General features: G+C 72.4%; 52 protein-coding genes, 2 tRNA genes, 1 pseudogene and 1 riboswitch. Of the genes and pseudogenes, 25 read left to right on the forward strand and 30 right to left on the reverse strand.

Going from position 1 to position 55,222, the window contains the following annotated elements:
• The first annotated feature begins 196 nt into the window (after positions 1 to 196).
• Positions 197 to 1,189: an NAD-dependent epimerase/dehydratase family protein gene (locus ACWD5O_RS30065; protein WP_450087382.1), complete on the forward strand. Its 993-nt coding sequence runs from the start codon at positions 197 to 199 to the stop codon at positions 1,187 to 1,189.
• 34 nt (positions 1,190 to 1,223) lie between these two features.
• Here the strand turns inward: ACWD5O_RS30065 and ACWD5O_RS30070 are convergent, their stop codons facing one another.
• The gene (locus tag ACWD5O_RS30070) at positions 1,224 to 2,201 is read right to left on the reverse strand and encodes an Acg family FMN-binding oxidoreductase (RefSeq protein ID WP_450087383.1); all 978 of its coding nucleotides are present in this window, start codon (positions 2,199 to 2,201) and stop codon (positions 1,224 to 1,226) included.
• Between the two features lie 219 nt (positions 2,202 to 2,420).
• Here ACWD5O_RS30070 and ACWD5O_RS30075 point away from each other — a divergent pair, with 219 nt between their 5' ends.
• The gene (locus ACWD5O_RS30075) at positions 2,421 to 3,059 is read left to right on the forward strand and encodes a response regulator (RefSeq protein ID WP_089017008.1); all 639 of its coding nucleotides are present in this window, start codon (positions 2,421 to 2,423) and stop codon (positions 3,057 to 3,059) included.
• 15 nt (positions 3,060 to 3,074) lie between these two features.
• Here the strand turns inward: ACWD5O_RS30075 and ACWD5O_RS30080 are convergent.
• The 5 genes and pseudogenes from ACWD5O_RS30080 to ACWD5O_RS30100 form a co-directional block, all read right to left on the reverse strand.
• Positions 3,075 to 4,751 (reverse strand): annotated as a pseudogene (locus tag ACWD5O_RS30080) (GAF domain-containing protein).
• A 94-nt stretch (positions 4,752 to 4,845) separates the two neighbouring features.
• Positions 4,846 to 5,841, reverse strand: coding sequence for an Acg family FMN-binding oxidoreductase (locus ACWD5O_RS30085; protein ID WP_450087417.1), 996 nt, complete (start codon positions 5,839 to 5,841; stop codon positions 4,846 to 4,848).
• A 141-nt stretch (positions 5,842 to 5,982) separates the two neighbouring features.
• Entirely contained in the window at positions 5,983 to 6,840 is an 858-nt protein-coding gene (locus tag ACWD5O_RS30090; protein WP_450087384.1) for a universal stress protein, read from the reverse strand.
• Positions 6,841 to 6,850: 10 nt separating this feature from the next.
• Positions 6,851 to 9,244 carry a phosphoketolase family protein gene (locus tag ACWD5O_RS30095; RefSeq protein ID WP_450087385.1) on the reverse strand — a complete coding sequence of 798 codons (2,394 nt, stop codon included), beginning with the start codon at positions 9,242 to 9,244 and terminating at the stop codon, positions 6,851 to 6,853.
• Positions 9,245 to 9,316: 72 nt separating this feature from the next.
• Positions 9,317 to 10,177, reverse strand: coding sequence for a universal stress protein (locus ACWD5O_RS30100; RefSeq protein WP_450087386.1), 861 nt, complete (start codon positions 10,175 to 10,177; stop codon positions 9,317 to 9,319).
• 168 nt (positions 10,178 to 10,345) lie between these two features.
• Here ACWD5O_RS30100 and ACWD5O_RS30105 point away from each other — a divergent pair, with 168 nt between their 5' ends.
• The 6 genes from ACWD5O_RS30105 to ACWD5O_RS30130 all read left to right on the forward strand — a co-directional run bounded on the left by ACWD5O_RS30105 (position 10,346) and on the right by ACWD5O_RS30130 (position 15,648).
• On the forward strand, positions 10,346 to 10,582 hold the full coding sequence (locus ACWD5O_RS30105; protein ID WP_089017004.1) for an HTH domain-containing protein: 237 nt from the start codon (positions 10,346 to 10,348) through the stop codon (positions 10,580 to 10,582).
• Complete coding sequence (locus ACWD5O_RS30110; RefSeq protein WP_450087387.1) at positions 10,582 to 11,160, forward strand: Clp protease N-terminal domain-containing protein; 579 nt, start codon at positions 10,582 to 10,584, stop codon at positions 11,158 to 11,160. The genes ACWD5O_RS30105 and ACWD5O_RS30110 overlap by 1 nt, the downstream gene beginning before the upstream one ends.
• Positions 11,161 to 11,258: 98 nt before the next feature.
• Positions 11,259 to 12,263 (forward strand): diacylglycerol/lipid kinase family protein, encoded by a 1,005-nt coding sequence (locus ACWD5O_RS30115; protein ID WP_450087388.1) that lies wholly within the window; start codon positions 11,259 to 11,261, stop codon positions 12,261 to 12,263.
• Positions 12,256 to 13,257 (forward strand): YihY/virulence factor BrkB family protein, encoded by a 1,002-nt coding sequence (locus ACWD5O_RS30120; RefSeq protein ID WP_387325229.1) that lies wholly within the window; start codon positions 12,256 to 12,258, stop codon positions 13,255 to 13,257. The genes ACWD5O_RS30115 and ACWD5O_RS30120 overlap by 8 nt, the downstream gene beginning before the upstream one ends.
• Before the next feature lie 80 nt (positions 13,258 to 13,337).
• Positions 13,338 to 14,828, forward strand: coding sequence for a phosphatase PAP2 family protein (locus tag ACWD5O_RS30125; RefSeq protein ID WP_450087389.1), 1,491 nt, complete (start codon positions 13,338 to 13,340; stop codon positions 14,826 to 14,828).
• Between the two features lie 10 nt (positions 14,829 to 14,838).
• Positions 14,839 to 15,648 carry an endonuclease/exonuclease/phosphatase family protein gene (locus ACWD5O_RS30130; RefSeq protein ID WP_450087390.1) on the forward strand — a complete coding sequence of 270 codons (810 nt, stop codon included), beginning with the start codon at positions 14,839 to 14,841 and terminating at the stop codon, positions 15,646 to 15,648.
• 324 nt (positions 15,649 to 15,972) lie between these two features.
• On the opposite strand, the gene ACWD5O_RS30135 is transcribed toward ACWD5O_RS30130, so the two are convergent.
• Positions 15,973 to 16,935 (reverse strand): TIGR03557 family F420-dependent LLM class oxidoreductase, encoded by a 963-nt coding sequence (locus ACWD5O_RS30135; RefSeq protein ID WP_449936942.1) that lies wholly within the window; start codon positions 16,933 to 16,935, stop codon positions 15,973 to 15,975.
• 380 nt (positions 16,936 to 17,315) lie between these two features.
• Here ACWD5O_RS30135 and ACWD5O_RS30140 point away from each other — a divergent pair, with 380 nt between their 5' ends.
• Positions 17,316 to 18,665: a cellulase family glycosylhydrolase gene (locus ACWD5O_RS30140; RefSeq protein ID WP_450087391.1), complete on the forward strand. Its 1,350-nt coding sequence runs from the start codon at positions 17,316 to 17,318 to the stop codon at positions 18,663 to 18,665.
• 45 nt (positions 18,666 to 18,710) lie between these two features.
• On the opposite strand, the gene ACWD5O_RS30145 is transcribed toward ACWD5O_RS30140, so the two are convergent.
• From ACWD5O_RS30145 to ACWD5O_RS30175, 7 genes are all read right to left on the reverse strand, one after another.
• Positions 18,711 to 19,040 (reverse strand): DMT family transporter, encoded by a 330-nt coding sequence (locus ACWD5O_RS30145; RefSeq protein ID WP_450087392.1) that lies wholly within the window; start codon positions 19,038 to 19,040, stop codon positions 18,711 to 18,713.
• 7 nt (positions 19,041 to 19,047) lie between these two features.
• Positions 19,048 to 20,328, reverse strand: a complete 1,281-nt coding sequence (locus ACWD5O_RS30150; RefSeq protein ID WP_450087418.1) for an RNA polymerase sigma factor — start codon at positions 20,326 to 20,328, stop codon at positions 19,048 to 19,050.
• A 3-nt stretch (positions 20,329 to 20,331) separates the two neighbouring features.
• Positions 20,332 to 20,724, reverse strand: coding sequence for a YciI family protein (locus tag ACWD5O_RS30155; protein ID WP_354963303.1), 393 nt, complete (start codon positions 20,722 to 20,724; stop codon positions 20,332 to 20,334).
• Positions 20,725 to 20,838: 114 nt separating this feature from the next.
• Entirely contained in the window at positions 20,839 to 22,977 is a 2,139-nt protein-coding gene (locus ACWD5O_RS30160) for an alpha-galactosidase (protein ID WP_450087393.1), read from the reverse strand.
• On the reverse strand, positions 22,974 to 23,885 hold the full coding sequence (locus ACWD5O_RS30165; protein ID WP_450087394.1) for a carbohydrate ABC transporter permease: 912 nt from the start codon (positions 23,883 to 23,885) through the stop codon (positions 22,974 to 22,976). The genes ACWD5O_RS30160 and ACWD5O_RS30165 overlap by 4 nt, the downstream gene beginning before the upstream one ends.
• On the reverse strand, positions 23,882 to 24,838 hold the full coding sequence (locus tag ACWD5O_RS30170; protein WP_450087395.1) for a carbohydrate ABC transporter permease: 957 nt from the start codon (positions 24,836 to 24,838) through the stop codon (positions 23,882 to 23,884). The genes ACWD5O_RS30165 and ACWD5O_RS30170 overlap by 4 nt, the downstream gene beginning before the upstream one ends.
• A gap of 21 nt (positions 24,839 to 24,859) precedes the next feature.
• Entirely contained in the window at positions 24,860 to 26,185 is a 1,326-nt protein-coding gene (locus tag ACWD5O_RS30175; RefSeq protein WP_354963009.1) for an ABC transporter substrate-binding protein, read from the reverse strand.
• A gap of 284 nt (positions 26,186 to 26,469) precedes the next feature.
• On the opposite strand from ACWD5O_RS30175, the gene ACWD5O_RS30180 reads away from it, so the two are divergent.
• From ACWD5O_RS30180 to ACWD5O_RS30190, 3 genes are all read left to right on the forward strand, one after another.
• Complete coding sequence (locus tag ACWD5O_RS30180; protein ID WP_450087396.1) at positions 26,470 to 28,473, forward strand: beta-galactosidase; 2,004 nt, start codon at positions 26,470 to 26,472, stop codon at positions 28,471 to 28,473.
• Between the two features lie 36 nt (positions 28,474 to 28,509).
• The gene (locus ACWD5O_RS30185) at positions 28,510 to 29,286 is read left to right on the forward strand and encodes a DeoR/GlpR family DNA-binding transcription regulator (RefSeq protein WP_074318174.1); all 777 of its coding nucleotides are present in this window, start codon (positions 28,510 to 28,512) and stop codon (positions 29,284 to 29,286) included.
• A gap of 52 nt (positions 29,287 to 29,338) precedes the next feature.
• Positions 29,339 to 29,421, forward strand: a riboswitch (ZMP/ZTP riboswitch).
• A gap of 25 nt (positions 29,422 to 29,446) precedes the next feature.
• Positions 29,447 to 30,322: a bifunctional 5,10-methylenetetrahydrofolate dehydrogenase/5,10-methenyltetrahydrofolate cyclohydrolase gene (locus ACWD5O_RS30190; RefSeq protein WP_450087397.1), complete on the forward strand. Its 876-nt coding sequence runs from the start codon at positions 29,447 to 29,449 to the stop codon at positions 30,320 to 30,322.
• Between the two features lie 5 nt (positions 30,323 to 30,327).
• On the opposite strand, the gene ACWD5O_RS30195 is transcribed toward ACWD5O_RS30190, so the two are convergent.
• Together ACWD5O_RS30195 and ACWD5O_RS30200 are read right to left on the reverse strand one after the other, a co-directional pair.
• A complete protein-coding gene (locus ACWD5O_RS30195; protein WP_450087398.1) occupies positions 30,328 to 30,666 on the reverse strand; it encodes a hypothetical protein in 339 nt (112 codons plus the stop codon).
• A gap of 265 nt (positions 30,667 to 30,931) precedes the next feature.
• Complete coding sequence (locus tag ACWD5O_RS30200) at positions 30,932 to 31,654, reverse strand: TetR/AcrR family transcriptional regulator (protein WP_450087399.1); 723 nt, start codon at positions 31,652 to 31,654, stop codon at positions 30,932 to 30,934.
• A 55-nt stretch (positions 31,655 to 31,709) separates the two neighbouring features.
• On the opposite strand from ACWD5O_RS30200, the gene ACWD5O_RS30205 reads away from it, so the two are divergent.
• The 3 genes from ACWD5O_RS30205 (at position 31,710) to ACWD5O_RS30215 (ending at position 34,586) form a co-directional block, all read left to right on the forward strand.
• Complete coding sequence (locus ACWD5O_RS30205; protein ID WP_450087400.1) at positions 31,710 to 32,705, forward strand: ATP-binding cassette domain-containing protein; 996 nt, start codon at positions 31,710 to 31,712, stop codon at positions 32,703 to 32,705.
• Positions 32,702 to 33,484, forward strand: a complete 783-nt coding sequence (locus ACWD5O_RS30210) for an ABC transporter permease (protein ID WP_450087401.1) — start codon at positions 32,702 to 32,704, stop codon at positions 33,482 to 33,484. Before ACWD5O_RS30205 ends, ACWD5O_RS30210 begins: the two co-directional genes overlap by 4 nt.
• 142 nt (positions 33,485 to 33,626) lie before the next feature.
• Complete coding sequence (locus ACWD5O_RS30215) at positions 33,627 to 34,586, forward strand: sporulation protein (protein WP_450087402.1); 960 nt, start codon at positions 33,627 to 33,629, stop codon at positions 34,584 to 34,586.
• Positions 34,587 to 34,660: 74 nt separating this feature from the next.
• Here the strand turns inward: ACWD5O_RS30215 and ACWD5O_RS30220 are convergent, their stop codons facing one another.
• The 3 genes from ACWD5O_RS30220 to ACWD5O_RS30230 form a co-directional block, all read right to left on the reverse strand.
• Positions 34,661 to 35,038 carry a hypothetical protein gene (locus tag ACWD5O_RS30220; RefSeq protein ID WP_354963001.1) on the reverse strand — a complete coding sequence of 126 codons (378 nt, stop codon included), beginning with the start codon at positions 35,036 to 35,038 and terminating at the stop codon, positions 34,661 to 34,663.
• Between the two features lie 173 nt (positions 35,039 to 35,211).
• Complete coding sequence (locus ACWD5O_RS30225; protein ID WP_450087403.1) at positions 35,212 to 36,090, reverse strand: glycerophosphodiester phosphodiesterase family protein; 879 nt, start codon at positions 36,088 to 36,090, stop codon at positions 35,212 to 35,214.
• The gene (locus ACWD5O_RS30230) at positions 36,087 to 37,253 is read right to left on the reverse strand and encodes a glycerophosphodiester phosphodiesterase family protein (RefSeq protein ID WP_450087404.1); all 1,167 of its coding nucleotides are present in this window, start codon (positions 37,251 to 37,253) and stop codon (positions 36,087 to 36,089) included. Before ACWD5O_RS30230 ends, ACWD5O_RS30225 begins: the two co-directional genes overlap by 4 nt.
• Positions 37,254 to 37,444: 191 nt before the next feature.
• Here ACWD5O_RS30230 and ACWD5O_RS30235 point away from each other — a divergent pair, with 191 nt between their 5' ends.
• Complete coding sequence (locus ACWD5O_RS30235) at positions 37,445 to 37,867, forward strand: hypothetical protein (protein WP_450087405.1); 423 nt, start codon at positions 37,445 to 37,447, stop codon at positions 37,865 to 37,867.
• A gap of 79 nt (positions 37,868 to 37,946) precedes the next feature.
• Here the strand turns inward: ACWD5O_RS30235 and ACWD5O_RS30240 are convergent, their stop codons facing one another.
• Positions 37,947 to 40,241, reverse strand: a complete 2,295-nt coding sequence (locus ACWD5O_RS30240; RefSeq protein ID WP_450087406.1) for a HelD family protein — start codon at positions 40,239 to 40,241, stop codon at positions 37,947 to 37,949.
• Positions 40,242 to 40,388: 147 nt separating this feature from the next.
• On the opposite strand from ACWD5O_RS30240, the gene ACWD5O_RS30245 reads away from it, so the two are divergent.
• Positions 40,389 to 41,024: an SGNH/GDSL hydrolase family protein gene (locus ACWD5O_RS30245; protein ID WP_450087407.1), complete on the forward strand. Its 636-nt coding sequence runs from the start codon at positions 40,389 to 40,391 to the stop codon at positions 41,022 to 41,024.
• Positions 41,025 to 41,137: 113 nt separating this feature from the next.
• Here the strand turns inward: ACWD5O_RS30245 and ACWD5O_RS30250 are convergent, their stop codons facing one another.
• Positions 41,138 to 42,280, reverse strand: a complete 1,143-nt coding sequence (locus ACWD5O_RS30250) for a LolA family protein (RefSeq protein WP_450087408.1) — start codon at positions 42,278 to 42,280, stop codon at positions 41,138 to 41,140.
• A gap of 95 nt (positions 42,281 to 42,375) precedes the next feature.
• On the opposite strand from ACWD5O_RS30250, the gene ACWD5O_RS30255 reads away from it, so the two are divergent.
• On the forward strand, positions 42,376 to 43,032 hold the full coding sequence (locus tag ACWD5O_RS30255) for a response regulator transcription factor (RefSeq protein ID WP_354962994.1): 657 nt from the start codon (positions 42,376 to 42,378) through the stop codon (positions 43,030 to 43,032).
• Between the two features lie 173 nt (positions 43,033 to 43,205).
• Positions 43,206 to 44,570 carry a sensor histidine kinase gene (locus tag ACWD5O_RS30260; protein WP_450087419.1) on the forward strand — a complete coding sequence of 455 codons (1,365 nt, stop codon included), beginning with the start codon at positions 43,206 to 43,208 and terminating at the stop codon, positions 44,568 to 44,570.
• Between the two features lie 19 nt (positions 44,571 to 44,589).
• Here the strand turns inward: ACWD5O_RS30260 and ACWD5O_RS30265 are convergent, their stop codons facing one another.
• Together ACWD5O_RS30265 and ACWD5O_RS30270 are read right to left on the reverse strand one after the other, a co-directional pair.
• Positions 44,590 to 46,266, reverse strand: coding sequence for a tetratricopeptide repeat protein (locus tag ACWD5O_RS30265; protein WP_450087409.1), 1,677 nt, complete (start codon positions 46,264 to 46,266; stop codon positions 44,590 to 44,592).
• A gap of 57 nt (positions 46,267 to 46,323) precedes the next feature.
• Entirely contained in the window at positions 46,324 to 46,785 is a 462-nt protein-coding gene (locus ACWD5O_RS30270) for a MarR family winged helix-turn-helix transcriptional regulator (protein ID WP_450087420.1), read from the reverse strand.
• Between the two features lie 49 nt (positions 46,786 to 46,834).
• On the opposite strand from ACWD5O_RS30270, the gene ACWD5O_RS30275 reads away from it, so the two are divergent.
• Together ACWD5O_RS30275 and ACWD5O_RS30280 are read left to right on the forward strand one after the other, a co-directional pair.
• Positions 46,835 to 47,356, forward strand: a complete 522-nt coding sequence (locus ACWD5O_RS30275; RefSeq protein WP_450087410.1) for a VOC family protein — start codon at positions 46,835 to 46,837, stop codon at positions 47,354 to 47,356.
• A gap of 24 nt (positions 47,357 to 47,380) precedes the next feature.
• Positions 47,381 to 48,271: a hypothetical protein gene (locus ACWD5O_RS30280; protein WP_450087411.1), complete on the forward strand. Its 891-nt coding sequence runs from the start codon at positions 47,381 to 47,383 to the stop codon at positions 48,269 to 48,271.
• Positions 48,272 to 48,364: 93 nt separating this feature from the next.
• Here the strand turns inward: ACWD5O_RS30280 and ACWD5O_RS30285 are convergent, their stop codons facing one another.
• The 4 genes from ACWD5O_RS30285 to ACWD5O_RS30300 form a co-directional block, all read right to left on the reverse strand.
• Positions 48,365 to 48,544, reverse strand: a complete 180-nt coding sequence (locus tag ACWD5O_RS30285; protein ID WP_089016974.1) for a DUF4236 domain-containing protein — start codon at positions 48,542 to 48,544, stop codon at positions 48,365 to 48,367.
• A gap of 151 nt (positions 48,545 to 48,695) precedes the next feature.
• Positions 48,696 to 49,214 carry a GNAT family N-acetyltransferase gene (locus ACWD5O_RS30290; RefSeq protein WP_450087412.1) on the reverse strand — a complete coding sequence of 173 codons (519 nt, stop codon included), beginning with the start codon at positions 49,212 to 49,214 and terminating at the stop codon, positions 48,696 to 48,698.
• Positions 49,214 to 49,669: an RrF2 family transcriptional regulator gene (locus ACWD5O_RS30295; RefSeq protein ID WP_354962990.1), complete on the reverse strand. Its 456-nt coding sequence runs from the start codon at positions 49,667 to 49,669 to the stop codon at positions 49,214 to 49,216. The genes ACWD5O_RS30290 and ACWD5O_RS30295 overlap by 1 nt, the downstream gene beginning before the upstream one ends.
• A gap of 7 nt (positions 49,670 to 49,676) precedes the next feature.
• Entirely contained in the window at positions 49,677 to 50,639 is a 963-nt protein-coding gene (locus tag ACWD5O_RS30300) for a helix-turn-helix transcriptional regulator (protein WP_450087421.1), read from the reverse strand.
• A gap of 227 nt (positions 50,640 to 50,866) precedes the next feature.
• On the opposite strand from ACWD5O_RS30300, the gene ACWD5O_RS30305 reads away from it, so the two are divergent.
• A complete protein-coding gene (locus ACWD5O_RS30305; protein ID WP_450087413.1) occupies positions 50,867 to 51,643 on the forward strand; it encodes a glucose 1-dehydrogenase in 777 nt (258 codons plus the stop codon).
• 115 nt (positions 51,644 to 51,758) lie between these two features.
• Here ACWD5O_RS30305 and ACWD5O_RS30310 read toward each other — a convergent pair whose 3' ends face one another.
• Entirely contained in the window at positions 51,759 to 52,190 is a 432-nt protein-coding gene (locus ACWD5O_RS30310) for an SsgA family sporulation/cell division regulator (RefSeq protein WP_007457244.1), read from the reverse strand.
• A 294-nt stretch (positions 52,191 to 52,484) separates the two neighbouring features.
• On the opposite strand from ACWD5O_RS30310, the gene ACWD5O_RS30315 reads away from it, so the two are divergent.
• The 3 genes from ACWD5O_RS30315 to ACWD5O_RS30325 all read left to right on the forward strand — a co-directional run bounded on the left by ACWD5O_RS30315 (position 52,485) and on the right by ACWD5O_RS30325 (position 54,248).
• On the forward strand, positions 52,485 to 53,114 hold the full coding sequence (locus tag ACWD5O_RS30315) for a TIGR02611 family protein (RefSeq protein WP_450087414.1): 630 nt from the start codon (positions 52,485 to 52,487) through the stop codon (positions 53,112 to 53,114).
• 50 nt (positions 53,115 to 53,164) lie between these two features.
• A tRNA-Val gene (locus tag ACWD5O_RS30320) sits at positions 53,165 to 53,239 on the forward strand.
• Between the two features lie 931 nt (positions 53,240 to 54,170).
• Positions 54,171 to 54,248, forward strand: a tRNA-Tyr gene (locus ACWD5O_RS30325).
• 172 nt (positions 54,249 to 54,420) lie between these two features.
• On the opposite strand, the gene ACWD5O_RS30330 is transcribed toward ACWD5O_RS30325, so the two are convergent.
• Both ACWD5O_RS30330 and ACWD5O_RS30335 read right to left on the reverse strand, forming a co-directional pair.
• The gene (locus ACWD5O_RS30330; RefSeq protein WP_450087415.1) at positions 54,421 to 54,840 is read right to left on the reverse strand and encodes an ASCH domain-containing protein; all 420 of its coding nucleotides are present in this window, start codon (positions 54,838 to 54,840) and stop codon (positions 54,421 to 54,423) included.
• Between the two features lie 112 nt (positions 54,841 to 54,952).
• Positions 54,953 to 55,222 (reverse strand): integrase core domain-containing protein (locus ACWD5O_RS30335; RefSeq protein ID WP_450087416.1); only part of this gene is annotated, 270 nt, incomplete at its 5' end.

The raw sequence follows: 55,222 nt of genomic DNA on the forward strand, positions 1-55,222 counted from the left end.
TTTCATTGACACGTACGTGTTCTCTGGTTCAAACCCATTTTCGCCCTCCACCGCGCACCGGCTCGTTACCGGAATACCGGTAACGAGCCGTTCCGCGTTGGACGACGTCGCCGTCGGAGCGCGTTCTGCTGTGGGGAGATCCGCTACGGGTGAACACGGGTGCCGCCCGTCGCCACGACCCGGCAGGGTGGACCGCATGAGACTGCTGGTGCTGGGCGGGACGGGTTTCGTGGGTGGTGCGACGGTCGCCGAAGCGGTCCGTCGGGACTGGTCGGTAACGGTGTTCAACCGGGGGCTGCACGGGTCGACGCCACCCGGCGTACACCGGTTGCGGGGTGACCGGAGCGCGCCGGGCGGCCTGGCGGCGCTGGCGGGCGGTGAGTGGGACCTGGTGGTCGACACCTGGGACAGCGCTCCCCGGGCGGTGCGGGACGCGGCCCGCGCGCTGGTCGGGGCGGTCCCGCACTACGCCTACATCTCCAGCGGATCGGTCTACGCCCCGCCGGCGCCGACGCACGTCGGCGAGGAGGCACCCACTGTGGACGCGTCCGCCGATGCCGTCGACGGGGACTACGCGGAGTGCAAGGCGGGCGGGGAGCTGGCCGCGACGGAGGTCTACGGCGAGCGGGCGCTGCTGGTGCGTGCCGGGTTGATCCTCGGGCCGGGGGAGGACATCGGCCGGCTGCCCTGGTGGTTGCGGCGGGTGGCCCGCGGCGGTGACGTGCTCGCGCCCGGCCCGGTGGACCTGCCCGTGCAGTACATCGACGTACGCGATCTGGTGGGGTGGACGCTGGACCGGGCCGCCGAAGGGGTCGGCGGTGCGTTCAACGTGGTCAGCCGTTCGGGGCACACCACCATGGGTGAGCTGCTGGATTCGGTCGTCAAGGTCACCGGCTCCGGCGCGACGCTGCGCTGGACCGACCCGGCAGCGATCCTGGCCGCCGGCGTCGTGCCCTGGAACGACCTGCCGATCTGGATTCCGCCGCGTCACGAGTTCCGGTGGTTGCAGGAGCGCGGCGTGGAGAAGGCGTACGCGGCGGGGCTGACCTGCCGCCCGGTGACGGAGACCGTCGCCGACACCTGGCGCTGGCTGGACGCGGTGGGGTCGGTGCCGCCGCGTGCCGGCAAGCCGCGCCGGGCGACGGTGGGGTTGGACCCGGCGCGGGAGGCGGCGCTGCTCGCCGCCTGAACGGGGGTTCGTCGAGCGGGGCGGTGGCGCCGGCTCAGGGGGCCGGTGCCACCGGCAGGTCCAGCACCTCGTCGACAGCGCGGCGGGGGGTCGGCCGGCCGGGCTGGCCGTAACCGATCCGCAGCACCATCTGCGGCGCGCCGAACCGGCCCAGTGACAGCCGTAGCTGCTCCCGCGCGCCGGGTACCTCGATCGGCTGGGAGAGCAGCGACACGCTGAGCCCGGCGTCGGTGGCGGTGAGCAGCACCCGTTGCAGGGCCTGCCCGGCGACCACCTGGTCGACGGCGGTGTTGCCCACCGAGCCGAGCACCCCGACCAGTGGCTCCGGCTCGAAGTCGCGCCTCGGGGCTCGGTCGCGCCCGCCGAAACCGCGCGCCGGCAGCACGTCCTGCGGCTCGCTCTGCGGACCGCCGGCCGAGGCCGGCACGCCGTCCGGCGCGGGCTCCTGGCGGAGCCACCGCTCGCGCTCTGACCGGTAGGCGGGGTCACGCTCCAGTACGCGGTGCGCGCCGCGGGCGATCTCGCCGAACGCGGAAACCGCGCTCACCCCGATCAACAGCTCCAGCCAGCACTGCTCGGCGCGGGCCGCCTCGCCGAGCCGCCACCGGGCGTCGGCCGGCACCGGGTTCGGCCAGAACGGCATCCGGTTGCTGAACCGGCGGGGGATGGCGGCGTGCAGGCTCTGCTCGCCGGGCGTGGGCGGGCGCGGAACGTCCGGGACCAGGCGGGCCAGCAGGTCCGGCTCGGCCGGGTCGGGGCGGAGCCGCACCCGGGCCGGGACGCCGGCCACGGCCAGCGCGATCCGCAGGTTGAACAGCGCCGCGCCGCAGGCGATGCGGACGCCCCACCCGCTCGGGTCGGTCGCCGGCAGCCGCCGGGCCGGGTCGGCCAGCACCTCGATCCCGCCGTCGCGCAGCCGCAACCGCCACGGCTGGGTGTTGTGCAGCGAGGGTGCCCGGACCGCGTCCACGGCGGCGGTCCGCAGGTGGGCCGATGTGTAGCCGATGTCCATGGCGGTGCTCCTCTCCGATGGCCGGCAGCCGGCGGTGCTCCGACGTTCGCCGCACCCCTACGGTCCGTCCGTCGGGTGGGTGCCGGGCAGGGCCGGACGTCCCGACCCGTCGGGCCCCACCGCCCCTGGCTGGTGCGCCGGCCCACCCCGGACCTCGGACCGCCCCGGTCGGGACCTTCGGCCCGTGCGCGGGTCGCGGGACCGGGGTAGAAACGAGGAATGATCCGGGTGTTCCTCCTCGACGACCATGAGGTCGTCCGCCGTGGCCTGGCCGACCTGTTGCAGAGCAGCGGCGACATCGAGGTGGTCGGCGAGTCCGGCTCCGCCCTGGAGGCGGCTCGCCGTATTCCGGCGTTGCGGCCCGACGTGGCGATCCTCGACGCGCGGCTGCCCGACGGCAACGGCATCGACGTGTGTCGGGACGTGCGCGCCGTCGACTCGTCCATCAAGGGTCTGATCCTCACCTCGTACGAGGACGACGAGGCGCTGTTCGCGGCGATCATGGCGGGTGCCGCCGGGTACGTGCTCAAGCAGATCCGCGGCACCGACCTGGTCGACGCGGTGCGGCGGGTGGCGGCCGGGCAGTCGTTGCTCGACCCGGCGATCACGACCCGGGTGCTGGAGCGCATCCGCAACGGCGTCGAGCAGCCGCGCGAGCTGAAGTCGCTCACCGAGCAGGAGCGGCGGATCCTGGAGTACGTGGCGGAGGGGCTGACCAACCGGGAGATCGCCGGGAAGATGTTCCTGGCCGAGAAGACGGTGAAGAACTACGTCTCCAGCGTGCTGGCCAAGCTGGGTCTGGAGCGCCGCACCCAGGCCGCCGTCCTGGCCACCCGCCTGCTCGGTAAGACCTCCTGAGCCGACCCGCCCCGGTCAGTCGCGCAGCGGCACGGACCAGCTGACCTCGGTGCCGTGCGGCTCGACCGGGCGGACCGTGAAGGTGCCGCCGTGACGTTCGGCGCGTTCGCGCAGGTTGATCAGGCCGCCCCGGGCGGCGGCGGGGTCGCAGCCCACCCCGTCGTCGGTGACCGTGACGGTGACGTGTCTGGCGTCGACGCGGACGCCAACGGTGACCTGGGTGGCCTGCGCGTGGCGTACCGCGTTGGACAGCCCCTCGCGTAACACGGCGGTGAGGTCCGGGCGGACCGCGTCCGGGACGGCGCTGTCCACCGGCCCGGTCAGCTCCAGGTGGGGTTTGTGGCCCAACGACTCGGCGGCCACCTCGATCGCCTCACGGATCTCGGTACGCAGAGCCGCGGTCATCGGCGTACGCAGCTCGAAGATGGTCCGGCGGATGTCCCGGATGGTCGCGTCCAGATCGTCGACGGCGGCGTTGATCCGCTTGGCCACCTCTGGGCGGGTCATCATCGGCGCGGCGCTCTGCAGTTGCAGGCCGGTGGCGAAGAGCCGCTGGATCACCACGTCGTGCAGGTCGCGGGCGATCCGCTCACGGTCCTCCAGGACCACCAGCAGCTACCGCTCCTCCTGGCCGCGGGCCCGTTCCATGGCCAGCGCCGCCTGACCGGCGAAGCTGCCCAGCAGGGCCACGTCGTCCTCGGTGGCGCCGCCACCGCGGTCCGGCCGGTGGGCCACCACCAGCACGCCGTGCAGGGTCTCGGCGGTGGCCAGCGGAGAGATCACCGCCGGCCCGGTGTGCAGCAGCGCCGGCCACGGGGCGGCGTGCGCGAGATCGTCCACCTGGTCGTGCCGGCCCTCGGCGATCGCCGCGCCGAAGCTGGTGTCGACGGCCGGCAGGACCGTGCCGACCAGCGCGCGCGCCTGCTCGTCGGCGCCGTCGACCACCTCGACGGTGTACTGCGCGGCGTCGGTGTCGTAGAGCAGGACCAGCGCCAGCTCGGCTTCGGCGACCTCCCGGGCGCGGCGGGCGACCAGCGCCAGCGCGTCGGTGCGGCGGACCTCGCCGAGCAGCACCGTGGTGATCTCGGCGGTCGCCGCCAGCCAGCGTTCCCGCCGGTGCGCCAGGGCGTACAGGCGGGCGTTCTCGATGGCCACGCCGGCCGCGGCGGCGAGCGCGACCACGATCTCCTCGTCGTCCTCGGTGAACTGCGCGCCGCCCTGCTTCTCGGCCAGGTAGAGGTTGCCGAACACCTGCTCCCGGATGCGCACCGGCACGCCCAGGAAGCTGTGCATGGGCGGGTGGTTGGGCGGGAAGCCGTAGGAGCGGGGATGCTGGGTGATGTCCGGCATCCGCAGCGGCCGGGGGTCGTCGATGAGCAGGCCGAGCACGCCCCGACCGTGCGGCAGGTCGCCGATCTGCGCGTGCTGCTCCGGGGTGATGCCGTGCACGATGAAGTCGTAGAGCAGCCGGTCCGGGCCGACCACGCCCAGCGCCCCGTACCGGGCGCCGACCAGCTCGCAGGCCGCCTGCACGATGCGTTGCAGGGTGCTGCGCAGATCGAGGTTGGTGCCGATGCCGACCACCGCGTCGAGCAGGGCGCGCAGCCGCTCCCGGCTGGTGACCACCTCGCCGACCCGGTCCAGCATCTCCTGGAGCAGCTCGTCGAGGTGGACCCGGGACAGCGGGCTCAGCCCGAGCGACGGGGTCACCTGGGCTTCCTTGCGGGGCTGTGGCGTGCTGGTCACCGCGCGATGGTATCGCCGGTGCCCGTCCTGTCCAGGCCCGTCAGCCGTGCCCGCCGCGGACCGCGGAGGTGTCGACCACCTGCGCGGTGGTCAGCCGCGGGGTGTGTGGCGGGCCCGCGTGCGCCGGGTCCGCGATCCCCAACCGCAGCACGAGGTACGGGAAGCCGAGGCCGGAGAGCAGCTGTCGCAGGGTCTGCCGGGTGCCCGGCACCTCCACCACCGCGCTGAGCGGCACCGCCGACACGCCGAGCCGGGTGGCGGTCAGCCAGGCGGCGGAGAGCGCCTCGCCGGCGCGCAGCCAGCTGTCCGCTTCGTCCTCGTCGCCGTGCAGCAGCGCGTACACCGCCATGCGGTCGTGGCCGGGGCCCACCGGCAGGCTGCCGGGGCGGCCGAAGTCGCGGGCCGGCACGGTGGTCTGCGGGGGCTGCTCGGGCAGCACCTCCGGCGGCAGCCCGGTGCCGGTGCCGGCCCGGCTGGTCCAGTACGCCAGCTCGGCGCGCAGCGCCGGATCCTCGGCCTCGACCGTGTCGGCGTGCGCCGCCGTGGCGGCCAGCTCCAGCACCTGGTCGCGGTCGAGGATCTGGAGCCGGCAGCCCTCGGCGGTGACCGCTCGGATGATCCCTTCGATCGCGGCGGTGGGCACCGGCTCGTCGCTGACCGGCCGCCGGTCCGTGTGCCGGACCTGCATGCACTGCACCATCCGCATCGCGTCCGGGTCGACCTCGGCGCGGTCCAGGGTGGTCAGCCGGGCCAGCAGCTCGGTGTCGCTCGGGTCGGGCAGCCGCTCCACCACCGCGCGCCACCCCTCGGCGGCCAGCGCCAGCCGGGCGTGGTGCAGGGCCGCGCCGCAGCTCAGGGCGAGCAGCCGGCCCTCCGGGTCGGTGGCCGCGAGCTGGCGGTCGCGGACCGTGCGCAGCTCCAACGCGTCGGGCAGCACCCGCCAGCGCCACGGCTGGGTGTTGTGCACCGAGGGGGCGTGGCCGGCGGTTGCCGCGGCCGCCGCCAGCGCGGTGGTCAGCTGGCCTTCCTGACTCATCGTCACGACCTCTCCGTCTCTGCCCATCGTGCCTGACGTGGCGGTGATGCGCGTGGGGTTGCCCGCTCCATCCTGTGGCATCCGACGACGGCGCGCAGGGGTCGTAGGTCCCGGTCGGGCCGGGTCGTTACGCCCCCGGGGTCAACGTTCCCGGACGACGGCGACCGGGCAGTGGGCGTGCTGGATCAGCTGCTGGCTGACCGAGCCCAGCAGCATGCCGGCCAGCCCGCCCCGGCCCCGACTGCCCACCACCACCAGCCGCGCGTCACGGCTCGCCTCGATCAGCATGGCCGCCGGGCTGCCCGGGACCAGGTCGATGCTCACGGCGAGATCCGGGTACGTCCGCCGCCACGGCTCCAGCGACTGCTCCACGGCGGCCCGCTCGTCCGGCGCTCCGGCCGCCCCGCCGGGGCCCTGGGTCCAGGCGTGCAGCACGCGCAGCGGCACCCGCCGCTGGGCCGCCCGTTCGGCGGCGAAGCCGAGCGCCACCAGTGACGGCTCGGAGCCGTCCACGCCGACCGCCACCGGTCCACCCGACGCGTCGGCCGGTGCCCCGCTGGCCCCGTCCCGGACCACCACGACCGGGCAGTGCCCGTGCGCGGCGACCGCCACCGCCGTCGACCCGACGAGTAGTCCACCGAACCCGCCGTGGCCGCGGCTGCCGAGCACCAGCAGACCGGCCTCGGCCGAGCGTTCCTGCAACACCAGGGCGGGCGGGCCGTCGTACACCTCGCCGGTGACGGTGAGCCCGGGATGCGCGGCGGCGGCCTGCGTCGCCGCCTTCCGGACCAGTTCCTCCACCTGCCGCCGTGCGGTGTCGTCCGGCCAGACGCCGGGCGCCACGCCCGGACCGACCCAGCCGGCCACGGTCAGCCATTCGAAGACGTACGCCAGCCGCACCGGCTGGCCGCTGTGCCTGGCCTCGTCGAGCGCCCAGTCCAGGGCCACCGAGGCGTCGGTCGAGCCGTCGTAGCCGACCAGGATCTCCGCGTCACGCACGTCGTCCTCCTCAGCGGTTGGTCGGATCGGTTTCGCGGATCCAGCGCCACTCCGCGACCTGGGGGGCGTCCTGGCCGTACCGGCGGGTGTAGTCGCGGGCCGACTGCCGTGCGTCGACCATCTGCTGCCGCAGGTGCGCGGCGCGGGCGGCCAGCCCGGGCACCCGGTCGATGACGTCGATGACCAGATGGAAGCGGTCCAGGTCGTTGAGCATCACCATGTCGAACGGGGTGGTGGTGGTGCCCTCCTCCTTGTAGCCGCGCACGTGCAGGTTCTCGTGGTTGGTACGGCGGTAGGTGAGCCGGTGGATCAGCCACGGATAGCCGTGGTATGCGAAGATGATCTGGCGGTCCTCGGTGAAGATGGTGTCGAACTCTCTGTCGGTCAGGCCGTGCGGGTGCTCGGTGTCCGGCTGGAGCCGCATCAGGTCCACCACGTTGACGAGTCGCACCTTCAGCTCCGGGAGATGCTGACGCAGCAGCTCGGCGGCGGCCAGCGTCTCCAGGGTGGGCACGTCACCGCAGCAGGCCAGCACCACGTCCGGCTCGGTGCCGCCGTCGTTGCTGGCCCACTCCCAGATGCCCAGGCCACGCCGGGTGTGCTGGATCGCCTCGGTCATCGTCAGCCAGTTCGGTGCCGGCTGCTTGCCGGCCACCACCACGTTGATGTAGTGCCGGCTGCGCAGGCAGTGGTCCATCGTGGCGAGCAGGGTGTTGGCGTCCGGCGGCAGGTAGACCCGGACCACCTCGGCCTTCTTGTTGACCACGTGGTCGATGAAGCCCGGGTCCTGGTGGGAGAAGCCGTTGTGGTCCTGCCGCCAGACGTGGCTGGAGAGCAGATAGTTCAGCGAGGCGAGCGGCTGCCGCCAGGGGATGGCCCGGGTCACCTTCAGCCACTTGGCGTGCTGGTTGAGCATCGAGTCGACGATGTGGATGAACGCCTCGTAGCTGGTGAACAGGCCGTGCCGGCCGGTCAGCAGGTAGCCCTCCAGCCAGCCCTGGCACAGGTGCTCGGAGAGCACCTCCATCACCCGGCCGTCGGGGGAGAGGTGCTCATCGCCCGGCACCGTGGCCGCCACCCAGGCCCGGTCGGTCACCTCGAAGGCGGCGTCCAGCCGGTTGGAGGCGACCTCGTCCGGGCCGAACAGCCGGAACGTCTGCGGGTTGGCGGCGATGACGTCCCGGAGCCACGGGCCGAGCGCCCCGGTCGCGCCGGCCATCGGCTCGCCCGGGTGGGGAACCTCCAAGCCGTAGTCGCGGAAGTCGGGCAGGCGCAGGTCGCGGAGCACCACGCCGCCGTTGGTGACCGGGTTGGCGCTCATCCGCCGGTCGCCGCGCGGCGGCAGTGTCCGCAGCTCGTCCACCGGCGCGCCGGTCGCGTCGAACAGCTCCTCCGGGCGGTAGCTGCGCAGCCAGTGCTCCAGCTCGGCCAGGTGCGCCGGGTTGTCGCGTACCTGTGACAGCGGCACCTGGTGGGCGCGGTAGGTGCCCTCCACCTGCTTGCCGTCGACGTCGCGGGGGCCGGTCCAGCCCTTCGGCGTCCGCAGGATGATCATCGGCCAGCGGGGACGCTCGACGACGCCGCCGGAGCGGGCCCTTTGCTGGATCGCGGCGATCTCGTCCAGCGCCCGGTCCAGCGTCGCGGCGAGGGTGCGGTGCACCTGGGCCGGGTCGTCACCGGCCACCACGTACGGCTGGTAGCCGGAGCCGCGCAGGAGGTCGAGCAGGTCCGCCTCGGGGATCCGGGCGAGTACGGTCGGACTGGCGATCTTGTAGCCGTTGAGGTGCAGGATGGGCAGCACCGCGCCGTCGCGGGCCGGGTTGAGGAAGACGTTGGAGAGCCAGCTGCCGGCCAGCGGCCCGGTCTCGGCCTCGCCGTCGCCGATCACGCAGGCCACCACCAGGTCCGGGTGGTCGAAGGCGGCGCCGTAGGCGTGGCTCAGCGCGTACCCCAGCTCGCCGCCCTCGTGGATCGAACCCGGCACCTCCGACGCCACGTGGCTGGGGATGCCGCCGGGGAAGGAGAACTGGCGGAACAGTCGGGCCATCCCCGCCTCGTCGCGCGACACGTCGTGGTAGCGCTCCGACCAGGTGCCCTCCAGCCAGGTGTTGGCCACGATGGCCGGCCCGCCGTGCCCGGGGCCCGTGACGAACATGGCGTTCAGGTCGCGCGCCACGATCACCCGGTTGAGGTGGGCGTAGATCAGGTTGAGCCCGGGGCTGGTGCCCCAGTGGCCGAGCAGCCGCGGCTTGATGTCGTCGGGGGTCAGGGGCTCCCGCAGCAGCGGGTTGTCGAGCAGGTAGATCTGCCCGACGGTGAGGTAGTTCGCGGCGCGCCAGTAGGCGTGCAGTCGGCGCAGCTCGTCGTCGGTGATCGACCGGTTCGGATCGAGTGCGGTGTCCATGATGCTGTGCCTCTCGCAGATCGGGGAGTGGGGCATCCGACGTCCAGCCTCGCCGTCGTCCGCGCCCTGAGGTCAGGGCCGTTGGTCCCGGGCCGGGTGGGCGTCGGGCCCGGTGAGCGGGGCCTCGGCCAGCCCTCGGACGATGATCACGGGGGCCGGGGAGTGGTAGAGCATGGACTGGGCGACCGCCCCCAGCATCCCGCGGCCCGGTTCGTCGCCCCGGGCGGCGACCAGCGCGACCTGCGCCGAGCGGGACACGTCCACCAGCACCTGGCCGGGATCGCCACGGATGACGCGGCACTGGGCCTCCACGTCCGTCCGACGGGTGGAGAACCGGGCCACGACCTCGGCCAGCTGGTCGCTGACCATGTCGGTGTCCTCGTCGGGCTCCACCACCCGCAGCGCCAGCAGCCGGGTGCAGCGCCGGGCCGCGCACTCGAAGGCCCACTCCAGAGCGAGGGTCGAGCTGGGCGATCCGTCCACCCCGACCAGCACCGGGCCCGGCGGCGGCTGCTCCTGGCGGACCACCAGCAGCGGGCAGCCGGCCCGCGCGGCCAGCTGCACGGCGGACGTGTCGGCCGGAATGCACCTGGCGGTGCCGGCCATCCCGCTGTCGCCGACCGCGAGCAGGAAGGCTGCTTCCGATCGACGGATCAGGATGGGCAACATGCCGCCCTCGACGATCTCCCCGCGGACGGTCAGCCCCGGCTCGATCCCGTGGGCCAGTTGCGCGCCCCGCGTGATCAGATCCTCGGCGTGGTCCCGGGGCGCGGCGACGGTGTCGGCGGAGAAGGCCGCGTGCCAGTCGAAGGTGTGCAGCAGGTGCAGTGGCCGGCCGTGCGCGGAGGCCTCCTGCGCGGCCTGGTGAACGACCGGGAGGTCGCGGTCCGAGCCGAGGCCAACCAGCACCGCTGCATCGGCGGATGTAGCCATCCGACATCACCTCCCGGGCGTCGCGCCCGGCACGACCACGCTGTCCCTGACCGAGGGTAGTCGGGTGGTAACGATGGCGGGCCGGATCGGGCAGCGCCGCCGGACGTGATGGCGGCAGCTCGTCAACGATGGTTGACACGAGTGGCACCGTCAACGTATGTTGACGACATGAGTCAGGCGACGGAACTCGCGGCGGCAGCCGGCAGCACCGACCCCCGGGTCGGGCTGCGCGCCGTCCGCGCGCTGCGCCGGCTGCTCGAGCGGCTCGAGGTGGTCCAGGTGGACAACGCCCGTCGACAGGGCTGGTCCTGGCAGGAGATCGCCGACGCGCTCGAGGTCAGCCGGCAGGCGGTCCACAAGAAGCACGCCGGGCGGCCGGCGGTCAGTCAATCCTGGGAGGCGTGATGTTCGAACGGTTCACCGACCGGGCGCGCGAGGTCGTGCGGCGGGCGCTGGAGGAGGCGCGGGTCGAGGGCCAGCGCCCGGTCGGCACCGAGCACCTGCTGCTCGCCCTCACGGCCGACGAGGCGGGTCTGGCCAGCCGGGTGCTGGCCGACGCCGGCGTCCGCTCCGACGACCTGCGCGAGCGGGTCCGCCGGCACACCGTCAGCGGTGGCGCCGGCCTCGGTGACGCCGACGCGGCGGCACTGCGGGAGATCGGCATCGACCTGGCCGCGATCGTGGCCCGCATCGAGCAGTCCTTCGGCCCGGACGCCCTGCGCGAGGCCGTGCCGGCGCCGCGCCGACGCTGGGGCCGCCGGCGGTACCTGGGCGGGCCCTTCTCGCCCCGCTCGAAGAAGGCGCTCGAGTTGTCGCTGCGGGAGGCGGTGCGGCTGCGGCACCACCACATCGGCACCGAACACATCCTGCTCGGGGTGCTCCGCGAGGGGCAGGGGCTGGGCGCGCTGGTGCTCACCGAGGCCGGGGTCGACCTCGACGACCTGCGCCGCCGGGTGGAGAGCGCGCTACGGACGGCGGCCTGACGATGCGGTGGCCGGCGCGTTGAAACCTGTCTGTGGCACTTCCGACGCGGGCCGCTCGCGGGCTCGCTGAAGCCGCCCCGGTGCTGCACACTGGCGCCGTGGATGCTCGACAGGACAGGCGGCCCTCGGGCGGCGACGGTGGACTGCGCTCCGCCGTGGTGGTCAACCCGGTGAAGGTCGCCGATCTCGACGACCTGCGCCGCACCGTGAACGACGCCCTGGCCGCCGCCGGCTGGCCCGAGCCGCAGTGGTTCGAGACCACCGTCGACGACCCCGGCCGCGGCCAGACCGAGCAGGCCGTCAAGGCCGGCGTCGACCTGGTCTTCGCCTGCGGCGGCGACGGCACGGTGATGTCCTGCGTCAGCGGCCTGGTCGGCACCGACGTGGCGTTGGCCGTGCTGCCTCAGGGCACCGGCAACCTGCTCGCCGCCAACCTGGGTCTCTCCACCGACCTGGCCGCCGGGCTCCAGGTCGCCGTCGAGCGCGGCCGGCGGCTCCTCGACGTCGGCGCCGTCGAGGACCGGTACTTCACGGTGATGGCCGGGATGGGCTTCGACGCCCAGATGCTCGCCGCCACCTCCGAGACCACCAAGGCCCGCATCGGCTGGCCGGCGTACGTGGTGGGCGCCGCCCGGCACCTGCGGGACCGGCCGATGCGGGTGCAGATCCGCATCGACGACCGGCCGCCGGTGCGCCGCCGGGCCCGGTCGGTGCTGATCGCCAACGTGGGCCGACTCCAAGGCGGCGTGCGGCTGCTCACCGAGGCCGAGCCGGACGACGGCTGGCTCGACATCGCCGTGCTCACCCCGCGAAACCTGCGGCACTGGCTCGCGCTCGGCTGGGCGGTGATCCGGCGCAACGGCCGGGTGCCGCAGATGGAGGTGTTCCGCGGCCGGCGCGTGGTGGTCACCAGCAACCGGGCCCAGCCCCGGGAGCTGGACGGCGATCTCATCTCCCCCAGCCGGCAGCTGCGGGCGGAAGTCCGGCCCCAGGTGCTCTGGCTGTGTGTGCCCCAGCCTGAGCAGGCCCCCGACTTGGCCGTCGACGCGCGAAGCGCCGGGGAGCGAGGCGAGCAGCTGATCGAGGAAGCACGCCGTGAGTAGCACCCGGATCGTGCCGGAGACCCGGCTGATGGCCGACGAGGAGCTCTCCGCCGACGACGCCTGGCACACCCTGCGCCGCCAGGGCGGCTGGCACCTGCTGCGGGACGCCTTCATCCGGTTCCGCTACGGCGACGGGTTCAGCCACTCCCGGGCCTTCGGGCTGCAACTCTGCCTGGCCGTGGTGCCGTTCCTGATCGCTCTCACCGGTCTGATCAGCGAGCTGGGCGTCGAGGAGGGCGGCCGCATCGTCGCCGACACCGTGCTGGCGCTGACCCCCGGCCAGAGCGAGCAGATGGTGGCCGAGCTGCTCGGCGAGGGTGAACGCGTCGAGGACGCCGGTGAGCTGGCGCTCACCCTCGGTCTGCTCACCGGGCTGGTCGCACTGACCACCACGATGGCCCAGATCGAACGGGGCGCCAACCGGATCTACGGCGTGGAGCGGGACCGCCCGGCGCTGTGGAAGTACCTCCGCGCCGCCGTGCTGGCCGTCACCGCCGGCCTGCCCGCGCTCGCCGGCTTCCTGATCCTGGTGGGCGGCGGCGCGATGGGCGACTCGGTGCGGGAGCACTACGAGTGGGGCGAGGTCGCCGACGGCATCTGGACCGTGGTCCGCTTCCCGCTGAGCCTCGCGCTGACCGTGCTCGCCGTCGCGGTGCTGTTCCGGCGTGCGCCGCGCCGCAAGCAGCCTGGCCTGTCCTGGCTGTTCTTCGGAGCCGGCATCGCCACCGCGCTGTGGTGGCTCGCCAGCCTGCTGCTCGCCGCGTACGTGCGGTTCAGCGACGGCTTCGGGCAGACGTACGGCGCGCTGACCGGGATGATGGCGCTGCTGCTCTGGGCCAACCTCACCGGGATGGCGCTGTTCGGCGGGCTGGCCTTCGCCGCCCAGCTGGAGGCGCTGCGCATCGGCGTGCAGGAGCCGGCCCAACCGGACCTGTGGAAGCCCGAATCGGACCGCGCCGAGCTCTTCGACACCGGGGACATGACCGCCCTCTAGTGCCCGCCGCCGGTCGCCCGCGTGTACGGGCAGCGCCGATCGGGTAAAGCGCCCTCGCCAATGGACATGGGAGGTGCGGGGTGACGGCGCTCAAAGAGGTGGCGCGGCGTCCGATCGGGCATTTCGCCGAGCGGAGCATCGCCGGCCTGGTAGCCGTCACCGGCGCCGGGGTGGCTTTCGGGCTGCTGTTGTTGCTCGTCCGGATGCGGTGGAGCCCGTTGCAGGACGCCGACCACGCGGTCGCCGAGTGGTTCAACGGTCTCGTCGCCCCGCACCACGCGCTGGTCACCGTGCTCCAGGCGGTGACCGACCTGGGCGGCCGGCCGATCCTCATCTGGCTGGTCACCATCGCCGTGGTCGGGCTGCTGATCCGGCGGCAGCCACGGTTGGCCGTCTATCTGATCATCACCGGGGTCGGTGGCCTGATCCTCGACCCGTCCCTGAAGACGCTGGTCGGTCGGCTCCGCCCGGTCGTGGACGTGCCGATCGCCAGCGCGCCGGGCAACAGCTTCCCGAGCGGGCACGCGCTCGGCTCGTTCGTCGCGTACGGGGCGCTGCTGCTGGTGTTCCTGCCGGCGATGGCGCCCCGGTGGCGTAGGCCGGCGATCGCCGGTGCGGTCGTGCTGGTGGCGCTGGTCGGGCTGACCCGGATCGCGCTGGGCGTGCACTTCGTCTCCGACGTGCTGGCCGGCTGGCTGCTCGGCGCCGCCTGGCTGGGCGTCACCGCGTACGCGTTCCGGCTGTGGCGGCGCGAGCGGGGACGCCCGGTGCCGCCGCTGAGCGAGGGTCTGGAACCGGAGGCCGGGCACGACATCGCCCCCGCCCCGGCCGAGGAGCACGTGCTGGCCCACCCCCGCTCGGCGGTGGCCGAGCTGCTGGTCGGCTGGGTGCTGGTCTTCGGGGCGCTGTACGCCTTTGGCACGTACGTCAGCTACCACGCCAAGGGCACCTTCTTCGCCACGCTCGACACCGAGGTGCCGCGCTGGTTCGCCGACCGGCACACCGAGGTGCTGACCGAGGTGAGCTGGTGGTGGAGCAAGTTCGGCGACACGCACGCCATCCTGCTGATCTCGCTGGTGTTCTGTCCGCTGGTGCTGGCGGTGTGGCGGCGTTGGCGGCCGGTGCTGTTCGTGGCGCTGGCGATGGTCGGCGAGCTGACCCTCTTCCTCGCCTCCGCCCGGGCGGTCGACCGGCCACGCCCGCCGGTGGAGAACCTGGACGGGCAGATGCCCACCTCCTCCTTCCCGTCCGGGCACATCGCGGCGACCATCTGCGTCTGGCTGGCGATCGCCGTCATCGTGCTACCGCGTACCGACCGGTGGTGGCGTTGGATCTTCGTGGCGCTGGCCGTGATCATGCCGCTCGGCGTGGCCACGTCCCGGATGTACCGGGGGATGCACCACCCGACCGACTTCATGGGCGCGATCCTGCTCTCCGCGCTCTGGATCGGGCTGCTCTACCTGGTCATCCGCCCCAACGCCGACCTGAAGGAAGGCAATCAGCCGGCCATCGAGTCGGAGGACGTGGACACCCTCGACGACGAGCTGGCGCGGGCCGGCCGGGCCGACTGAGCGCCGCGCCGTGCTGCGGGTGATGACCTGGAACATCCGTACCGGCGGTCGGGACCGGGGCGGCTCCGACCGGCTGGACGCGGTGGTCCGGGTCGTCACGGCGCAGGCGCCGGACGTGCTGGCCCTGCAGGAGCTGCGCGGCTTCGACCGGGGCGGGCTCATGGCCGAGATCGCGGGTCGGGTGGGGATGACACCGCACCTGGCCCGGTCGTGTTTCGGGCAGCCGGTGGCGGTGCTGGTCCGGCCGCCGCTTCGGGTCGTCGCCGCGGGGGCGCTGCGTCGGCCGTTCCACCACGCGGCCGCCCGCGTCGTGGTGGCCACCTCGGCCGGTCCGCTGACCGTGCTCGGCACCCACCTCCACCCGTACTCCGGGGGACGGCGTCGGATGGAGGTCGACTGGCTGGTTGCCGCGGTGCGACGCGCCCAGGGGCCGCTGACGCTGGTCACCGGTGACCTCAACTCGCTCGACCCGACCGTCGACCACACCGCGCGCCTGGCCGGGATGCCCGACCTCTACCGGCGGCGCCACCTGCGGCGGTCCGGAGGCGACGTGGACACCCGCGCTGTCGCCCGGCTGCGGGCCGCCGGCGTGGTCGACCTCTGGCTCTCGTACGCCGCCGGAGCACCGGAGGCCGACGGCCTCACCGTGCCCACCCGGTTCGGCGGGGAGGAGTTCGCGGGGATGCGGCTGGACTACCTGTTCGGCACCGCGGCGGTGGCCGAGCGGAGCCGGTGCGTCCGGGTGGTCCGCGACGGGGACGCCGAGACCGCCTCCGACCACTACCCCGTCGTCGCCGAGCTGGACCTCGACCCGGCCTGAGCCGGGCCCGTGCGCCACCGCCGGGACGCGCGGGGCCGGGCGGGTCAGAGGACCAGGTTGAGCAGGACGGTCAGCACGACCGAGGCCACGATCGAGAAGAGGATCATCAGGAGGCAGCCGAGGCCACCGCCGAGCGGGCGGATCTCCGTGTTGCCGAAGCGCATGGGGTTCACCTGTCCGTGAAAGCGGGGGTGGGGGCGAGCGCGGGTGTGTGTCCGCAGTCCGCCGACCTGCCGCCACTCGCTGGTCAGCGCGGCGGTCGGTCGGGGCGCGGCCAGCGCCAGCCGCAGTTCGGCCCGACCGAACCGCCCGGCCGGGTTAGCCTCACAGCTCGCGCAGCCGGGGCAGCAGCTGCTCCTGCGCCCAGTCGAGGAACATCGGCTGGGTCTCCCCGCCGATCTGGACGATCGCCACGTGGGTGAAGCCGGCGTCGACGAACTTCCGGAACGCCTCGACGTGCGCGTCCACGTCCGGGCCGCAGGCGATGCCGTCGGCGACGTCCTCCTCGCGGACGAACTGGGTGGCGGCGGCGAAGGAGTCCGGGCCCGGCAGTTCGGCGTTGACCTTCCAGCCCATCCCGAACCAGCGGAACTGGTCGTGCGCGATCTTGCGGCACTCGGCCTCGTCCGGGCCGTAGCAGATGGCCACCTGCCCGTAGCGCGGCTGGCCGGCGCCGCCCGCGTCGTCGTACATCTCGATGATGTGCCGGTCGGGCTCGGTGGCGACGATGCCGTTGCCGTACTCGGCGGCCAGGGTGGCGGACTGTCGGCCCGAGGCGGCGATGGCCATCGGGACCGGCTGCTCCGGGCGGTCCCAGACGTAGGCGTCGGGCACGTCGAAGTGGTTGCCGGAGAAGGTCAGCGACTCGCCGTTGAGCAGCGGTCGGATGATCTGCAGGGCCTCCTCGAACATCTCGTGCCGCTGCTGCACGTGCGGCCAGCCACCGACCACGTGCTCGTTGAGGTTCTCCCCGGCGCCGAGGCCGAGGGTGAACCGGCCGTCCGAGAGCGCTCCGATGGTGCTGGCCTTCTGCGCGACCACGGCCGGGTGGTAGCGGCGGATCGGGCAGGTCACGAAGGACATCAGCTCGGCCCGGGAGGTGGCGTGGGCGACCGCGCCCAGCACCGACCAGGCGTACGGGGAGTGGCCCTGGGCATCCAGCCAGGGATAGTAGTGATCGGAGATCACCAGTTGGTCGAAGCCGGCCGCCTCGGCCCGTACCGCGTGGTCGACCAGTTGCTTCGGACCGGCCTGCTCGCACATCAGGGTGTAGCCGACGCTGACCATTCTGGTTTCTCCTTCCCGCCGACGGATCGTCCCGGGATACCCAGCTCGGCAGCGGTCAACCCTCCCGTCCGGTTCGGACGGGAGGCGCTTGACGGATGACCGCGACCTGCCTACGGTCGGTCTTAACCGGTTAAGAGTGCCGGGTGTGGCGCACATCCTGTGGTGGGGATGACCGCCCCGTGACGGCCCGCGTTCGCGTGGGCCGTCACGGCCGTCCGCCGGCTGCGGCTCGGCCACTGAACCGGTTGCGCCGACCAATCCATCGCCCTACGCTGATGCGTGCGCCGCCGGGATCCGGGCGGCGGCTGTCGGGCTGCAGCCGCCTTCCCCTGTCACGTCCCACCCCTGTCGGGCACCGGGGGTCCTCCCTGAGGAAGGCCATGAAGACTCGACTCTCCGCCGCCGGCGCGGCCCTGCTCGCGCTGCTCGTCGCCGTGCTGGCGTTCGGCCAGCCGGCGCACGCCGCGGCCGGTTTCACCGTCGCGGGCGGCAAGCTGTACGACGCCAACGGCACCGAATTCATCATGCGCGGGGTCAACCACGCGCACACCTGGTACCCACAGCAGACCAGCTCGTTCGCCGACGTGAAGGCGCTCGGCGCGAACACCGTCCGGGTGGTGCTCTCCAGCGGCGACCGGTGGACCCGCAACACCAACGCCGACGTCGCCAACGTCATCTCGCTGTGCAAGGCCAACCGGCTGATCTGTGTGCTGGAGGTGCACGACACCACCGGCTACGGCGAGCAGAGCGGCGCGATCACCCTCGCCCGGGCCGTCGACTACTGGCTCAGTCTCGCCGACGTCCTGGCCGGCCAGGAGAAGTACGTCATCGTCAACATCGGCAACGAGCCCTACGGCAACCAGAACTACGCCTCCTGGGCCACCGACAACGCCAACGCGATCACCCGGCTACGCGCCGGCGGTCTGACCCACACGATCATGGTGGACGCGCCGAACTGGGGGCAGGACTGGTCGTTCACGATGCGCGACAACGCCGCCTCGGTCTTCGCCGCCGACCCGGCCCGCAACACCGTCTTCTCCATCCACATGTACGGCGTCTTCGACACCGCCGCGGAGATCAGCGACTACCTGGGTCGCTTCCGGGCGGCCGGCCTGCCCATCGTGGTCGGCGAGTTCGGCTTCAACCACTCCGACGGCGACCCCGACGAGGACACCATCCTCGCCTACAGCCAGGCCAACGGGATCGGCTGGCTGGGCTGGTCGTGGAGCGGCAACGGCGGCGGCGTGGAGTATCTCGACATGGCCACCGCCTTCAACCCGGCCGGCCTGACCAGTTGGGGCCAGCGGATCTTCAACGGCGCCAACGGCATCCGGCAGACCGCCCGGGAGGCCAGCGTCTTCGGCGGCACCACGCCGCCACCCACCACTCCACCGCCCACCACTCCGCCGCCGACCACGCCCCCGCCGGCCGGTGGGTGCACGGCGACGTACACGGTCATCGGCCAGTGGCAGGGCGGCTTCCAGGGTGAGGTGCGGGTGACCGCCGGCGCGACCGCGATCACCGGCTGGAGCGCCCGGTGGACCTTCGCCAACGGCCAGAGCGTCAGCCAGTCCTGGAACACGACGCTGACCAGCAGCGGAGCCGCGGTGACCGCGCGCAACGTGGCCTACAACGGCCGGCTGGCCGCCGGCGCCAGCACCAGTTTCGGCTTCCTCGCCAGCTGGACCGGCAGCAACGCCAGGCCGGAGGTGAGCTGCACCGCGAGCTGATCGACGCGCAGGTGGCCGGGCCCGCACCGGGCCCGGCCACCGTGCTCAGCCGTGGTCGGTGCTCTCGGCCAGGTTAACCATGACGACCCCGGCGATGATCAGTGCGATGCCGGCGAGTTTGGCCAGCCCGACCGGCTCATCCAGGAAGACCGCGCCGATCGCCACGATGGTGGCGGTGCCCAGGCCGGACCAGAGGGCGTACGCGACGCCCACCGGTATCTCCTTGACGGCCTGGGCCAGCAGGATGAACGCCAGCAGATAGCCGCCGAGGCAGGCCACCGTCGGCCCGATCCGGGTGAACCCGGCGGTGGTCTTGAGCAGGCTGGTCGCCAGCACCTCGGCGGCGATGGCGATCCCCAGCAGCACGTACGCCATGCGGTCCTCAGTCCTGAGTATTCGGTGGGTCGGGCGTGGGTTCGGCGGCGAGCCGGGCCGCCCGCACCATGAGGTAGCGATGCTCGGGCAGGCTGCTCGTCCGCCCGGCGGCGGCCCGGTAGTCGGCGATCGCCCGGGCTCGGTCGCCGGCCATCTCGTGCAGGTGCGCGCGGGCGGCGGAGAGCCGGTGGTGCCCGGCCAACCGTGGGTGGTCGGCCAGCGCGTCGAGAGCGGCCAAGCCGGCTGCCGGCCCGTGCACCATGGCGGCCGCCACGGCCCGGTTGAGCGCCACCACCGGGCTGCCGGAGAGCTGTTCCAGCACCCCGTAGAGCGCCAGGATCTGCGGCCAGTCGGTCGCCTCGGTGCTCGACGCCTCGTCGTGCAGCGCGGCGATGGCGGCCTGCACCTGGTACGGGCCGACCGGCCCGCGCGGCAGCGCCCGGGTGACCAGCGCGACGCCCTCGGCGATGGCCGAGGCGTCCCAGCGGGCGCGGTCCTGGTCGGCCAGCGAGATCAGCTCACCGGACGGCCCGGTCCGCGCCGGGCTGCGCGCCTCGGTGAGCAGCATCAACGCCAGCAGGCCGGTCGACTCGCTGTCGTCAGGCAGCAGCGTGTGCAGCGCGCGGGTCAGCCGGATCGCCTCCGCCGCCAGGTCGACCCGGCGCAGGTCCGGGCCGGTGGTGCTGGTGTGCCCCTCCGTGAAGATCAGATAGAGCACCTGCCGTACGGCGGCCAGCCGGTCGGCCCGCTCCGCCGGCTCCGGCATCCGGAACGGCAGCCCGGAGGAGCGGATGCGCTGCTTGGCCCGGCTGATCCGTTGCGCCATGGTCGCCTCGGGCACCAGGAACGCGCGGGCGATCTCGGCGGTGCTCAGCCCACCGACCGCCCGCAGGGTCAGCGCGACGGCCGACGCGGGCATGAGCGCCGGGTGGCAGCAGAGGAAGAGCAGGACCAGGGTGTCGTCCCGTTCGGCGGTCAACTCCTCGTCCGCCGCGGGCGCGTGCTGGCGGTCGTCCGGGTCCCGGCGGGCGACCAGGTCCTCGCGGCGGCGCCGCGCCTGCTCGCCGCGGACCAGCTCGATCATCCGGCGGTAGCCGACCTGGATCAGCCAGCCGCGCGGGTTCGCCGGCAGCCCGTCCGCCGACCACTGGGTGGCGGCGGCCAGCAGCGCCTCCTGCACCGCGTCCTCGGCGGTGGCGAAGTCACCGAACCGGCGGGCGAGCACACCGAGGACCTGCGGCGCCAGCTCGCGCAGCAGGTCCTCGACGCGGGGATCGGTGGTGGCCAGCCCTCACAGCTCCTGGGCTGGGGCGGACATGATCGGGTGCACCTCGATCGGCATGTTCAGCGGCCGGCCGCCGGGGCCGGGTGCGGTGGAGATGTACGCGGCCAGCTCCACCGCCCGCTGCGGGCTGTCGCAGTCGACGATCCAGAACCCGGCGAGGAACTCCTTCGTCTCGGCGAACGGTCCCTCGGTGACCACCGGCGCCCCGCCCTCACCGGCGCGGACGATCCGCGCCTGCTGCGGGCCGCCGAGGCCCTGCCCGTCGACCCACTCCCCGGCCGCGGTGAGCTTGCCGTTGACCTCACCCATGAACCCGATGTGCGCCTGGATCTCCTCCGGCGTCCAGGTGTCGATGCCCGGGAAGTCGGTCCCGGCGGCGCTGAACTGCATCAGCAGCATGTACTTCACGATTCGCTCCTCACGCCTGCGCACCATCTTCGGTGCTCTCACCCTGAGGTAGAAGCAGCCGGCACCGTTCTCGACACCCCGGCCAGAGATGTTCCGGGAATTTTCTCAGTCGACGGCGTCGACCTCTAGCACCAGGCTCTGCTCCGGATGCAACGCGGGCACCTGCACCCCCACCCGGGCCAGTGCCGCCCCGCTGAGGGTGACGCCACCGTCTAGCCAGGCCGGCGCGGACCGGTCGATGGTCGCCGGGGCCGGCACGTCCGACACCGGTCGCACCCGGTACCGCCGGCCCGGGTCCAGACCGGGCAGCCGGACCGCGCCCGGGGACTGCGCCACCGAGGTGGCCAGCCGGGCCACCGCGTACACCGCCCTGGTGCCGTCGTGGTCGACCACGCCGTGCGCCCAGACGGCCGGGTCCGGATGGTCGACCCGGACCACCCGGCCGGCGTGCAGCAGCGGACGCAGCCGCTTGTGCAACGCGACCCAGGCGGCCAGCTCGGTCTGCTCGACGGCGCTGATCGACGCGATGTCCCACTCGATGCCGTGGTGGCCGAAGAGCGCGGTCGCTGCCCGGAAGCCGAGGTCGTGCACCCGGTGGGTGGTGTGCGAGCGTTCCGGCCCGACGTGCGTGCCGATCAGCTCCGGTGGCAGCAGCAGCCCCGTCCAGCGCTGGATGCTGAGCCGTTCCAGGGCGTCGTTGCAGTCGCTGGCCCAGACCCGGTCGGTGCGCGCCAGGATGCCCAGGTCCACCCGGGCGCCGCCGGACGCGCAGCTCTCGATCTCCACGCCGGGGTGGCGGCGGCGCAGCTCGTCGAGGAGCCGGTAGACCGCCAGGGTCTGCCCGTGCACCCCGGGGTGGCCGTGGTGGCCGGCCTCGGTGAGGTCCCGGTTGTGATCCCACTTGAGGTAGCTGATGCCGGGATGCTCGGTGAGCAGTTTGTCGAGCCGTTCCAGCAGGTGGTCGTACGCCTCCGGGCGACCCAGGTCGAGCACCTGCTGGTTGCGCCAGAGCGGCGGCAGCCGCCCCGGCACGGCCAGCAACCAGTCGGCGTGCGCGCGGAACAGGTCGGAGTCGGGGTTGACCATCTCCGGCTCCACCCAGAGGCCGAACTCCAGACCCCGACCGGTCACGTGGTCGATCAACGGTTGCAGGCCGTCCGGCCAGACGCCCTCGTCGACGAACCAGTCGCCGAGCCCGGCGGTGTCGTCGCGCCGGCCGCGGAACCAACCGTCGTCGAGCACGAACCGTTCGACGCCGATCTGCGCGGCCCGGTCGGCGAGCGCCCGCAGCCGGTCCAGGTCGTGGTCGAAGTAGACGGCTTCCCAGACGTTCAGGGTGACCGGGCGGGGGGAGCGTGGGTGCCGGGGCCGGGCCCGCAGGTGGGTGTGCAGCACGTCGCTGAGCCCGTCCAGCCCGGCGTCGGACCAGACCGCGTAGAGCAGGGGAGTGGCGTACGACTCGCCGGGGCCCAGCCGGACCTCGCCGGGGGCCAGCAGCTCGCCGCCGCCGAGGGTCGACTCGCCGGTGGGTCGGCGCTCGGCGAAGGTGACGTGGTCGCCGCTCCACGCGGTGTGCACCGCCCAGACCTCGCCGTGGCCGAAGCCGAACCCGGCGGTGCCGGCCACCAGCAGCAGGGTGGCGTCGTGCCCGGTGCGACCGTGCCGGCCTTCCCGGACCCAGCTGCCCAACTGCCACGAGTGCCGCTGCGGGGACCGCTCCCGGCACCACCGGCCGGTCAGGTCGAGCAGTTCGGTGGCGACCGCCGCCACCGGCAGCACCGGGGTCAGCTCGCGCAGCTCGTACGCGTCGTCGCCGTCGTTGCGCAGCCGGTGGCGCAGCAGCAGCAACCCGGTCGGGTCCACCTCGATCTCGATGGTCAGCGACAGCTGTGCGTCCGGGTCGCTGGCCCGTACGGTCACCCGTGCCGAGCCCTCGTCGGCGGGTGGTTCGACGTCGAGGCCGTCCAGGCGGAAGGCGGTGGACCAGCCGGTGCCGTCGCGGTGCCCGGCCAGTCCCGGCCGGCCGCTCCACCCGGCGCTCGGCTCCGGCAGCAGGGAGAGCACGGTCGGCTCGTCGAAGCTGCTCGGCACCACCGGCGGGACGGTCGCGTCGACGAGCTGGCGCAGGCCGTCGTCGTCGAGGTCGCCGATGTCGCCACCCCAGTGCGCGATCCGGGGCAGCCCCGGGCCGCGCGCGTCGAGCACCAGGCTGGTCCGCGCGCGGCGCAGGTGCAGGATCGTCATCCCTTTGAGGCTCCCAAGGTCAGGCCCCGGACGAAGTGCCGCTGGAGCATAAAGAAGATCACCAGAGTGGGGATCGCGACGAGCACGCTGCCCGCCGAGACCAGGTTGTTGTCGGTGAAGAACTCGCCGCGCAGGTTGTTCAGCGAGCTGGTCACCGGGAACTTGTCGCCGGTGCGCATGAGTACGGTGGCCCAGAAGAACTCGTTGTAGATCCAGGTCACCTCCAGGGTCGCCAGCGCGGCCAGGGCCGGCCGGCACAGCGGCATGGTGACCTGCCAGTACTGCCGCCAGATGCTCGCCCCGTCGACCATCGCCGCCTCGTACAGGTCGCGGGGCAGCGCCTTCATGTAGTTGCTGAGCACGAAGACGCAGAACCCGCACTGGAAGGCCACGTTGATCAGGATCAGACCCCAGTAGCTGTCGTAGAGCAGCTCGGAGTCGCTCATGAACTCCGGCAGCGGCACCTCGGTGAACAGCCGGAACAGTGGGATGAGCAGCGCCTGCTGGGGCAGCAGGTTGGCCGCGGTGAACACCCCGAGCAGCACGAGGTTGAGTTTCCAGCTGAACCGGGCGATGACGAACGCCACGCAGGAGGCGAGGAAGAGCGTCAGCAGCACCGCCGGCACCGTGATGTAGACCGAGTTGAGGAAGTGCTTGCCGAACTCCGCGGTCCGCCAGGCGGTGACGTAGTTGTCGAGGGTCCAGCCGCCGAACGAGACGTAGCCGTTGGCGGCGGTGTACTCGTAGGAGCGCAGCGACGTGAGCACCGCCCAGGCGATCGGGAAGAGCCAGGTCAGTGCGACGGTGATGAGGAAGCCATGCAGCAGCATTCGGAGCGGGGTCAGCTTGCGGCGGGCCGGGGCCTCGACCCCACCCTCGGTACGCCGGGTCACGGTCGCCGTGCTCATTGCCGGTGCTCCCTCATCACGGTCGCCAGGTAGATGGTGATGAAGACCAGCGAGACGACCAGCATGATGGTGGCCAGCGCCGAGCCGAATCCGATCCGGCTCGCCTCACCCACCACGTTCTGGGTGACCAGCGCGGAGATCAGCTCCAATCCGTTGCGGCCCTTGTTGACCACCCAGACCAGGTCGAACGCGCGCAGTGACTCGATCACCGTCACCACCAGCACGATGATGTTGATCGGCCGCATCACCGGGAACACCACCCGGAAGAACGTCCTGCTCTCCGAGGCGCCGTCGACCGCCGCGGCTTCCCGCAGCGACGGGTCGACGCCCTTCAACCCGGCCAGGTAGAGCAGCATGATGTAGCCGACGTGCCGCCAGCCGGAGGCGACCATCACCGCCCAGATGTTGACGTTCGAGTCGCCGTACCAGTCGACGTTGCTGCCGAACACGGCGTTGATCAGACCCTGGTCGCGGGAGTAGAGCAGCTGCCAGACGAAGCCGATCAGCGCCAGCGAGAGCACCACTGGCAGGTAGAGCGCGGTCTGGTAGAAGCGGCTGCCGCGCAGCTCCTTGTCGAGCAGGACGGCCAGGAACATGCCGAACGGGCTGGCCACCAGGAACAGCGCCGCCAGCCAGAGCAGGTTGTGCTGGATCGCCGGCACGAACGGCGGGTAGATGTTCACCACGTCGCTGTAGTTGCGGGCGCCGACGAATTCGATCTCGTTGAGTGGGCCGATGCCGTCCCAGTTGGTGCCGGAGAGCAGCACGGTGGCCGCTGCCGGCAGCCAGACGAACCCGGTGACGAGCAGCAGCGGGACGAGCACCATCAGCGTGATGACCACGCGGTCGGTGCGGGACAGGAGCCGTAGCCGCCGGCGACGACCACCCGTGGGGGTGGTCGCGGCCGGCGACGGCACGGCGCGATCCGCTTGGTTCAGGGGCAGGTCGGACACGATGTCCTCCCCCTTCCGCCGTCAGTCGGTGAAGATCGACTTCTTCTGGTTCTCGATGCTCGAGGTGAGCCCGCCGATGTCCTTGGGGTCCTTGATGAACTGCTGGAGCGCCGGGATGATCACCGTGGAGGCGAAGTCCGGCCGGGTGTCCCGGTCGAGGAACTGGGCGATCTCGGTGGCCGACCCGACCAGCTCGGCCGCTTTCTTCTGCAGGGCGGTGTAGCCGCTGACGTCCGCGCCGGAGTTGGCGACCAGGGTGGCCGGGTCGTTCTTGACCGTGATGTCCGCGGCCGCCTTGCCGCCGAAGTACTCCAGCAGCTTCCGGGCGTTGTCCTCGTTCTTGGGCTTGCGGGCCATCATGTAACCGTCGATCGGGGCGTCCAGGGCCTTGGCGCCGATCGCCGGGTCGATCTCCGGGAACGTGAAGAAGTCGAGGTCGTTCTGCTCCTCGTTGCTGAACTGCTGGCCGACGAAGAGACCGAGCAGGTACATGCCGCTCTTCTTCTGCTGCAACGACTGCGCCGCCTCCTGCCAGGTGCGGCCGAGGCTGTCCGGCTGGTGCAGGGGGAGCAGGCCGGCCCAGGTGTCGAAGACCTTCTTGACCTTGTCGGAGGTCCAGGCCTCCTTGCCGGCCATCAGGTCGACGTGGAACTGGTAGCCGTTGATCCGCAGGTTGAGGATGTCGAAGGTGCCCATCGCCGGCCAGCCGTCCTTGTCGGCGAAGGCGATCGGGGTCAAGCCGTCCTTTTTCATCTGAGCGGCGAGGGTGGTCAGGTCGTCGAGGGTCTTCGGCGTCTGGTAGCCGTGCTGCTGCCAGACCGACTTGCGGTAGAAGACCGCCCACGGGTAGTACGACGCCGGAACGAAGTACTGCTTGCCATCGTCCCCGGTGGACGCCTTCTTGAAGGCGTCGGAATAGCCGGAGAGCTTGCCCCACACGTCGCTGATGTCGCTGGCCAGGCCCTTCTGGGCGAAGAAGCGCATCCGGTAGCCGGCGAACCAGGTGAACACGTCGTCCGGCTTGCCCTGCAGGTAGTTGTTGATGTTCTCCTGGAACGTGTTGTGGTCGACCGTGTTCACCGCGACCTGGACGCCGGACGAGGTCTTGAAACCGTCCGTGACCTTGGCGAGGACGTCCTTCGGCTTCGGGTCGGACTGGTTCGAGCCGAGGGACACCTCCTTCGACTCGGACCCGCCGGAGTCGTCGCCGCAGCCGGCGAGCAGGCCGGTGCCGAGCAGCGCGCCCGTGCCGGCCGCGCCGGCCAGCAGCGAGCGTCGGTTGATGCCGGCTACGGAGGGCGGTACGAGCCGAGCCAGGTACTCGGCTTGGGATCGGGGACGGGACATCTGTGCCTCCTGCGGATGAAGAGGTGCTACGCCCAAGGGCCGTCGGGGGTGGTGAAGGCAGGTTCAGCGCCGTGAATGCACATTCGGATCCCACGAGAATCCACAATGGCGAACACGAACGGCCATTGGGGCCTCAAGCTACCCGTCCGCCGGGCGCTGTCAAGAGGGCAATTCGCCTCCCGGAACCCAGTCGTGACACGGCCGTTACGTGGTAAACGTTGGAAAAGAAGTCGATGTTGGAACCTGTTGACTTTCGTGGGCTGCCGGGTGCAACCTCAGCTTTCATGCGGCGATGGCAGGGCAACGGCATCTATTTCGGCGGCGACTACAACCCCGAGCAGTGGCCTGAGCAGACCTGGTCGGAGGACGTCGAGCTGATGCGTCGGGCCGGGGTCAACCTGGTCTCCGTCGGCATCTTCTCCTGGGCCCTGCTGGAGCCCACCCCGGGCCGGTTCGAGTTCGGCTGGCTGGATCGGGTGCTGACCCTGCTGCACGACGGCGGCATCCAGGTCGACCTGGCCACCGCCACCGCCAGCCCGCCTCCGTGGCTGGCCCGCGCATACCCGGAGACGCTGCCCCGCCGGGCCGACGGCGCGATCCTCTGGCCGGGCGGGCGGCAGGCGTACTGCCCCAGCTCCCCGGTGTTCCGGGAGCGGTCGCTGGAGCTGGTACGCGCGGTCGCCGGTCGGTACGCCGAGCACCCGGCGGTGGTGATGTGGCACGTCTCCAACGAGCTGGGCTGCCACAACGTGCACTGCTACTGCGACGTCAGCGCCGAGGCGTTCCGCGACTGGCTGCGCGAGCGGTACGGCGACCTGGACCGGCTCAACGACGCCTGGGGCACCGCGTTCTGGAGCCAGCGCTACGGCGACTGGGCCGAGATCAACCCGCCGCGCACCGCGCCGACCTTCGCCAACCCCACGCAGCAGCTGGATTTCCTGCGCTTCTCCTCCGACGAGCAGCGGGCCCAGCTGCGCGCCGAACGCGAGCTGTTGAAGACGCTGGTCCGCCAGCCGGTGACCACCAACTTCATGATCGGCACCGGCATCAAGCACATGGACTACCACTCCTGGGCCGACGACGTGGACCTGGTCTCCAACGACCACTACCTGACCGCCGCCGACCCGCAGGCGCACCTCGGGCTGGCCCTCTCCGCCGACCACACCCGCGGCGTCGCGGGCGGTGATCCGTGGCTGCTGATGGAGCACTCCACCAGCGCGGTGAACTGGCAGCCGCGCAACGTGGCGAAGCTGCCGGGGGAGATGCGCCGCAACAGCCTGGCGCACGTCGCCCGGGGCGCCGACGGGGTGCTGTTCTTCCAGTGGCGGGCCGCCCGGGCCGGCGCCGAGAAGTTCCACTCCGCGCTGGTGCCGCACGCCGGGCCGGACACCAAGGTGTTCCGCGAGGTCTGCCAGCTGGGCGCGGACCTCAGGGCGCTGGCCGAGGTACGCGGCAGCCGGGTGGACGCCGAGGTGGCGATCCTGTTCGACTGGGAGGCGTGCTGGGGCGTCGAGCTGGACTCGCACCCCAGCGTGGACGTCCGCTACGCCGACCGGTTGACCGCCCTGTACGGCGCGCTGTGGCGGGCCGGCGTGACCGCCGACATCGTCCACCCGTCCGCCGACCTCAGCGGCTACCGGCTGGTCCTGGCACCCACCCTCTACCTGGTCCGCGATGCCGACGCCGACGCGCTGAGCCGGTTCGTCGAGGCCGGCGGCACCGCGGCGATCACCTACTTCAGCGGCATCGTGGACGAGAATGACCACATCCGGCTGGGCGGCTACCCGGGCGCGTTCCGGGAGCTGCTCGGCGTACGGACCGAGGAGTTCTTCCCGTTGCGCGAGGGCGAGCAGGTGCGGCTGGACGACGGCAGCACGGCCGACGTGTGGACCGAGTGGCTGCACCCGGAGGGCGCCGAGGTGCTCGCCTCGTACACCGATGGGCCGTTGCCGGGCGTGCCGGCGCTGACCCGGCGGCCGGTCGGCGCGGGCGCCGCCTGGTACGTCGGCACCCGGCTGGACGAGCCGGCCACCGATCGGCTGGTCGCCCGGCTGCTCGACGAGGCCGGCGTCCGCCCGGCGGCGCGGGCGCCGACCGGGGTGGAGGTGGTCCGGCGCCGCGACGGTGAGCGAAGCTGGCTGTTCGCGATCAACCACACCGGGAGCGAGGTACGGCTCGCGGTGACCGGCACCGAGTTGTTGACCGGAGCACGGTGCGCCGGTGAGCTGACAGTGCCGGCCGGCGAGGTGGCCGTGATCCGGGAGGATCGGGCTGACGGACCGGCCTGACCCGGTGACAGCCACGGCGCGAAGGAGGTTCCCCAGGTGCTCGCCCAGCAGCGGCAGACCGCCATCCTCGATCTGATCCGCCAGCGTGGCGGCGTACGGGTGAGTCAGCTCGTCAGTCGGTTCGGCGTGTCCGACATGACGATCCGGCGCGACCTGGAGGTGCTGGCCGAACGCGGGCTGGTGGACAAGGTGCACGGCGGCGCGACGCTGGCCGGGCCGGGCTCCGCCGAGGAGCCCGGCTTCGCCGCGAAGTCGATCCGCCAGCAGGCGGAGAAGCGGGCCATCGCCGAGCGGGCGGCGACCATGGTGGAGCCGGGGATGGCCATCGCGCTCTCCGCCGGCACCACCACCGCCGCGCTGGCCACGCTGCTCTCCGACGTACGGGGGCTGACCGTGGTGACCAACTCGATCCCGGTGGCCGACGCGCTCTACCAGAATCCGCGCGCCGATCAGACGGTGGTGCTCACCGGCGGCATCCGTACCCCGTCGGACGCGCTGACCGGGCCGGTGGCCGAGGCGGCGATCAGCGCGCTCAACGTCGACCTGCTCTTCCTCGGCGTGCACGGGCTCAGCCCACGGACCGGCTTCACCACGCCCAACCTGCTGGAGGCCGGGGTCAATCGGTGTCTGATCGGCGCCGCCCGCCGGCTGGTGGTGCTCGCCGACCACACCAAGTGGGAGACCATCGGCATCGCCACCATCGCCCCCTTGGAGGCGGCCGACGTGTTGATCACCGACGTCGGGCTGCCGGCGGAGGCGCGTACCGCGATCGGCGAGCAGGTCGGCGAGCTGGTCGTCGTCCAGGCCGGCTGACGGCCCGCAGCGCCCAGCCGGTTGGTCCGGTGCCCGGTTCGTCGGGCAGAATGGGTGGCGACGCGACTGGCGGCACCTGGGATGGCAGAACCATCGGGGAGCTCATCGCGGGGGTCGACCGCCTGGGCTTCCGCGCCGAGGAGAGCCATGCCGTCAACCGATGAGCAGACCACCCCGCGCACTGCCACCCTGCTTGCCGGGTCAGCCGGTGGCCGACGCGGTCCTCGCCGATGTTGCCGAGCGGGTGGCCGTGCTCCGCGCCGCCGGAGTCGTCCCGGCCCTGGCCACCGTTCTGGTCGGCGACGACGACGCAAGTGCCGGCTACATCGGCATCAAGCAGCGTCAGGCCGCCCAGTTGGGCTTCGCCTCGCCGCACCGCCACCTGCCCGCCGACGCCACGCAGGAACAACTCCACGAGGTGATCGCCGCCTTCAACGCCGATCCCGCCGTGCACGGGATCCTCGTCCAGTATCCGGTCCCCGACCACCTGGACTACGACGCGGCGTTGCAGAGGATCGACCCGGACAAGGACGTCGACGGCATGCATCCGCTGAACCTCGGTCGGCTCGCGCTCGGGCTGCCGGGGCCGGTGCCCTGCACGCCAGCCGGCATCGAGGCGTTGCTGGCCCACCATGGCATTCCGGTCTCCGGGCGCGAGGTGGTCATCCTCGGTCGCGGTGCCACGCTCGGGCGGCCACTCGCCACCCTCCTCGCCCAGAAGCGCCCCACCGCCAACGCGGCCGTCACCGTCGTGCACACCGGCGTCGCGGACTGGCCCCGATACACCCGCCGGGCCGACATCCTGATCGCCGCCGCTGGCGTACCCGGCATCATCCAGCCCGAGCACGTCAAGCCGGGGTCCGTCGTCATCGGCGGCGGCGTGCGGTACGCGGGTCGGCGGCTGCTGCCGGACGTCGACGAGGCGTGCGCCGAGGTCGCCGGGGCGATCACCCCCCGAGTGGGCGGGGTGGGCCCCACCACGGTGGCCATGCTCTTCCGCAACGCCGTGGCCGCCGCCGAGCGTCAGGTCGGCTAGGTCGGCTAGGGAGCATCGGCGGGCAGGCAGGGCCCGCGGTGGTCGGCCGGGCGCGCGCACCGCCGGCGACCGGGCATGATCCGGTCGCAGAACATCCAATGTCGTACGTGCTGCGCGTCCTCGGCCGAGACGGTGGCGCCGGTGACGTCGACCTGCGGAGTCGAGGCCAACGACCGGGCGATCGTACGGGCCAGGTCCAGCGCCCCGGCCAGGTCGGCGACCGTCACCGGCAGGTGGATCACGTGCCGGGGCGCCGGCTCCGCCGGTTCGGTGTACGCCTCGACGGCGAATCGCGGCAGCGGCGTGAAGAGCCCGCTGTACTGGTGTTCCCATCCCGGGCTCACGGCTGACGCCGCTCGGACCAGGCGCCCTGCCAGTCGCGCAGCGCCCGCTTCACGCGAGCGTTCTCCGCGCTGAGCCGAGCCAGCCTCGTCGGCGGCGTCAAGAGCGGCACGTTCGGGCGCGCAACCCACTGATCCCGGTTGCACCCTTCCAGGCGGTGGCGTCAGTTGATCGACTCGGTATCGCGGATGTCGGGGTGTCCCGCGACCGGGATACCCCGATTTCGCTGATGTCGAGTTGATCAACAAGGGGGAAGGGGCGGGGGTTTCAGGTTTTCCGGGCGAGACGCTGCTCGACGAGGACCTGGACGCCGTCGAGGATCCGTTGCAGGCCGAACTGGTACAGCCAGTCCCGGTCGGCCTCGGGGTCGTCGGTCGAGGCGAAGCCACCGCCGCTGAACGCGGCCATCAGCGCGGGGAACCGGGCCGGATCGATGATCCGGGTGAAGAGCGTCTCGTAAGGGTCGGCGTCGGCGATCGCGGTGGGCGCACCGGCCGCGTGGAACGTCAGGTCGGCGAAGCTGTGCGCCTGGATGAGCACGATGGCCGACACCTTCTCGTTCTCGTCGAGCGGAGTCGGGCCCAGGGCGCGCAGGCCGTACTCGAACCAGCTGAGCTGGTGCGGGGTGGCGGGTGGGCCGAACATCGACAGCGTCTGCAGGATCCACGGGTGGCGGCGGAGCTTGCGGACCGCGGCCCACGACCAGCGGTCCAGGTCCGACCGCCAGCCCTGGCCGGTCACCAGGTCCGCGGGTGGGGGGCCGACGGCGGCGTCCTGCATGTGCAGGATCAGCTCTTCCTTGTTCGCGACGTGCCGGTAGAGCGACATCGTGGTGAACCCGAGGCTCTTGGCGACCCGGCTCATCGACACGGCGCCGAGGCCGTCGGTGTCGGCGACCTCGATCGCGGCGCCGACGATGCGCGCCAGCGACAGCCCCTCCCGTGCCTCGGGGGCGGGCTTGGCCGTCCAGACCGCCTCGAGCGGTGACATCGCGCGTTCCATGAGGGGTTGATCCTATACCCGGTGTATGGCATACACTGAGTTTATGGCATACACAGTTGAACTTGAATCAGTGACGAAGCGGTTCGGCGGTGTCGCCGTACTCGATGGGGTCGACCTGCGGGTCGAACGCGGCAACGTCGCGGCACTGCTGGGGCCGAACGGGGCCGGCAAGACGACGGCGGTGAAGGTGCTCTCCACGCTGCTGCGTCCGGACGGCGGCCGGGCGGTGGTGGCCGGGCACGACGTCGTGTCCGCGCCGGCGGCGGTACGCCGATCGATCAGCCTCACCGGCCAGTACGCGGCGGTCGACGAGATGCTGACCGGCCGGGAGAACCTGGTCCTCATGGGCCGGCTGCGTCACCTGACCAGGGCAGCGGCGCGGGCCCGAGCCGACGAGCTGCTTGACCGCTTCGAGTTGACCTCGGCCGGCGGGCGGCGGGTGTCGACCTACTCCGGCGGAATGGCCCGCCGGCTGGACATCGCGCTGAGTCTCGTGGTCGAGCCCCGGGTCCTGTTCCTCGACGAGCCGACCACCGGGCTGGACCCGCGCAGCCGCCGCGACGTCTGGGGCTCGATCGCGGAACTGGCAGCCGCCGGAGTCACCGTCCTGCTCACCACCCAGTACCTGGAGGAGGCGGACCGGCTGGCGGACCGGATCACCGTGCTGCACGGCGGCCGGGTCGCCGCCGAGGGGACCGCCGAGCAGCTCAAGGCCCGGGTCGGCGGCGAAACCGCGCAACTTGTCCTGCCCGACGCCGACGCGCTCGCCCGCGCCGTGGCGGTGCTCGCCGCGAACGCGGTACCCGCCCGGGAGGACGCCGAGACGCTGTCCGTGCACGTACCCACCGACGGCACCGCGGCCGCGATACGAGACCTGCTGGGTCTGCTCCACGCCCAGGGCATCGAGGTGGACCGGCTCGCACTGCACCGCCCCAGCCTCGACGAGGTGTTCCTCGCGCTGACCGAGCAGCCGCTGACCGAGCAGGCGGCCGAGCAGTCGCCGACCGAGCGGGCGTCGGCCGTGGCGGTGACCCGATGACCACGCCTCAGCTGACCCGGATGCCCGGCGTGCTCGTGGACGTGAGCGCGCTGGTCGGTCGCGGCCTGCGACGATCGGTACGCAGCGTCGACGCGTTGATCACCGCGATCCTGCTGCCGGTGCTGATCCTGCTGGCGTTCGTCTACGTCTTCGGTGGCGCGATCGAGACGGGCACCCGGTACCTGACCTATGTCGTGCCGGGGATCGTGCTGATCTGCGCGGCCTTCGGCTCGGCCTCCACCGGCGTGGGGGTGAACCAGGACATGACCACCGGGATGATCGCCCGCCTCCGTTCGTTGCCGGTCCTCGGCTCGGCGGTGCTGATCGGGCACATCGTGGCCAGCGTGGCGCGCAACCTGGTGTCGACGGCCGTCGTGGTCGCGGTGTCGCTCCTCCTCGGCTTCCGGCCGACGGCCTCGGTGCTCGACTGGGTGGCCCTGCTCGGGCTGCTGGCTCTGTTCATGTGCGGGATATCGGCGCTGTCGGCCGCGTTCGGCCTGCTGGTGACGAACGCGGAGGCGGCCGGCGCGTTCTCCTTCGTGGTGCTGTTCCTGCCGTACGTGAGCAGCGCGTTCGTGCCGCCGGAGACGATGCCGGACTTCCTCCAGGGGTTCGCCCGCAACCAGCCGATGACGCCACTGGTCGAGACGGTCCGTGGGCTGCTGGTGGGTGGTCCCGTCGCCGAGTCGGCCGCGGCCGCGCTCGCCTGGGCCGTCGGGTTCCTGGTGGTGGGCGTGGCCGCGTCCGGCGTGCTGTTCCGGCGCCGAGCGAGCCGCTGACACGACACAACACGCCGACATGGCGACACGCAGTGCCCACCGCCAGCACTTCACAGCCATCTCACAGGGCCTCTCGATAGGGTGCCCACGAGTCAACGTCCGACTCCATGGTGGAGCGGTCGGCTGTCGCACAGGAGTTCCGATGGTCTTCAAGAAGATGTTGAGCGCGTTCGGTGTCGGCGGTCCCAGCGTGGACACCGTGCTGACCAACCCCAACACCCGGCCTGGCCTGACCCTTGACGGGCAGGTCAACCTCGTCGGCGGTGACAGCCCGGCGGCCGTCGAGCAGGTGGTGATCGGCCTGGTCACCCGGGTCGAGGTCGAGGGACACGACACCGAGTACGCGGGCACCATGGAGTTTCACCGCATGGCCGTCAGCGGCCCGCTCCAGCTCGCGCCGAAGCAGCAGCTCTCGCTGCCGTTCCAGCTGCCGGTGCCGTGGGAAACCCCGATCACCGACGTGTACGGCCAGCGCCTGCACGGCATGACGATGGGCCTGCGCACCGAGCTGGCCGTGGCCCGTGCCGTGGACAAGAGCGACCTGGACCAGGTGGCGGTGCACCCGCTGCCGGTGCACGAGCGGATCCTGGAGGCGTTCCAGCGGCTCGGCTTCCAGTTCAAGCACGCCGATCTTGAGCGCGGTCACATCCGGGGCGTCCAGCAGACGCTGCCGTTCTACCAGGAGATCGAGTTCTTCGCGTCGCCGCAGTACGCCAACACGATCCGGGAGGTCGAGCTGACCTTCGTGACCAGCCAGCGCGGGGTGGACGTGATCCTGGAGTGCGACAAGCGTGGCGGCTTCCTCAGCGCCGGGCACGACGCGTTCGGCCGATACCAGGTGTCGCACGCCGACGTCGACCGGGTCGACTGGGCGCAGATGGTCGACGGCTGGCTGCGCGAGACCACCTCCCGCTACGGCAGCCTGCGCTCCCAGGGCTTCGGGCCGGGGCACGGGCGCGGGCATGGCCGGGGGCACGGGATGGGCGGCATGGTGGCCGGCGCGGCGCTCGGCGTGGCTGGCGGCATGATCGCCGGCGAGATGATCGAGGACGCCTTCGAGGGTGACTTCGGTGGCGACTTCGGTGGTGACTTCGGCGAGTAGTCGTCCAGACGCGACAGTGGCCTCCGGGAGATTCCTCCCGGAGGCCACTGCACGTAGTGCTACCGCGTACCCGGTCAGTGCCGGGCCTTGCGCTCTTCGCTGCTGCGGTGGTTACTGCCAGCCTTGGCCAGTCCGCGGCTACCGAGGTAACCCAGCGTCAGCAGGGTGATCAGGAACCAGGCATTGTTGGCGCGGAAGATGTCCACCCCGGCGGAGTTCTTCCCGACAACCTGCGAGGCGACCAGTACGCCGGCCACCGCGATCAGGTAGATCCAGAACTCGGTGGTCTTGAACGCTTGCTTGGTCTCCGTACCGGGTGCCTGCATGTCGTTCCGGCGCCCGTCCTGCATGACCGGCATCTGCCGGGTCTGCGTGTTCTGCATCGACGCCGGGTTCTGGACGTCCGACGTCGGCCGGTTCATCGGCCGGGTGGAAGCAGCCTGCGTGCTCATCTGGTCCTCCTCAGGATGCGATGAGTCGTACCTGCATTCCCTCGCCCCGCTACCGCGTTTCGGCCACGGCACGGTTCGTGTTCAGGCGGGGACACCCCCCGACTACCCGAGCCCCCTGAGCAGGTAACACCCGACCGCCGGCCAAAAAGATCCCGGCCGGCGGTCGGGTGCGGTCAGCGCAGGCCGTTGCGGACCGCGACGCTCACCAGCAGATCCGGGTCGTCGGTGATGATGCCGTCGACACCGAGGTCGATGACCCGCTGCATCACCCGCGCGTCGTCGACGGTGTACGGGATCACCTTCAGGTCGTACCGCGTCTGAAGCGTCCGCACGTCCGGTCCGTGGAAGTATGCCGGGTTCTCCCGCAGGTACCAGTCGGGCGAGGCGACCGTGCCCTGGTGCGGGTCGTGCACCTGCCAGTTCGCCGACACCGTGCCGGCGCCCGCGGCCCGGGTCAGCCTGCCGAGGTCCTGGGACTTCCACCAGTCCAGCCCACCGGTCCACGGGCTCTTCACCGACGGGTCGCCGTACACCGCCTCGAGCGAGCACTCGTCCGCGAGGGTGGTGCACTCGGCCGGGCCGTACTGCCAGACCAGGCCGACCGTGCCGATCCGGCGGTCGAGCTGCCGGGCGTAGGTGATGGTGCGCCAGTCGAACGACTGGATGGTGGCCCGGTCGGTGAAGCCGGCCCGCTGGATCGCGCCGACCAGCTTGCGGGTGAAGCTGCGGTACGGCTCGGTGTCGTTCACCACCGGGCTGATCTTCGTCTCGATGTTCATCCCGATGTCACTGCGGCCACTCGCCTTCACCAGGGCGAAAACCTCGTCCAGCGTGGGAATCCGGGCACCCGGCGCGGGCACCTGAGCGGGCAGTTCGGGCAGTGTCTTCGTGCCGCAGTCGACGGTCTTGAGCTGCGCCAGGGTCAGCTCGTGCACCGGCTTGCCCACGTACGGGAAAGAAGGGTCACCGGGGCGCACCGGGGCGGTGTCGACGCAGTGCGAGCCGTTGACTGTGCGGTCGTGCAGCACCACGAGCTTGCCGTCGGCGGTCACCCCGGTGTCCAGCTCCAGCGTGAGATGGCCCGGTTGGCCAGCGCGTTCGCGAAGGCCGGCAGGGTGTTCTCCGGCCGGGTGGCTCGACCGCCGCGGTGCGCCTGGATGTCGAACGGCGCCGCGTACGCCTTCGGCAGCCGGTAGGCGCGCTGCGCCAGGAGGGCGCGCAGCCGGTCCGGGTAGTCGGTGATGATGCCGTCCACGCCGTCGTCGATGAGCTTGGTCATCGTCGGCAGGTCGTCGACCGTCCACGGGATCACCTTGATCCCGTAGCGGTGCGCCTCGGCGACCATCTCCCGGGTCACGTACGGCTTGTAGCCCGGGTCGGTGACCGTGCCGTTCTGCGGGAAGCCGTGCACCGGGGAGAAGGCGCTGGCGCCGAAGCTGCGGATCGCCTTGATCGGGTTGCCGCCGAAGTCGTCGATGTCCAGCCCGCCGAGCCACGGCGAGGCGCCCGGCTGGCCGGTCTGCAGGAAGTCGTAGTTGGTCAGGGCGACCAGCGGGAGCTTCGGCTCGACCTGGCGCATGCGCATCAGCGCGCCCCAGTCGAAACTCTGGATGGTGACCTGCTTGAGCAGCCCGGCGGCGCGGATCTCGGCCGCGGTGACCCGGACGAACTGCTCGCGGGGCGCGGTCTCGCTCGGCGCGCCGGCCTCCACCTTGGTCTCGACGTTGAGCTTGACGTCCTTCGCCCGATAGCGGTTGACCAGGGCGAACACCTCACGCAGTAGCGGCATCCGGGCACCCGGCACGGCGAGCTGGCCGGGCTTGTCCGCCAGCGTCTTCGAACCGCAGTCGAGGGTGCGCACCTGGGCCAGGGTGAGCGTGTTGATGTACTTCCCGACGTACGGGAACTCCGGGTCACCGGGCGACACCGGGGTGGTGTCGACGCACTTGGTGCCGGTGACCTTCCGGTCGTGGGTGACCACGGCCTGACCGTCCTCGGTGATCTGCACGTCCAGTTCGAGGGTGCTCACCCCGAGCTGGAGGGCGTTGCCGAAGGAGGCGAGGGTGTTCTCCACCCGCAGCCCGAGGCCCCCGCGGTGGGCCTGCACGTCGAATGTCCGGTCCGGTCGCGGCTTCGCCTGGGCGGGCACCGCGAGCCCGGTCGTCACCGTCGCGGCCACCAGGGCCGCGACGGCGGTACGGCGTACTCTGCGCACGCTGTCATCCCCTCCCGCCGGTGGGCGTCTCCCACCGGTCGCCGGACAGCATGGGCATCGTGGACAGCCGGCAGGCGGCCGGCGGACGGCGTGACGGTGAACCGGGGTGGACGACCTCCGGGCCTCGGCGGGTTTGGCCGGCCGGCCGTCGGGCACGCAGTCAGTTCCACAGCTTCTGCGAGGTGATGGACGTGCGTGAGGACGACATGCGGCAGGACGCCGCCCGCCAGGCCGAGGACCGGATCGCAGGCGGCGTGTACGGCAAGGGCGCCGTCGACGAGGTGACGGTGCCGCGCACCGATGTGGAGCGGATGATTCAGCAGGACGACCCGGACGATCCGGCGAAGGTGCGGGTCGATCCGCAGGTGCTGCGCGACGGCGGCCCCGTCGGGGGGCAGGGCGCGTTGACCACCACCGGTGGCACCGCCGGTCCGGCGAGCGTTCGCCGGGTGGCCCGGCAGCCGGAGCGGCACCGGGGCAAGGTGGCCCCGACGACGACCGGCGACGCCACCACCGGCGGTCTGAGCACCCCGATGGGCGGCGGCACCAGCGACCAGTCCACGTCCGCGACCGGTCCGGGCAAGTCCATCAGGGACAGGTCCGTCGGCGACTGACCCTGTCGAGCGAGTTCGCACCGCCGCCCCCGCCGAGCGACCACTCGGCGGGGGCGTTGCGGTTTCCGGGGTACGCCGGTCAGCTGCTCGGGCGCAGGATGCCCAGGCGTTGGGTGGCGCGGGTGAGAGCCACGTACAGGTCGCTGCGCCCGCGCGGCGACTCGGCCACCATCCGGTCCGGATCGACCACCAGCACCGAGTCGAACTCCAACCCCTTGGCCTGCGCGACGGTCAGCACCACCACCCGGCTCTCCAGCTCCGGATGCTCGCCCACCGCGGCCTCCGGCAACGCCGCGGTCACCGTCGCGCCCAGCGCGTCCACCCGGCCGGCCGGCACGATCACGCCGAGCCGGCCCTCGGCCAGCCCGGACGCCTCCCGGGTGGCCGCCGCCACCAACTCCGCGGCCAACTGCTCGTCCGGCACCGTCCGGTCCCACGGCGGTACGCCGCTCTCCCGCACCGAGCGCGGCGGCCGCAGTGCCGGGTCGATCTCGGCCAGCACGTCGGCGGCGACCGCCATGATCTCGGCCGGGGTGCGGTAGCTGACCGTCAACTCGGTCAACCGCCACCGCTGCGCCACGTACGGCGCGAGAGCATCGGCCCAGGAGGGTGTGCCGGTGAGCGCGCCGGTTTGCGCCACGTCCCCGACGATCGTCATCGACCGGCTCGGGCAGCGGCGCATCAGCAGCCGCCAGGCCATCGGTGACAGTTCCTGCGCCTCGTCCACGATGACGTGGCCGAACGCCCACTTCCGGTCGGCGGCGGCGCGCTGCGCGGTGGTCAACCGGTCGGCCTCCTCCTGCCGCTCCAGCAGCCGGTCCGCGTCGATCAGGTCGGTGACGCCGAGGATCTCACCACCTTCGGCCTCGTCCTCGACGTCGATCGACCGGGAGCCCCGGGCGATCTCCAGCACGCCCTCGGCGTACTCCCGTTCCATCCTGCGGATCCGGTCCCGCCGGGCGGCGGCGGCCCGCTCGTCCTCGCCGAGCAGCTCGGCGGCCTCGTCCAGCAGCGGCACGTCGGCCGGCGTCCAGCCACCCGGCTCGCGGTGCAGCCGGGCCCGTTCGTCGTCGGTGAGCATCGGCGCGGCGGCGGCGATCCGGTCCGGGTCGGCGTACAGGTCGGCGAGCAGGCGCTGCGGGGTCAGCACCGGCCAGAGCCGGTCGAGGGCGGCCCGGATCTCCGGTTCGTCGCGCAGCTCCCGGCGGATCTCGGCGCGGTCGGCCTCGTCGAGCAGGTTGTCCCCGCCCAGCGGGTCGGCGCCGATCCGCTCGGCCACCTGGACGGCGAGCGCGTGCACGATCTCCACGTCGAAGAGCGCCCGGGCCAGGTTGTGCGGCCGGTCCGCGCGGCGCACCCGATCCCGGGCGGTGCGCACGGTCTCCGGGTCGAGGGTCAGCGCCTCCCGCTCCACCTCGATCTCCAGCGGCTCGTCCGGCACCCACTGCCGGTCCCGTACGGCCCGCGCCAGCACCTCGGCGAGCACCGCCCGGCCCTTGAGGGCGGCGGTCTCGGCGGGCTCGGTCCGCTGGGCGCTCACCCCGGGAAAGAGGTCCCCCTGGGTACGCAGCAGCACGCCGGTCTCGGCCAGGGTGGGCAGCACCTGGGAGATGTAGCGCAGGAAGGTCGCGTTCGGGCCGACCAGCAGCACGCCCCGGCTGGACAGCTCCCGCCGGTGTGTGTAGAGCAGGTACGCCGCCCGGTGCAGCGCGACCGCGGTCTTGCCGGTGCCCGGGCCACCCTGGACCACCATCACCCCGGGCAGGTCGGCGCGGATGATCCCGTCCTGCTCGGCCTGGATGGTCTCCACGATGTCGCGCATCCGGCCGGTCCGGCCGGCGTTGAGCGCGGCGAGCAGCGACGCCTCACCGGTCAGCTCCTCGTGCGCGCCCGGAGCGGCGGTGGAGATGTCCAGCACCTCGTCGTTGAGCCCGGTCACCTTGCGCTGGCGGGTACGCAGGTGCCGGCGACGGCGTACGCCCTGCGGGTTGGCGGCGGTGGCGAGGTAGAACGGGCGGGCGGCGGGGGCCCGCCAGTCCATCAGCAGCGGGTCGTAATCGCCGCTGGTGTCGAAGATGCCGATCCGGCCGATGTAGTGGCGGGCGCCGTCGTCGCCGTCGAGGCGGCCGAAGCAGAGACCGTTCTCCACGGCGGAGAACTGCTCGACCTGGTCGGCGTACATCCGTACCGAGCTGTCGCGCTGGGAGCGGTCCTGCAGGGTGCCGCCGGTGTTGCGCAGCTCGCCGGTGAGCCGCTCGGCGGCCTGCTCACGCAGCCCGTCCAGCCGGTCGTAGAGCATCGAGACGTACTCCTGCTCGCGACCGATCTCGTCGTCAAGCGGCAATTCGCCGGAACCGCCGGAGTGCCTTGACAAGCCGTCTCCCTAAAGATTAGAATCCTTTACAGGAACGGCTTTGAGCCGTTCTTTTTTGTGCCCTCGAACAGTTGAAGATAGCGCGTCCCGCCGGCCTCGACCACGCTGACCGGGGCGGCGCGCCCGGTGATCACGAGGTGGCGGCGGATGATCCTGCGGACCGGGCAACGGGTGCTCTTCATCGGCGACAGCATCACCGACTGCGGCCGGCGAGACACCGCGGCGCCCTACGGCGCCGGCTACGTCAGCCTCGTTCGTGCCCTGGTCGGCTCCCGCCACCCCGAGCTGGACGCGGAGTGGATCAACCGGGGTGTGAGCGGGGACACCGTGCGGAACCTGGCCGCCCGCTGGGACGACGACGCCATCGCCGAGCGTCCGGACTGGCTCTCGGTCATGATCGGCATCAACGACATCTGGCGGCGCTACGGCGACCGGCCCGACGAGGCCGTCCCCCTCGACGAGTACGAGCACACCCTGCGCGACCTGCTCCGCCGTGCGGTGGACGCCACCGGCTGCCGGCTGATCCTCGGCGACCCGTTCCTGATCGAGGCGGACCGCGGCGACCCGCAGCGCGCCGACACCGACCGGTACTGCGCCGTGGTGGCCGCGCTGGCCACCGAGTTCGACGCGGTGCACGTGCCGACCCAGGCGGCGTTCGACCGGGTGCTCGCGGTCAGCCCGGCGAAGCGTTGGGCCGACGATCGGGTGCATCCGCACCTTCCCGGCCACGCGGTGCTCGCCGACGCGTTCCTCACCGCCCTCGGCGCGACCGCCACCCCCTGACGCCGCCGCCCAGCGCCGGCTGACGGTCCGCTTCGCTCGACCACGGCGCCACCGGACACGACGGCGCGCCGGGCCGACCCGGTGGGTCGACCCGGCGCGACAACACCGGCAAATCAGCCGCGGGCGACCTGGTACAGCCGCTCCGGGGTGACGGCGCCGGCGAGCACCCGGCCGTCGTCGGTGAGCAGCACGCTGAACAGCTTGCCGGCGAGCAGCCGACCGCTGCCCCAGTCACCACTGACCGCCGTCAGCCCACCGAGGAGCTTCGACACGTCGACGTCCGGCGTACCGGCCGGCTTGTCGCGGGCTGGCTTGTCGCCGGCCGGCTTCTCGGTGGCCGGCTTGCCGCCGACGGCCCCGTCGAGGCGGGCCACCAGCACGGTGGTCCAGCCGGTGCCCACGGCGCGTACCTGCGGATCACCCGCCGGCTTGGAATGGTCGGGCCGGCCCGCGGGCCGCTGCTCGGCCGACTCCTCGGTGACGGTCACACCGGGCGGCGGGTTGAAGGTGAACTGGTCGGCGGCTGGGCGTTGGTAGTCGACCTGGGTGAAGGCCACCTCGAACGCCGGCTGGTCGCTGCCCGTGGCGAGCACCTCGAAGCGCAGCGGCACGTGCTGCTTGGCGTCGATGGCGATCCGTAGCTGGTGCACCAGCGAGTCCTTGTCGCGCGGCTGGAGCACCAGCTCGTACGCGTCCCGCCCGGCGACGGTCGCCGACCGGCCGACGCTGACCTCGGTGCTCGGGTCGACCGCGCGCAACGCCAGGTCGGCTGCCTCCTGCGGGGTTGCCGGCAGGCTCGGCGCCGCCTCGGGCGCCGGACCCCCGGCCATGGCGTCGCCCAACGTGACGTGGCGGGCGGTGTTGCCGCGGCTCTCCCAGCTCCACACGTCCCGGCCGTTGCGGATGATGTCCTGCTCGCCGAGGGTGTCCAGCAGCGCCACCCGCTGCCGCTCCGGGCCGGAGTACCAGACCCGCAGGGTGTGCGTGCCGCTCAACAGGGTGGTCAGGTCGTTGCCGGGGACCAGCCCGACCAGCGGCGGCAGGCCGAGGTCGGCGCGCTGCACGACCGTGCCGGACAGCCCCTCCAGCCGGGAGGTCTGCAGGTCGACCAGAAGCTGGGCGGCGGTGCGCGGCGGCAGGCTCGGTTCGGCCTCGGCGGCGAACGTGCCGATCGCGGCGCCGCCACCGATGACGGCGACGGCGGCGGTCGCCGGGACCAGCCAGCGCAGGACGGGACGGCTTCTCAGAACGGACATGTGGTACCTCCTGCCGACCATCCTGCCCTCTCGGCGCTGTGAACACGCTGAGGACGCCGATCCGCCTGCTTTGACCCAGGTGGCACCCTTGAGTCGTGCGGTTGCTGGTGGTGGAGGACGAGGCCCGGTTGGCGGCTGCGCTGCAACGCGGGTTGCAGGCGGAGGGGTTCGCGGTGGACGTAGCGGCGACCGGCCCGGCCGGGTTGGACGCCGCCCGGCACGGCGGGTACGACGCGATGATCCTCGACGTGATGCTGCCCGGCCTGTCCGGTTACGAGCTGGTCCGGCGGCTGCGCGCGGAGGAGCACTGGCTGCCGGTGCTGATGCTCTCCGCGAAGGACGGCGAGTACGACCAGGCCGACGGCCTGGACTGCGGCGCCGACGACTACCTCACCAAACCCTTCTCGTACGTGGTGCTGCTGGCTCGCCTGCGGGCGTTGCTGCGCCGGGGCGCGCCGGAACGCCCGGCGGTGCTGGCCGTCGGCGACCTGCGACTGGACCCGGCCCGGCGGCGGGTGACCCGGGCCGACGCCGAGGTGACGCTGACCGCGCGGGAGTTCGCGTTGCTGGACTACCTGATGCGTCGACCCGGCCAGGTGGTCTCCAAGATCGAGCTGCTGGACCACGTCTGGGACGCCAGCCTGGAGACCGCGCCGAACGCGGTCGAGGTGTATGTCGGCTACCTGCGTCGCAAGCTCGGCCGGGACCGGTTGGAGACCGTCCGGGGCGCCGGCTACCGGCTGGCGACGTGAGCACGGACGTACCGGCCGACCTGACGGCCGATGGGCCGACCGCGCCCGAGGACGCCGCGCCGACCGCCGATCGCCGGGGGGCCTCCGCCGGTCCGGCGACCTCGGCCGGTCCGGGGCGCGCCGGCCGGAACTGGCGCAGCCGGCTGCCGGTGCTCGGGCTGCGCGGCCGGCTCATGGCGATCGGGGTGCTCGGCCTCACCGTGGCGCTGGCCCTCGGCGGGGTGGTGCTGCTCGGCGCGCTCGGCTACGTGCTCCAGCGCACCGTGGACACCGAGGCGTTCCGGACCGCCGACGCCGTCTCCCTGCTCGCCGCCGAGGACGCGCTGCCCGACCCGCTGCCGGTGGCCGGCGGGCAGGTCCGCGTCCAGGTGATCGACACACAGGGGCGGATCCGGGCCGCCTCGATCGACGCGGACCGGCTGGTCCCGATGGTCCGCCCGGAGCGGCTGAACGGTGACCGCCGGCAGCGGCTGGAGGTGCCGGCGGAGCGGGTCGGGCTCGCGGGCCCGGTCCGGGTGGTCGCCGTACCGGCCGGCACCGCGGCCGACCCGCTCACCGTGCTGGTCGCCCGCTCGATGGCCGATGTGCGGCACAGCACGCACGTGGTCCGGACCATCCTGCTGGTGGCGTTCCCGCTGCTGGTGGCCGTGCTGGCCGCGGTGGCCTGGCGGGTGGTGGGCGCGACCCTGCGGCCGGTGGAGGCGCTGCGCCGGGGTGCCGAGGAGATCACCGGGCGGGCCGGGACCGGGCGACTGCCGGTGCCCGCCTCGGCCGACGAGATCCACCGGTTGGCGGTCACCCTCAACGGGATGCTGGGCCGGTTGGAGTCCGCCCGGGCCCGGCAGCGGGCGTTCGTCTCCGATGCGGCACACGAGTTGCGCAGCCCGTTGACCAACATCCGGACCGAGCTGGAGGTGGCCCAGCGCCTCGCCGGCCGGACGGACTGGACGGCGGTGACCGCCAACCTGCTCGCCGACACCGATCGGCTGAGCCGACTGGTCGACGACCTGCTGCTGCTGGCCCGCCTGGACGAGACGCCACCGGCCCGGGGGACCGGGCCGGTGGAGCTGGGTGCCCTGTTGACCGAGGTCGCCGCCCGGTACCCGTCGCCGCCGGTGCGGGTGGTGCCGCCGCCCGGCCCGCTGTGGACGGTCGCGAACGCCGACGAGCTGCGCCGGGTGCTGGCCAACCTGGTCGACAACGCGGTCCGGCACGCGTACGGCGCTGTTCTGCTCGCCGTGGAGGCGACACCGGCCAGGAACCAGGAGGCCGCGTACCACCTGGTGACGGTGACCGACGACGGCTCGGGGATTCCGGTGGCCGACCGGGACCGGGTCTTCGGCCGGTTCACCCGTCTGGACGACGGGCGGGCCCGCGACGACGGTGGGGCCGGCCTCGGCCTGGCCATCGTGTGGGAGCTGGTCCGCCGCGCCGGCGGCAGCATCACGCTGACCGACGGCGACGACCAGCAAGGCCTACGGGTACGTCTGCTGCTGCCGGCGTTGCCAACCGACGAGGAGCCACGGGCCGGCCGCTGACCGACGCGGCTCAGCACGCTCAGTGGCGGCGGGTGCAGACCTCGTCGGCGCTGGCCACGGTGTCGGTGGACCAGACGACGGCCACCGTGAAGCAGTAGTCGTTGGCGCGGTTGAGCGCGTAGACGACGAAGCTGGTGGCACCGGCGGGCAGCGTGGCGATGGCGTTCTTACCCTGGCCGGCCCGGCCGGCGGAGACGACCACCGGCCCCTCACCGCCGGCCGGGTAGGTCCAGCGCAGGGCGATGTTGTCCCGGTTGTCGCGCAGGGCCACCGCGCCCGGTGGGGTGCCCGGCGCGGCCGTGGGCGGCGCCGCGCCGGAAGGGGAGGCACTGCTGCTGGCCGGCGCGCCCGTGCCGGTCGGACCGGCGCTCGGGGAGGCGGTGCCCGGGCCGGGACGCTGGTCGTCCCCGTCGCCGACCCTCGCCACCCCGGCGATCACCGCCGCGGTGCCCAGCAGCACCACGACCACGCCGGCCACCAGCACCGGCACCAGCCGGTTGCGTCGCGGTGCCGATGCCCGGTGCACGGGCACCGGCAGCAGCCGGGACGGTGTGTACGGCTCAAGCGGCGCGTACGGATCCGGCGGCGTGTACGCGCCGGGCGGCGTGTACGGCTCGGACGGCTGGTACGGCTCGCCTGGCCGGTGCAGCCGGTACACCCCCGACGCCTCTTCCGCGCCGCCCGCGAGCCCGACCACGGACGGGGGGACCGGTGTGTCGGTGGACTGGCGGGCGGGCTCGTCCGCCGGATCGGATGGCCACGTGAAGCCCACCGACCCACCCGGTTCGTCGGCCGGCGACCGAGGACTCGGCACCGCGCCGCCGCCGGCCACGCCCCCATGGCCGGCCAGCGCCTCATCGTCGCCGATGGCAGGGCCGGCCGCCGGATCGGCGTGCTGGGGCGGGGGAGCGGGTGGGTGATAGCCGGACCCGACCGGCCCGTCCCCGTGTGACGGGGCCCGGGCGGCCGGCACCACGGGGCTGTCCCGGGGCGTCTCGTCGGCGCAGGCGTGATCGGGGTTGGCCGCCGCCCGAGCCAGCGCCGCCACCTGCACGGCCAGCGGATCGTCGGCGGGCAGGTGCTGTCGGCACAGCTCGCGGGCCAGCGCCAGGTTGTCGTGCGCCTCGGCGAACTGCCCACAGTCGCGCTGCATCGCGCCGAGCCGGGCCAGCATCTTGATGCCGCTGGGATGCCCGTCGCCGTACACCTCGCGGTGCAGCTCCCAGGCGTCCTGGAGCCGGTCGCGGGCCACCGTGCACTGGAAGCGGGCGTACTCGACGGTGGCCAGGTCGGCGTGCGCGGCGAGCACCCGCAGCGACTCCGGGCCGTCCTGCGCGGTCAGCTCGATGATGACTTCCTGGTAGAGCCGGGCGGCCCGGGAGTGGCTGCCGACCCGGTGCAGCACCGCGGCCAGGGTCGCCGCGGCAGCCACGGTGCGCGGGTCGGAGCGGCCGTGCAACCGGGTGGTGGCCGCGTACGCGAAGGCGGCCCAACCCCGGGCGGAGTGCGGCTCGCTGAGCGCGACCAGCACCCGCGCCTGGAGGCTGGCGGCCTCGGCCAGCTCGGTAGTGGCGTTGGCCGGGCGCGGGTCGGCGTCGGTGAGCGCGTCGGAGAGCAGCCGCTGTGCGCCGGCCAGGTCGCCGGCGGACACGAGGTGGTGCGCCTGATCAGTCAGTTTGCCGAAGCCGGAGGGCACGCCCCATCGTGCTCATCCGACGACGGTAAGTACAAGACCCGCGCCCGTGTCGATCGGTCAGGATCTGCTCAGGTGCTCGGCCAGCGTCTCGCTGATCCGGCGCAGCTGGTCGACCTGGGCCGGGCTCAACGCGTCGAACAGGTGCTGGCGTACGCCCTCGACGTGGCCGGGGGCGGCAGCGGCGAGGGTGGCGAAGCCGGCGTCGGTGAGCAGTGCGACCTGTCCGCGCCGGTCGGTGGCGCACTCCTCGCGGCGCACCCAGCCGGCCGCCTCCAACCGGGCCACGGCGTGCGAGAGTCGGCTCCGCGACGACCCGGTCGCCTCGGCCAGGTCACTCATCCGCAGTCGCCGGTCGGGGGCCTCGGAGAGCCGGACCAGGATCTCGTAGTACGCGTGCGGCATCCCCGCGTCGCGTTGCAGCTCGCGGTCGAGCGTGTCCATCAGCGCGCGGGAGGCGGTGAGGAACGCCCGCCAGGTGCGCTGCTCGTCGGAGTCCAGCCAGCGGGTCATGACCGTCATCATACCCGCAATGGTTGAGGGTTCAACTAAACCGCGTTAGCCTGGAGCCATGGGAATCCATCGACTCAACCACGCCGTCCTCTACGTCAGTGACCTCGCCCGCAGCGTCGCTTTCTACCGCGACGTGCTGGGCTTCCGCCCGGTGGCGATGACCCCGGACGGATTCCGGGGCGCCACCTTCCTCCAGGCCCCCGACTCGACCAACGACCACGACCTCGGCCTGTTCGAGATCGGCGCCGGCGCCGGGCGGTCGACCGCCGGCCGCGCCACCGTCGGGCTCTACCACCTGGCCTGGGAGGTGGACACCCTCGACGAGCTGGCCGCCACCGCCGAGCGGCTCTCGGCCGCCGGCGCTCTGGTCGGTACCTCGGACCACGGCACCACCAAGAGCCTCTACGGGCAGGACCCGGACGGCCTGGAGTTCGAGGTGGTCTGGCTGGTCCCGGCCGACCGGCTCGACGACGACGCGCTGGCCGCCCGCAAGCGGATCGGCCGGCTCGACCTGGCCGCCGAACGGCAGCGCTACGGCAGGCAGACCCGCGGCGGGGTGGGGATCTCCGTCCCGGCCTGACCGCTCGTAGGGTAGAACGGACCGATGTCGACCGACCGGACCACCGACTTCCTCCGCGAGCTGCTGGTCCGCCAGTTGACGACCTGGCTGCCCGCGGCCCTGCACCGCTCCCGGCGGGCCACCATCGCCCTCGCCTGGGCCGGTGACGACGCCGGCGGCGCCGAGGCCGCGCTGCGGGTGGTCGCCGGGCACGCCGACCAGGTGCGCGGCCGGCGGGTGACCGTGCTGGTGCTGGCCGACGGCGCCGCTGACCTGCCGACCCGGCTCGGCCCGGTCGAGGCGGAACTGCCCGCCGAGGTCACCGTGCACCTGCTGCCGGGCGTCCCGGACCGGCTGCCGGTCGCGGTGAAGGCGGCCGGCGCCGCCGGCTCTCCGCTGTTCTGCTTCCTGGACCTGCCCGGCGCCGTGGCCCCGGAACTGGTCACCGCCGCGAGCAACGGCCGCACGGGGGAGCTGTTGCTGCACGCCGACAGCGGCACCCGCGCCGCGCTGGTCGGCGCCGGCTTCCCGCTGGTCGCCGAGGTGGCGCCGGTGCTGCCCGACGGTGCGGCGGCGGGCGTGATCGCGTTCGGCAGCCGATCGGACCGGAGCCTGGAGGCCGTCCGCGACGCGCTCTGGGCCGTCGGCGCGGACCTCGACGTGCGCCTGTCCGACCCGGCCGACCCGGCGGGCGCGCCGGTCGACGTGGCCGGCGACCCCGACCCCGAGCCGCTGGCCCGCGAGCTGCTGGCCGAGCTGCGCCGGGGCGGGCCTCGGCCGCTCACCGAGCTACGCCGGCACACTCTCACCGCGACCGTCTACCGTGCCTCCGACGCCACCCGGGCACTCACCGCCCTGCTCGACGCGGGCGACGTGCGCCGCGAACGCGAGGCCGGCCGGCTGGCCGGCGACGAGATCATCAGTTCGACGCGCTGAGCGCGCCCGGCCGCCCCGGTCGGTGTCCGACCGCCCGCGGACGCCGAGCGGGGTGCCGGTGAATCACCGGCACCCCGCTCGACTCCCGGGACACTACGACCGGGACTTGTCCTGCTTCCAGGACAGCGGACCCGGCAGGTCGACCCGGTGCGCCCGAGCCCTGGAGTTCCAGGACCAACGCCCGATCTTGATGCTCCACGAGGAGAAGCCGTTCTCGGTGAAGTTCAGGATGATCGGACCGATCTTCTTGCGCTTGCGAAACATGAGGCCCATCGGAGGACTCCCCTCGTCACCGTTCCCTGCCGTGTCGAGATCGAACATTCCCGAACCGGTGAATTCCGAAACCCACTCGGTGTCCGGCATGGACGGTTGCCCGATGCGGCGTCGCGGTCTCCATTCCGGAGGCGAGCTGGGGCCCGACGGCTCAGGCCGGGACGGGGTTCTGGTCCAGCGCGAGGACCCGGGTGACGCTGCCGTCCTCCTCGGTCACATCCTGCTGGTGGACGAAGCCGAGCTTGGCCAGCAGCCCGAGTGAGGCGTGGTTGGCGTCGGCCACCGTGGCGTACACCCGGGGCAGGTCGAGACGGTCGAAGCCGTACCGGACCAGCGCGGTGGCCAGCTCGGTGCCCAGGCCGCCACCCCACGCCGGCTTGGCGAGCGCGTAGACGAGCTCGTGGCCCTCGACGTCGTCGGTCCGCTTGATCTCGGCGTGCCCGACGTAGCGGCCATCCCGACGGACCGCCCACACGTCGAAGAGGTCGTCGGCGTAGACCCGGCTGAACACCCGCCCGAACAGGTCGCTGGCGTCCGCCTCGGTCATCGGACCATCGCCCATGAACCGGCCCACCTCGGGGTCGGCGAGCAGCGCGACGAAGTCCTCGGCGTCGGCCGGTCGGTAGGGCTCCAGCAGCAGACGGTCGGTGCGCAGGGTGGGCGTGGGCATCAGCGGGGCTCCCAGGCGTCAGGCAGAGCGGTGAGCTTGCGGACGTGGGCCGGCAGCCGACCGCTGATGATCGCGGCGAGGCTCACCTCGTCGACCACCCGACGGACCGCGGCGCGTACCGCCACCCAGAGGCCGGGCAGGTTCTCCGCCGCGCCCTCGTACCGGGTCTCCTCCGGGCGCAGGCCGCGTACCCCGGCCAGCGGACCCTCCACGGCGCGCAGCACCGCGCCGACGGTCACCTCGCGCGGCGGACGGGCGAGCGTGTAGCCGCCCTCGGCGCCACGCTGGGCGCGGACGATGCCGGCCCGGCGCAGATCGGCCAGGACCGCCTCCAGGAACTTGCGGGGCATGTCCTGCTCCGCGGCGATGGCCTGGGTGGACAGCAGCGAGGGGTACGCGGTGGCGAGGCTCAGCGCCGCCCGTACCGCGTAGTCGCCGCGCGCGGAGATCTGCACCCTGCCATCATGCCCGGCTGGCGCCGATGCCCGGTCCCGCGGGCTGTCCGGGTGGGGCGGCGTGACCGCCGTTGGCCGGCTCGCCGGGGGCACCGGGGCGGAACCGACCGGCATTGGCGGTCGCCGCTTCGGCCGGCGAGCGGGGCCGGACCACCCGGGCGGCGGCCGGCTGGTCCCGGGCGGCCCGGAACGCGCCGGGGCTGAGCCCGATCTCCCGGGTGAAGAAGCGGCCGAAGTTGGTGGGTTCGGAGAAGCCCAGATCCCGACCGATCCGGGCGATCGGCTCGTCGGTCGCGGCGAGCAGCCGTCCGGCCTGCAACGCGACCCGCTCGTCGATGACCTGCTTGGCGCTGCGCCCGGTGACGGCCAGGCAGGCCCGCGTCAGGGTCCGTACCGAGCAGCCGAGGGCGGCGGCGTAGTCCTCCACCCGCCGGGTGTACTGGTAGGCGTGCTCCACCTCGCGGCAGAACCGGTGGAACGTCTCCGCCTCGGGCCGGCCACCCGACCGGTCCCCGCCGGGCAGCGCCAGCCGCAGCAGCAGCACGGCGAGCTGGTGGCGGAGCAGGGCGCGACCGGCGGGGGTGTCGCGGTGCCGCTGGCAGTCCACCGCCAGCTGGCTCACCTCGCTGATCACGGCGTCCTCGTCCTCGCCGGCCAACTGCCGCCAGGTCGGCGGCGCGTCCGGGTCCACGTCGAGACCGCGCAGCGCCTCGGAATCCCAACCGACCACGGTGGCGTCGAACTGTGGGCCGGCGCAGCGCAGCACCTGGCCGGCGCGCACCCGCAGCAGCGTGCCGGGCCGGCACGGCAGCAGGTGGAAATCCAGCTCGGCGTCGCCGTGCCCACGGGTGGTGAGGATCAGCAGCTCCCGCTCGACGAACACCGGACGGCGCCAGCCCCGGTCGCCGGCCAGGTCGGCCAGCGCGAACGTGGCGACCTCGTCGGGGACGGGTGGCGCCGCTCCGATCATTGCCGCAGGAAGGGGACCGGTGGAGACCATCGCCTGCGACGGTAGCCCGAACCGCAGGTCACCGCATCCCGGCCACCGGCGGATCCGGCGCGCCGCCACGGGCTTGTCGCGGTCCCGGCGGCCGGGCTACGTTACCCGGCGGTAGCGCCGTCCGGTCTCCGGTCCGCCCGGCGCCCCGCCGGCCGCCCGCCGGACCGGCGGACCCGCCGACTCGCGATGGGATGGGCATGACGCAGCTGTTCTCGGTCGAAGGCAAGACGGTCCTGGTCACCGGCGGGTCGCGGGGGATCGGTCTGATGATCGCCCAGGGCTTCGTCCGGGCCGGCGCGCAGGTGATCATCTCGTCCCGCAAGGCGGACGTCTGCGAGGCGGTCGCCAAGGAACTCTCCGCCGAGGGGCGCTGCGAGGCGATCCCGGCCGACCTGGGCGCAGACGCCGGGGCCGAGTCGCTGGCCGCTGCCGTGCGGGAGCGCTTCCCCCGCCTCGACGTGCTGGTCAACAATGCCGGCGCGACCTGGGGCGCCCCGCTGGAAAGCTACCCGGAGGCCGCGTTCGACAAGCTCTGGGCGGTCAACGTCAAGGCCGTCTTCCGGCTGACCACCGCGCTGCTGCCGGCGCTGCGCGCCGCCGCCAGCGCCGACGACCCGGCCCGCGTGATCAACATCGGGTCGATCGACGGCATCCGGGTGCCGTGGATGGAGGTGTACGCGTACTCGGCCACCAAGGCGGCCGTGCACATGCTCACCCGCAGCCTGGCCCACCAGTTGGCCGGCGAGCAGATCACCGTCAACGCGATCGCACCCGGCCCGTTCGAGAGCAAGATGATGGCGTTCGCGCTGAACGACCCGGCGAGCCGGGCCAGCATCGAGCAGCAGGTGCCGCTGGGCCGCATCGGGCGTCCGGAGGACATGGCCGGCACGGCCATCTACCTCTCCTCCCGGGCCGGCGCGTACCTCACCGGCGCGGTCATCCCGGTCGACGGCGGCATCACCACGCACGGCTGAGCACCGGCCGACCCGGGGCGGGCGGGCCCGCGTACCTCCCGGGGTGTGCCGGAGCCGCGCGGTCGGCAGATCCGCGCGGCCCCGGCATGGCCGGTGTTGCCCGTTCGGGCGGTGGTCAGCGACCGGCGAGCAGCCGGTTCACCGCCGTGTCGACGTCCAGGTGCTCGGCCTCGCGGCCGCGCGGGACGACGACGTAGGTCCGTCGAAGGAAACGCACCAGGACGCTGCGCGGCACCTCGAAGAGGGCGTTGCCGTCCGGTGACGACAGGGCCAGCGCGACGAAGTCGCCGCGCGGGGTGGCCCAGGGCCAGACCCGCACATCACCGATGCCGGCTGGCTCGTCCAGGCCGGTGACGAGCAGTTCGCGAGCGAAGGACCAACTCACCGCCTCGCCGCCAGCTGATTCGGCATGGAACAGGACATGGACCGCATACGGGTCAGCAGGGTCGTAACGCAAACTGGCACGCACCGGCAATGCGGTGGCGTCAGGTGCGACGAGCCTTAGCGACGTCTCGACCTCTACGGTCGTCGGTCGGATGACACTCATGGACGTTCTCCCCCCGGCACCGCTGCGGAACGCGCGTGTCCCGCTTTTCCCATACTCAGGTGCTACTCCTGGCTACGCTCCGCCATACGCTGACTTCACCCAGTGGTGGGAAGGGGGACGGAAAGGCCGCGTGAATGTGAGGATTCATGTAGGATTTCCGGTTCTGCCCAGTGCGTGATCCCGCCCGGCATCGGGTGGCTCAGTCGTCGACTTACTCCGGTAACGTCCAGTCGGCCGTTGCAGTGACGGGCCCGAGCGACACTGGGGGGTGAAATGGTCGCGAAGCGATCCTCAGTGGATCCGGCAGCGGCGTCCGGTCCGCCGAACGTCGCGGTCCGAGCAGCCGAAAAGCGGGGGTACGCAGTGCCAATGGAGCAGCCCGAGCGGTCCGGTCGGCCGGCGTCCGAGCCCGGCCGCCCCGGTGCCGGAGAAGCGGGCCGTTCTGGCGCCGTTGGCACGGGCCGCGCCGTCCGGGACGGCGCCGGCCGTGCCGGTGGCATCCTCGTGGTGGCGGACCCGCCGCGGCGCCCCAACTGGCGGGAGCGGATCTCCACCACCCTCGACCTGATCCGGGCCAACCCCACCGGCCGGATCACCCTCAAGATCTTCATTGCGATCGCCGGGGCGCTGGTCGTGACCATCGGCATCGCCCTCATCCCGCTACCCGGGCCGGGCTGGCTGCTGGTCATCGCCGGGCTCGGCATCTGGGCCGTCGAATACCACTGGGCCCGCCGGCTGCTCGGCTTCACCCGCCGACACGTGCACGGCTGGACCAACTGGGCGAAACGCCAGTCGCTGCCGGTGCGAATCGTGCTCGGCTCCGTCGGCCTGGTCTTCGTGGCCGTGGTGGTGTGGCTGTCACTCAAGTACAGCCTCGGCATCGACGTGGTGGCCGCCGCGATGCACTACCTCGCGACGCACTGACCCCGGATTTCCGGTCTGGTTCCACGATCGGGTAGAGTCAGCGGCGCTGAGGGCGATTAGCTCAGTGGGAGAGCGCTTCGTTCACACCGAAGAGGTCACTGGTTCGATCCCAGTATCGCCCACCATGAATATCCACAGGTAGGAAGCTCGTTGCCGGAGTAGCCGGTAACGAGCTTTTCTGCTATCGACCCTTACTTGGGAGCAGTTTGGGAGCAGGGCGCCGAGTGACCCGACCCGCCGTACCCGGCGGCTTTTCGAGCAGGACTGGGCGTGGGCCCGGTGGGGTCTCGGGCTGGTAGGGGAGAAGCAAGATCGGGAAGGTGGCGCCCACGGTGGTGGTCCCCACTCGTCGAGTCTGGACCGCTGCGGTCGTGGAGGTCGTCCAAGGTGCCGCCGCTGAACCGGCGCTGCGCCTTTCCTTCATTATCCGTGGCTACATTGGACTCGCGCCGTTGGTGGCGCCGATGCTGGCCGCCTGGCGGCACTGACGATGAGGCGGCGGCCCACATCGGCGACCGGCATGGCTCGGTCGCGCCGAAGCACTTGAGTCCCTTCGATCTGGAACGCGCGACCAGCCTTGAATGCGAATCCGTGCTGGCGTGATCTTGCCGGCCAATGCAGTCATCGAGCGGGCGGTCGCGGCGGACCTGATCATGCTGAAAGGGCGGCGAATCGCGGTGCCGGCGCGGCATCGGTCCGGTGCCCGTCACGCTGCTACCAGCAGATAGGGAGCATCGGACTACGGATCAGAAGGTTAGGGGTTCGAGTCCCTTCGGGCGCACAAGATCAAAGGGCGTCTGACCTGCTAAAACAGAGGTCAGGCGCCTTTGCCGTTCGTCACCGGTGAACGCATTGGTGCTCCAATGGTGCTCGTACGACGAGCGTGTCCTACGTCCGAGCCTGTCCGTCACCGTCCGCTTGGGTAAGGCTTGGTCGATCTTGATGCCACTATGCTCTGCGTGTAGGCGGGGGCGAGCTGTCCACCGCGCTCGTGCAGGGCGCCGTTACATCACGGCGGGCAGCAACGAGACCTGGAGTTGACGCCGCGCGATGCAAGGCGAGCTGGCCCGCTCAACTGCGACGGACTGTAAATCCGTCGCGAAAGCTTCAGAGGTTCGAATCCTCTACCCGCCACACGGTGCGAGAACGGCCCCTGACCAGCAGAAATGCGGTTGGGGGCCGATCTTGTCTGGTCCCGCTGAGTCCAGCGATTACCCGCCGTCGCTCACCGTCTGGGGGCGTATCCGGGGGGAGGATCGGGCGCCTGGCTCATGGGTCGGGAAATCGGACAACCGTCGGCGCCGGCTCAGACGCTGTGCACCAGCCGGAAGCGTTGGGTCAGCACCAGGGTGTCGTCCTCGACGGTGAAGCCGGGGTCGCCCAGCTCTGCGCGCACTTCCGCGCTGTGCCAGAACGTCTCGTGCCCGGCCCGCCACTGCGCGACCGACTCATCTCCCTCGCCCTCGTCGAGAGCGTGTTGCAGGTCGACATCGGCGAGCCGGACCGCCCGCACCTCCGTCAGCTCGATCACCGCGACCCGCCGGTCCTCGGAGTCCACCACCGCCGATCGCTGGCCGACCTCGGGCAGCGGCTCGTTCGCGCGCTCGTATCCGAGAACCAGGGCGGAGGTCGAGGTCTTCGCGCCGGACAGGATCGCGGCCACCAGCTTGTCCCGCAGCGGCCCGGGGAACGCGAACTCCGCCCGCCGAAGATCATCAAGGTCCATGCCAGGAAGGGTACGCGAGCGGCTAGCGGCGACTGACGTCTCCCTTACAAGGCGCTTTCGGCGAGAGTCGTCGCGTCCACAGTGTCAAGCCCCGGGTTTGGTGGAGAGTTGGTTAGCTGGTTTTCAGGGGTGCGGTGACCGGTTGGGTCATCGCGTGTAGGGCCTCGTGTTCGGCGGGCGGGATGTGTCCGAGTTCGCCGTGCAGGCGGCGGTTGTTGTACCAGTCGATGTACTCGAGGGTGGCCATCTCCAGGTCGTCGAGGCCGCGCCACGGACCTCGGTTGCGGACGAGTTCGGCCTTGTAGAGCGAGTTGAACGCCTCGGCCATCGCGTTGTCGTACGAGTCGCCCTTGGAGCCGACCGAGGCGACGGCGCCGGCCTC

The sequence above is a fragment of the Micromonospora sp. NPDC005161 genome (assembly GCF_053599855.1).

Excerpts from the sequence above, each read along its gene's own strand:
- ACWD5O_RS30190 (WP_450087397.1), top strand. The coding sequence starts at position 29,447 with ATGAGCAGACCACCCCGCGCACTGCCACCCTGCTTGCCGGGTCAGCCG.
- ACWD5O_RS30155 (WP_354963303.1), bottom strand. The coding sequence starts at position 20,724 with ATGCTGCTGATGCAGTTCAGCGCCGCCGGGACCGACTTCCCGGGCATC.
- ACWD5O_RS30305 (WP_450087413.1), top strand. The coding sequence starts at position 50,867 with ATGACGCAGCTGTTCTCGGTCGAAGGCAAGACGGTCCTGGTCACCGGC.
- ACWD5O_RS30300 (WP_450087421.1), bottom strand. The coding sequence starts at position 50,639 with ATGATCGGAGCGGCGCCACCCGTCCCCGACGAGGTCGCCACGTTCGCG.
- ACWD5O_RS30205 (WP_450087400.1), top strand. The coding sequence starts at position 31,710 with ATGGCATACACAGTTGAACTTGAATCAGTGACGAAGCGGTTCGGCGGT.
- ACWD5O_RS30165 (WP_450087394.1), bottom strand. The coding sequence starts at position 23,885 with ATGAGCACGGCGACCGTGACCCGGCGTACCGAGGGTGGGGTCGAGGCC.
- ACWD5O_RS30245 (WP_450087407.1), top strand. The coding sequence starts at position 40,389 with ATGATCCTGCGGACCGGGCAACGGGTGCTCTTCATCGGCGACAGCATC.
- ACWD5O_RS30180 (WP_450087396.1), top strand. The coding sequence starts at position 26,470 with ATGCGGCGATGGCAGGGCAACGGCATCTATTTCGGCGGCGACTACAAC.
- ACWD5O_RS30070 (WP_450087383.1), bottom strand. The coding sequence starts at position 2,201 with ATGGACATCGGCTACACATCGGCCCACCTGCGGACCGCCGCCGTGGAC.
- ACWD5O_RS30270 (WP_450087420.1), bottom strand. The coding sequence starts at position 46,785 with ATGACGGTCATGACCCGCTGGCTGGACTCCGACGAGCAGCGCACCTGG.
- ACWD5O_RS30330 (WP_450087415.1), bottom strand. The coding sequence starts at position 54,840 with ATGGACCTTGATGATCTTCGGCGGGCGGAGTTCGCGTTCCCCGGGCCG.
- ACWD5O_RS30175 (WP_354963009.1), bottom strand. The coding sequence starts at position 26,185 with ATGTCCCGTCCCCGATCCCAAGCCGAGTACCTGGCTCGGCTCGTACCG.
- ACWD5O_RS30285 (WP_089016974.1), bottom strand. The coding sequence starts at position 48,544 with ATGGGCCTCATGTTTCGCAAGCGCAAGAAGATCGGTCCGATCATCCTG.
- ACWD5O_RS30145 (WP_450087392.1), bottom strand. The coding sequence starts at position 19,040 with ATGGCGTACGTGCTGCTGGGGATCGCCATCGCCGCCGAGGTGCTGGCG.
- ACWD5O_RS30075 (WP_089017008.1), top strand. The coding sequence starts at position 2,421 with ATGATCCGGGTGTTCCTCCTCGACGACCATGAGGTCGTCCGCCGTGGC.
- ACWD5O_RS30215 (WP_450087402.1), top strand. The coding sequence starts at position 33,627 with ATGGTCTTCAAGAAGATGTTGAGCGCGTTCGGTGTCGGCGGTCCCAGC.
- ACWD5O_RS30260 (WP_450087419.1), top strand. The coding sequence starts at position 43,206 with ATGGCGATCGGGGTGCTCGGCCTCACCGTGGCGCTGGCCCTCGGCGGG.
- ACWD5O_RS30290 (WP_450087412.1), bottom strand. The coding sequence starts at position 49,214 with ATGCCCACGCCCACCCTGCGCACCGACCGTCTGCTGCTGGAGCCCTAC.
- ACWD5O_RS30065 (WP_450087382.1), top strand. The coding sequence starts at position 197 with ATGAGACTGCTGGTGCTGGGCGGGACGGGTTTCGTGGGTGGTGCGACG.
- ACWD5O_RS30085 (WP_450087417.1), bottom strand. The coding sequence starts at position 5,841 with ATGAGTCAGGAAGGCCAGCTGACCACCGCGCTGGCGGCGGCCGCGGCA.
- ACWD5O_RS30100 (WP_450087386.1), bottom strand. The coding sequence starts at position 10,177 with ATGGCTACATCCGCCGATGCAGCGGTGCTGGTTGGCCTCGGCTCGGAC.
- ACWD5O_RS30275 (WP_450087410.1), top strand. The coding sequence starts at position 46,835 with ATGGGAATCCATCGACTCAACCACGCCGTCCTCTACGTCAGTGACCTC.
- ACWD5O_RS30135 (WP_449936942.1), bottom strand. The coding sequence starts at position 16,935 with ATGGTCAGCGTCGGCTACACCCTGATGTGCGAGCAGGCCGGTCCGAAG.
- ACWD5O_RS30110 (WP_450087387.1), top strand. The coding sequence starts at position 10,582 with ATGTTCGAACGGTTCACCGACCGGGCGCGCGAGGTCGTGCGGCGGGCG.
- ACWD5O_RS30095 (WP_450087385.1), bottom strand. The coding sequence starts at position 9,244 with ATGGACACCGCACTCGATCCGAACCGGTCGATCACCGACGACGAGCTG.
- ACWD5O_RS30210 (WP_450087401.1), top strand. The coding sequence starts at position 32,702 with ATGACCACGCCTCAGCTGACCCGGATGCCCGGCGTGCTCGTGGACGTG.
- ACWD5O_RS30200 (WP_450087399.1), bottom strand. The coding sequence starts at position 31,654 with ATGTCACCGCTCGAGGCGGTCTGGACGGCCAAGCCCGCCCCCGAGGCA.
- ACWD5O_RS30140 (WP_450087391.1), top strand. The coding sequence starts at position 17,316 with ATGAAGACTCGACTCTCCGCCGCCGGCGCGGCCCTGCTCGCGCTGCTC.
- ACWD5O_RS30220 (WP_354963001.1), bottom strand. The coding sequence starts at position 35,038 with ATGAGCACGCAGGCTGCTTCCACCCGGCCGATGAACCGGCCGACGTCG.
- ACWD5O_RS30310 (WP_007457244.1), bottom strand. The coding sequence starts at position 52,190 with ATGAGTGTCATCCGACCGACGACCGTAGAGGTCGAGACGTCGCTAAGG.
- ACWD5O_RS30250 (WP_450087408.1), bottom strand. The coding sequence starts at position 42,280 with ATGTCCGTTCTGAGAAGCCGTCCCGTCCTGCGCTGGCTGGTCCCGGCG.
- ACWD5O_RS30105 (WP_089017004.1), top strand. The coding sequence starts at position 10,346 with ATGAGTCAGGCGACGGAACTCGCGGCGGCAGCCGGCAGCACCGACCCC.
- ACWD5O_RS30160 (WP_450087393.1), bottom strand. The coding sequence starts at position 22,977 with ATGACGATCCTGCACCTGCGCCGCGCGCGGACCAGCCTGGTGCTCGAC.
- ACWD5O_RS30280 (WP_450087411.1), top strand. The coding sequence starts at position 47,381 with ATGTCGACCGACCGGACCACCGACTTCCTCCGCGAGCTGCTGGTCCGC.